The organism is Streptomyces sp. NPDC090021 (genome assembly GCF_044748225.1).
In the GTDB taxonomy this organism is placed as follows: domain Bacteria; phylum Actinomycetota; class Actinomycetes; order Streptomycetales; family Streptomycetaceae; genus Streptomyces.
In genome coordinates this window covers 1-56516 of sequence record NZ_JBIVFO010000034.1, presented here as the reverse complement: position 1 = coordinate 56516, position 56516 = coordinate 1, and the positions used below count along the sequence as shown (strand labels likewise).

Sequence of the window (56516 nt, the reverse complement as noted above, 5' to 3'; positions counted from 1 at the left end):
GCCCCGTACCACGAGTTCGCCTCGCAGTTCTTCAAGAACGCGGCGGACCCCGAGAGCCCTCTCAGCCCCTTCTCACCGGAGTCGGAACCGGCGCGCAAGGCCGCGATCGACATCCACCGCGAGGTGCTGGCGGGCGCGAAGACCAAGGTGCCGGCCGAACTGGCCGACGTACTGCCGGAGCTGATGTGGCTCTCGCAGATGGGCCTGGTCCTCTACTGGGTCTTCGACCGCTCCCCGGACAGCGAGAAGTCGCGCCGGCTCGCCGAGCGCGGCGCGCAGCTCACCACGCGGGGCATCGTGCTGGCCCGCTTCCGCGTGCTGCGGCCGCTGGTGCGCGAGGTCCACGAGCTGTTCGCGGACTTCCTGCCGGGCATGGCCCAGACGGCCGCGGGCCGGCGCAAGGCCTCCGACCCGCAGCAATGATCTTCCAGCGGACAGACCGCATCCCGTGAACCACCACCCCTCGTCCCGGAGACAGCGACCCACTGTCCGATGACCGGATATCCCATCACGGAATATCAGCCACCGGAAGATCGTTCTGCGGGGCGGCGGTTGGCGGCCGGGGCGGGTCAGGCCCGGTATGAGGCGAGTTCGACGACCGTGATGTCGGACGGTGCGCCCACCCGGACCGGCGGACCCCAGGCCCCCGCCCCGCGGGAGACGTAGAGCTGGGTGTCGCCGTAGCGCTCCAGCCCGGCGACGGTGGGGTTGGCGAGCTCGGCGAGGTACTCGCCCGGCCAGAGCTGGCCGCCGTGGGTGTGGCCGGAGAGCTGGAGGTCGACGCCGTGCTGGACGGCGTCGTGGATGACCACCGGCTGGTGGGCGAGGAGTACGGCGGCCCGCGTACGGTCGCGGTCACCGAGGGCGGCCCGGAAGTCGGGGCCGCTCCCCTCCCGCTCGCCCTGGACGTCGTTGACCCCGGCCAGGTCGAAGTGCGGCAGGGCGCGCCGGGCGTTCTCCAGCGGGGTCAGGCCGAGCTCGCGGACGTGCTCGACCCACTGCTCGGCGCCGGAGAAGTACTCGTGGTTGCCGGTGACGAAGAAGGAGCCGTGACGGGCGGTCAGCCCGCGCAGCGGCTCCGCGGCCGGTCCGAGGTCGGGGACGCTGCCGTCGACGAGGTCACCGACGATGGCGATGAGGTCGGGCTGGGTGCGGTTGACGGTGTCGACGATGCGCTGGGCGTGGGCGCGGCCGAGCACCGGGCCGAGGTGGACGTCGCTGACGACGGCGATCCGGAAGCCGTGCGCCGCGCGCGGCAGTTTCGCCAGGGGGACCTGGACCCGCCGCACGCTCGGCCCGCGCAGCACCCCGTACGTGCCGCCCGCGACGGTGCCGACGGCGACGGCGGCGGCCGCCCCGCCCACCGCGCGTGCGACGAAGGTGCGGCGGGTGAGGCCGCTTCCCGGCGCCGTGGCGGCCGGTTCCGCGGGCGGGCCGTCCGCGGCGAGCACCGCGCCGGGCTCCGTCTCCGCCCCCGCCTCGGTGTCGGCGGCAGCGGAGGGCGCCGCGGTGGCCGCGGCCGGGCCGGCCCCGGGGGCGGATTGCTCCGTGGGAGGTCCGGCTGTCGCCCCGGAGGGGGCGCGGTGGGCCAGACGGCGGAGCAACAGCGCGCGGATCGGTTCCGCGACCAGCATCGTCAGGGTCAGGTACAGGAGCACCGCGAGCCACAGGTACCCCGGCCAGGACACCGTCTGCTGCAGCCAGAAGGGGGCCCCGGCACGGCCCGCGGTCAGGGCGGCGACGGACAGGAGGGGCAGGGCGATGGTCAACGCGGTGCCGATGCGGCGGGGCAGCCCACCGGGGGCGGTGGTGTCACGGACCAGGCGGACCCACAGCCAGCGGTGCACCCCGACGAGCAGGGCGCAGACCGCCAGTGCGACCAGCGCGAAGAGCAGGACCGTCATACCGCACCGTCCTCGTCACCCGGGCGTGACGCACGTCGCAGGGCCAGGACCCCGCGCAACCCGATCACGCCGACCGCCGTCCCCAGGAGAAAGGACGTCACGGCGAGCGCCAGGTGTACCCAGAAGTAGGCAGTGGGGTCGCCCGCCGTGTCGAAGGCCAGGCCACTGCCGTTCTTCCACAGGTTCCGGACGAAAGACACCCAGATGAACCAGGTCCACACCCCGAAGGCGAGCAGGAACCAGGAGGCGGCACGGCTGAGTTTCATGCCCTCAGTATCTGTTTCGTCCCCGGGACGGACGCGCTGGGGTGGGCTGTCCCGGGGTTGGTTGCCACGAAATGGCCGGTCCGCGACGCCATACAGCTCATCGGGATGTACTTTCACCTGCGTGTCTGCCAAGACGACCGCTCTGACGGTCCTTACCGCCGCGTTGCTGGTGCCCACCATGCTGGGTGTGCCCGCGCACGCCGCGCCGACCCCGCCGGCCGACGGGAAGGGCGGGCCCGCCAAGGCGCCGGCGGCCCCCGCGCCGCCCGCGTCGATGTCCACGGTCGGCGGATCCCTGCTCGGCCAGCCGGGTACGCAGGTGAATCTGCTGCCGGGCGCGCCCGCCCTGCCGGCGAACCTCACCGGCCGGTCGTGGATCGTGGCGGACGCCGAGTCCGGCGAGGTCCTGGCGGCGTACAACGCGCACTGGCGGCTGCCGCCCGCCTCCACGATGAAGATGCTCTTCGCGGACACCCTGCTGCCGAGCCTGCCCAAGGAGCAGGTGCACAAGGTCACCGACGCGGACATGGACGGCGTGGGCCCGGGCAGCAGCCTGGTCGGGGTCAAGGAGGACCACGAGTACTCCGTCCACGACCTGTGGCTCGGGGTGTTCCTGCGGTCGGGGAACGACGCCGTGCACGTACTTTCGGCCATGAACGGCGGCGTCGAGAAGACCGTCAAGGACATGCAGGCGCACGCGGAGGAACTCCAGGCGCTGGACACCCACGTGGTGTCGCCCGACGGGTACGACGCCCCGGAGCAGGTGTCGAGCGCGTACGACCTCACGCTGATCGCCCGCTCCGGACTGCAGAAGCAGGACTTCCGCGAATACTGCGGCACGGCGAGCGCGAAGTTCCCCGGCCTGCAGGAGCCCGGGAAGCCGCGGGACTACTTCGAGATCCAGAACACCAACCGGCTGATGACGGGCGCGGGCGGGATCTCCCCGTACAAGGGCATCGCCGGGGTGAAGAACGGCACCACCAGCATGGCAGGCTCCACCTTCACCGGGGCGGCGCAGCAGGGCTCCCGGAAACTGCTGGTCACCGTGATGAACCCGGGCGCGGGCGGCGCGAACTCGGTCTACGAGGAGTCCGCCGCGCTCCTCGACTGGGGCTTCGCCGCGGCCGGGAAGGTCAAGCCGGTGGGTGAGCTGGTGCCGCCGAAGAGCGCGGACACCTCGCCGCACGGTTCGCCGGCCCAGTCGCACGAGAACAACCCGTCGGCGAACGGCATCGCCCCGGGCGGCGGCATGGGCACCGCCCTGGGCGTCGCGGGCGGTGCGCTCGCCGTGCTGGCGGTCGGCGCGTACGTGGTCAACCGCCGCTGGCCGCGCGGGCGGCGCAGCCGGGGCCGCGACGAGGAACTCGTCTAGTGCTGTGGCCGTGGGGGTCTGCCGGGGCGCGGCGCCCGGACACGGCACCTCGCCGCGTTGTCGGACCACGCGAGTACGTCCGGTACAAGCTGCGGCCCTCCGCCTTGCGATGCACCGCACCGAACACCGCGACCCGGCAAATCTCTACGTCCACAGCACTGGTGCTGTGGCCGTGGGGGTCTGCCGGGGCGCGCTGGCCGGTGCGGTGCCTCGTACGGCGGAAGGCCCACGGAGCCCTCCCTCGGGGTCCCCACGGGATCACCGCCCGCCGGCCTGCTCCTGCTCCTGCTCCCGCCCCTGCTCCTGTCCGGCCGCCGGGGGCTCCCCCTCGCCGTCGTCGCGGGTGGCCGTCCAGGCGGAGACGTACAGCAGCAGCTTCGCCATGAAGTTGATCCAGAGCAGCAGGGCGATCGGTACGCCGAAGGCCCCGTACATGCTCTTCGAGGCGACCTCCCTCATGTAGCCGCTGAGCAGCAGCTTCAGCAGCTCGAATCCGGCCGCGCCGATCAGCGCGGCCTGGATCAGGCGGGCCCTCGGCGGTTCGACGCCGGGGAGCAGGGTCAGGAGGTAAAGCAGCACCAGGAAGGCGGCCGCCACGCCGATCAGGAAGGCGAAGGCGCGCAGCAGCACGCCGCCGGCGCCTTCGCCGGGGATGCCCAGCCGGTCGGCCGCCTTGCCGACGGCGCTCGACCCGAGGATCGAGGCCGCCGCGGAGATCAGGCCCACTGCGCCGAGGCCGAGCAGGACGAGCCCGTCCTTGCCCTTGCGGACGATCGGGTTCCCGTCGTCCTCGTCGTCCTTGTCCCACACCGCGCGCAGGCAGTCCCGCATCGAGCCCACCCAGCCGATGCCGGTGAAGAGGAGGAGGGCGCCGGCGACGAGGCCGATGGTGGCCGCGTTCGCGACGAGTCCGCCGATGTTGAGCTGGTCGGAGATGCCGGGGACCTGCTCGGAGAGGGTCTTCTCCAGCCTGTCCAGCTGCTGCTCGCTGAGCAGTGCCGCACCGACCGCGGCGGCCAGGGCGATCAGGGGGAAGAGCGCGAGGAAGCTGATGAAGGTGATCGCGGCGGCGAGCCGGGTCCAGTGCACGCGGTCGAGGCGTTCGTAGCTGCGCCACGCGTGGGTCCGCATCGCACGGCCCGCCAGCGGCCCGATCACCGGGAGTTTCGTCAGCCAGTCCATGGGGTCACCGTAAATGAGGCGTCGGAAATAGCCGGGATTGTCGCTTTCAGGGACTACGGTCGTCGATTGTGACTTTTCGCCCAGCGCCCTCGACGAGGCGACCGTTCCACGCCCTGGTCCTGCGAAGGCTGAGGTTCCGCGCCCGGCGCACCGCCCGGCTGACCCTGCGCCCGCTCCGTCAGGAAGGCCGTACGGTCGCCCCGGCCGCCTCGGCCGTCCGGTCCGCCGGGGAGCCCGGCTGCGCCGGAACGCCTGTGGGCCCGCTACCGAAAGGGTATTCACGCAGCTTGCGCCAGACCCCGTCGGAGCCCTGCTCGTAGAGCGCGAACCCGTCGCAGGCCCATTCCGCCGCGTAGTCGGCCAGCGTCGTGAACGCCAGGTCCATCGCCTCTTCGGAGATCCCGTGGGCGACGGTGACGTGCGGGTGGTACGGGAAGGCCAGCTCGCGGCTGAGCGGCCCGGACGGGTCGCGGACCTCGCTCTGCAGCCGGGTGCAGCCCGCGACGCCCTCGGCGATCCGGACGAAGACGACCGGGGAGACGGGACGGAAGGTTCCCGTCCCGCTCAGCCGCATCGGGAAGGCCGGGAAGCGGGCGGCGACCTCGGTGAGGTGGGCCCGGATCGCCGGGAGCCGGTCCGCCTCCACCTCGGTCGGCGGTACGAGGGTGACGTGCGTGGGGATGCCGTGCGCGGCGGCGTCCCCGAAGCCCGCGCGCAGCTCCTGGAGCTGGCTGCCGTACGGCTCCGGGACCGCGATCGAAACGCCGAGCGTTACGGTCCCCACGTATCTCTCCTCCGCTTGTCCTGGTGGACCCTGCCGCCCCAGTGTGGGGCCACGACCCCACTTCGTGCCAGAGCGGTCTTTCCGTAGGTGCGTTCGTCAGTGCTTGGCGGGCAGCAGACCGAGGCGGTCGTAGGCCTGCGCCAGCGTCTCCGCGGCGACCGCACGGGCCTTCTCCGCGCCCTTGGCCAGCAGGGAGTCCAGGGTCTCCGGGTCGTCCAGGTACTCCTGGGTGCGCTGCTTGAAGGGTGTGACGAAATCGACCATCACACCGGCCAGGTCCGTCTTCAGCGCGCCGTAGCCCTTACCGGCGTACCTCTCCTCCAGGGCGGGGATCGACTCGCCCGTGAGGGTGGAGTAGATCGTGAGCAGGTTGCTGACGCCGGGCTTCTTCTCGGTGTCGAAGCGGATCTCGGCCTCGGTGTCGGTGACCGCGCTCTTGATCTTCTTCTCGGTGACCTTGGGCTCGTCGAGGAGGTTGATCAGGCCCTTGGGGGACGACGCCGACTTCGACATCTTGATCGCCGGGTCCTGGAGGTCGTAGATCTTCGCGACCTCCCTGACGATGTGCGCGGCGGGCAGCGTGAAGGTCTGGCCGAACCGGCTGTTGAAGCGCTCGGCGAGGTCGCGGGTGAGCTCGATGTGCTGGCGCTGGTCCTCGCCGACCGGGACGGCGTTCGCCTGGTAGAGCAGGATGTCGGCGACCTGGAGGATCGGGTAGGTGAAGAGGCCGACGCTGGCGCTGTTGACACCGCCCTTGGCGGACTTGTCCTTGAACTGGGTCATCCGGCTGGCCTCGCCGAAACCGGTGATGCAGTTCATCACCCAGCCGAGCTGCGCGTGCTCGGGGACGTGGCTCTGGACGAAGAGCGTGCAGCGCTCCGGGTCCAGGCCGGCGGCGAGCAGCTGCGCGGCGGAGAGGCGGGTGTTCGCGCGCAGGTCCTTCGGATCCTGGGGCATGGTGATCGCGTGCAGGTCGACGACCATGTAGAACGCGTCGTGCGTCTCCTGGAGGGCGACGTACTGGCGGATGGCTCCGAGGTAGTTCCCGAGGTGGAACGAACCGGAGGTGGGCTGGATGCCGGAGAGCGCGCGAGGACGATCAGAAGCCATGGCCCCATTCTCTCAGGTGCGGAGCGCCGCTCGTGCCCGCCATCGGCCCGCGCCTCAATCGGCGGCGGGGCTGAAAATCAGCCCCGCCGACGATTGAGGCGCGGGGGTCCGGGGGCAGAGCCCCCGGCAGCGGCGCCGCAGGACTACGACACCGGCAGGCCCGGGGCCGGGAAGGCGGCCATCAGGTCGGCGACCTCGGAACGGATCACCTTCAGTGCGGTTTCGTCGCCCTTCGCGGCGGCATCGACCGCGCGCGCGATCCAGTCGGCGACCACCGGCATGTGCTCAGCGGACAGTCCGCGGGACGTCAGCGACGGCGTGCCGATCCGGATACCCGACGGGTCGAACGGCTTGCGCGGGTCGAACGGGACGGTGTTGTGGTTCACGACGATCCCCGCCCGGTCCAGGGCCTTGGCCGCGACCTTGCCCGGCACCTCCCTGTCCGTGAGGTCGATCAGGATCAGGTGGTTGTCCGTACCGCCCGAGACCAGGTCGAAGCCCCGCTCCAGCAGCGCCGCCGCCAGTGCCTTGGCGTTGGCGACGACCGCGTGCGCGTAACGGACGAAGGACGGCTGCGCCGCCTCGTGCAGCGCCACCGCGATACCGGCCGTGGTCTGGTTGTGCGGGCCGCCCTGCAGGCCCGGGAAGACGGCCTTGTCGATCGCCTTCGCGTGCTCCTCGCGGCACATCAGCATCGCGCCGCGCGGACCGCGCAGCGTCTTGTGGGTCGTGGTGGAGATGACGTCCACGTGACCGGCCGGGGAGGGGTGCGCCCCGCCCGCGATCAGACCGGCGATATGGGCGACGTCGGCGACCAGGACCGAGCCCGCCTCGCGCGCGATCTCCGCGAACGCGGCGAAGTCGATGGTCCTCGGCAGGGCGGTGCCCCCGCAGAAGATCAGCTTGGGCCGCTCGGCGAGGGCCAGCTCGCGCACCGCGTCGTAGTCGATCAGCCCCGTGTCGGGGCGGACGCCGTACTGCACGCCGCGGAACCACGAGCCCGTCGCCGAGACGCCCCAGCCGTGCGTCAGGTGGCCACCCATCGGCAGGGCCATGCCCATGACCGTGTCGCCGGGCCGCGCGAAGGCCAGGTAGACGGCCAGGTTGGCCGGGGAGCCGGAGTACGGCTGCACGTTGGCGTGGTCCACGCCGAACAGACCCTTGGCCCGCTCGATCGCCAGGGCCTCGACCCGGTCGATGTTCTGCTGGCCCTCGTAGTAGCGGCGGCCGGGGTAGCCCTCGCTGTACTTGTTCTGCAGCACGGTGCCGGAGGCTTCGAGGACGGCCGCGGACACGTAGTTCTCGCTGGGGATCAGGCGCAGGGTCTGCGCCTGGAGGACTTCCTCCGCGGCAATGTGGGACGCCAGTTCGGGGTCGGTCGCGAGAAGGGCGGGATGACGGGCGGGACGGCGGCTCGCGGACACGGCGGGCTCCTCCGGGGTCGATGTGATCGGTACCCCGCGAGGCCCAGGCGAGCGGCCCTGTATGCGGTCGAGCGCGCACGACTCCCCCGGAGTTGGTTCCCCGTACGCCAGTCGCCGTGCGTACCGAACACCTTAGCTGGCGTGCCGCGGAACAGGTTTCTGCGTCCGGGATACGAGCGACGATAAGAAGGTGACGCCACCCTCGTCACTGCTTCACCGGCCAGACGGACGATCGGAGACCCCGTGTCGACAACAGCTGATGCCATCCGCTCCGCCGACGCGCACAGCGCGCACAACTACCACCCGCTGCCCGTCGTCGTCGCGTCCGCGGACGGCGCGTGGATGACCGACGTGGAGGGCCGCAGATACCTCGACATGCTCGCCGGATACTCCGCGCTCAACTTCGGGCACGGCAACCGCCGTCTGATCGACGCCGCGCAGGCCCAGCTGGAGCGGGTGACCCTCACCTCGCGCGCCTTCCACCACGACCGGTTCGCCGACTTCTGCACCGAACTCGCCGCACTGTGCGGCAAGGAGATGGTGCTGCCCATGAACACCGGTGCGGAGGCGGTGGAGACGGCCGTGAAGACGGCCCGCAAGTGGGGCTACGAGGTCAAGGGCGTCCCGGACGGGCACGCCAAGATCGTGGTGGCCGCCGACAACTTCCACGGCCGGACCACGACGATCGTCTCCTTCTCGACGGACCACGACGCCCGCGACCACTTCGGCCCGTACACGCCCGGCTTCGAGATCGTCCCGTACGGGGACCTCACCGCGCTGTCGCACGCCGTCACGGAGAACACCGTGGCCGTACTGCTGGAGCCGATCCAGGGCGAGGCCGGGGTGCTGGTGCCGCCCGCCGGGTACCTCGGCGGCGTACGGGAGCTGACCCGCGAGCGGAACGTGCTCTTCATGGCCGACGAGATCCAGTCGGGGCTCGGCCGGACCGGCCGGACCTTCGCCTGCGAGCACGAGGGGGTCGTCCCGGACGTCTACATCCTCGGCAAGGCGCTCGGCGGCGGTGTCGTGCCGGTGTCGGCGGTGGTCGCCGACCGGGACGTGCTGGGGGTGTTCGGGCCCGGCCAGCACGGATCGACCTTCGGCGGGAACCCGCTCGCCTGCGCCGTCGCGCTGGAGGTGATCGCGATGCTGCGGACCGGCGAGTTCCAGCAGCGGGCCACCGAACTGGGCGACCACCTCCACCGCGAGCTGGGCATGCTCGTCGGCGGGGGCGCCGTGACCGCCGTGCGCGGCCGCGGGCTGTGGGCGGGTGTCGACATCGACCCCTCCCGCGGTACGGGCCGGGAGATCTCCGAGAAGATGATGGAGCGGGGCGTGCTCGTGAAGGACACCCACGGGTCGACCATCCGCATCGCCCCGCCGCTGGTGATCAGCAAGGAGGACCTGGACTGGGGGCTGGAGCAGCTCCGGTCCGTGCTGTCGGCGTAGCCGCGCCCCCGGCGGATGCTCAGAGGATGACGTGGGGCAGGAAGCGGGCGTACTCGTCCGTGACCGGCCCCGCCGATTCGCGGATGCCGAGCCCCGCGGCCTCGTCCTCGACGACCCACGCGCCGAGCACCACCCGGTTGCCGTCGAAGTCGGGCAGCGGGGCCAGGCCCTGGAAGCAGTACCGCTCCCCCGGCTCCGGTACGAACGGCACACCGTCCGGGCCGGGCTCGTGCAGGGTGACGCCCGCGCCCTCGCGGCCGAGGAGCGGCTTGGCCACGTAGCCCGCCGATCCGGGCTCGGCGAGCTCGCGCGGGCCGTCGAGATAGGCGGGCAGCAGGTTGGGGTGCTCCGGGAAGAGCTCCCACAGGATCGCGAGCAGCGCCTTGTTGGAGAGCAGCATCTTCCACAACGGCTCGATCCAGCAGGTGGTGCCGGAGCCGCCGCCGTGGTCGTAGGTGCCGAGGACCTGCGGGCCGAACTGGTCCGTGGCCAGCCACTCCCACGGGTAGAGCTTGAAGCAGCTGCGGATGAAGCGCAGCTTCTCGTCCACGAACCGGCCGGACAGGCTGTCCCAGCCGATCTGCTCCACGGACAGGGCGTGGGTCTCCAGGCCGGCCTGGTCGGCGGTCTCCTGCAGGTAGGCGACCGTCATCAGGTCCTCGCCGAGCTCGTCGGTCTCGGAGTGCGCGAAGTGCAGCGGGCCGGGCGCCAGCAGCTCGGCCTGGCGGCGCCAGGCGTCGACGAGGCGCTCGTGGAGGGAGTTCCACTGGTCGGCGCCGGGGAACCGCTCCTCCATCCAGAACCACTGCGGGCTGGCCGCCTCCACCAGGGAGGTCGGGGTGTCGGCGTTGTACTCCAGCATCTTGGCCGGGCTGCCGGTGCCGTCGTAGCGCAGGTCGAAACGGCCGTACAGGGAGGGCTGTTCGGCGCGGCGGCGCCAGGACTCGGCGATCAGCGCGGCGAGCCCGGGGTCGGTGATGCCGAGGTCGGCGAACCGGTCCTGCTCGACGATGTGCGCGGCGGCGGCCAGGCACATGGCGTGCAGTTCCTCGACGACGTTCTCCAGGGCCTCGACCTCGGGCAGGGAGAAGGAGTAGTAGGCGCTCTCGTCCCAGTAGGGGCGCAACGAGTCGTCGGGGTAGCGGGTGAGGGGGTAGATCAGCCCCTGCTCCTCGACCGTCTTCTGCCAGCCGGGCCGGGGCTCGATGGTGTGCCGCTGCATCGTGCGATCAGCCGCCGCTGGAGCTGGAGTGGCCGCCGATGCCGCCGCGGGTGACGGCCGACTTGTCGAAGCTGCCGCCGGTGACCTTGCCCTTGCTGACGCGGCCGCCGTAGTAGTACGAGCCGGTTCCGCCGGTCCTGCACTCCTTGCTGTTCAGGTGCTCCAGCGTGGAGCGCGAGGCGCAGCGCCGGTCCGGTTCGTCGCTGCTGCCGCAGGCCACGAGGGTGGCCGCGAGCAGCCCCATGCCTCCGAGGGCGACGGCGCCGGAGCGCATACGGCGCTGGTTGGTGCTGCTGCTGTCCATGTCTGCTGTCCCCCTGGGGCCTGGCGTGCTCCCGACAGACTAGAACGGGGCCCCCGGCCGATGGAATCCGGCCGTCGTGAGATCCGTGACCTAGAGTCCTTTCGTGCTGATTGGGATGCTTTGCTCGCTGGGTGCGGCGGTCTGCTTCGGTACGGCGTCCGTGCTGCAGGCCCTCGCGACACGGGCGGTGGAGCCGGGCAGCGGGTCCGGGGTGGACGCGGCGCTGTTCCTGCGGGCCGCCCGGCAGTGGCGCTATCTGCTCGGCCTCGGCCTGGACGGGGCCGGATTCGTCCTGCAGATCATCGCGCTGCGTCACGTTCCGATCTACGTGGTCGGGGCCGCGCTGGCCGCCAGTCTGGCCGTGACGGCGGTGGCGGCGTCACGGCTGATGGCGGTGCGGTTGTCCCCGGCGGAGTGGTGCGCGGTGGGCGTGGTGTGCCTGGGGCTGCTGATGCTGGGGCTCTCCGCGGGGGAGGAGGGCAGCGGGACGGGTTCCCTGGCGCTGAAGCTGGGGCTGCTGGGGGTGGCGGTGCTGGTGTTGCTGGTCGGCGCGGTCGCGGGCGGACTGCCGGACGGGCCGCGGGCCCTGGTCCTCGGCCTGGGCGCGGGTACGGGATTCGGCGTGGTGGAGGTCTCGGTACGGCTCATCGACTCACCGTGGGACCTCGCGAACCCGGCCCTGTACGCGCTCCTGCTGGGCGGGGCGGCCGGGTTCCTGCTCCTCACCTCGGCGCTGGCGCGCGGCTCGGTGACGGTCGCGACGGCCGGGCTGGTGCTCGGCGAGACGATCGGCCCGGCGGTGGTGGGCGTGGTCTGGCTCGGCGACCGCACCCGGGAGGGCCTGACATGGCTGGCGGTGACGGGCTTCGCCGTGGCGGTGGCCGGCTCCCTGGCCCTGTCCCGCTTCGGCGAACCGAAATCGCCACCGGCCCCGGCACCACCAGTTGGCTGAGTGGAGCCCGGTTTCCCGCCTGCCGCACCGGTGGGGCGGCTCCGCCCCCGAGCCCCCGCGTCCTGTTTCAGCCCCGCCGGCGTTTGAGGCGCGGGGGCCGGGGGCGGAGCCCCCGCGACGGCCCGGCGCCACCTCCCCCGGCGGAGCCGTCACGGCAGGGAGGCGGCGAGCGCCGCGAGGGTCGGCGACCAGGCGCTGTCCGACGGGGTCCCGTAGCCGACGACCAGCGCGTCCCGCGGAGCGAGCTCGGCCTGCGGGTGCCGGAAGGCGGAGAGGCCGTGCAGGGCCAGGTCCTGCCAGGCCGCCGACTGCAGCACCGACCGCTCCGTGCCCGCCGGGAGGTCCAGCACCGCGTGCAGGCCCGCCGCGATCCCCGAGATCCCCGCCACCCGGCCGGCCACCGCCGCCACCAGCTCGTCCCGCCGCCGCCGGTAGCGCAGCCGCATCCCGCGCACGTGCCGGTCGTACCCCCCGGACACGATGAACTCCGCCAGCGTCAGCTGGTCCAGCGTGCTGGAGGCCCAGTCCGTGTACCCCTTCGCCGCGGTCACCTCCTCCGGCAGCCCCGGCGGGAGCACCATCCAGCCGATCCGCAGCCCCGGGGCGAGCGATTTGCTGGCCGTGCCGAGGTACACCACCCGGTCCGGATCCAGCCCCTGGAGGGCTCCCACCGGCTGCCGGTCGTAGCGGAACTCCCCGTCGTAGTCGTCCTCCAGGATCAGCCCGCCGGTGGTCCGGGCCCAGTCGACCGCGGCGGCCCGCCGGGCCGGGGTCAGGGCGGCGCCCGTCGGGAACTGGTGCGCCGGGGTCAGCAGCACCGCGCCCGCCGCGGCCGTCAGCTCCCCCGTACGGGCTCCCTCGCCGTCCACCCCGAGCGGCCGGGTCCGCAGCCCCGCCCGCACCAGCTCCTCCCGGTGGAAGTCCAGTCCGTACCCCTCGACCGCGACCTCCCGCACCCGCCGTGCCCGCAGCACCGCCGCGAGCAGCTTCAGCCCGTGCAGGAACCCCGAGCACAGCACGATCCGGTCCGGGTCCGCGTACACGCCGCGGGCCCGCGCCAGATAGCCCGCCAGGGCCCGGCGCAGCTCGACGCGGCCGCGTCCGTCGGTCGCGTAGCCGAAGGCCTCGTTCGGGGCGGCGGTCAGCGCCCGCCGGGCCGCCGACAGCCAGCCGGTGCGCGGGAAGCCGCCCAGGTCCGGGGTGCCGGGGACCAGGCTGTACGCGGGCCCGCTCCGGGCGGGGCGCCGTACGGGTGCCGCCGTCGCGGGCCGGCGCGGGCGCGCCCGTTCGGCGACCCGGGTGCCGGAGCCCTGCCGGGCCGTCAGCCAGCCCTCGGCGACGAGTTCGGCGTACGCCTCGGCGACCGTGTTGCGGGCGACGCCCAGGTCGGCGGCGAGGGTGCGGGAGGACGGCAGCCGGGTGCCGGGGGCCAGCCGCCCGCTGCGCGCGGCCTCGCGCAGGGCCTCGGTGAGGCCGGCCCGCAGGCCACGCCCGGCGGAGAGGTCCAGATGCAGGTCGGCGCCGAAAGTGGCCCAAGGATCCGTCATGGATATGGACCATATCGCCGGGCCGCCCGGCTCCTAGGGTGGAGCGCATGACGACCACAGCGGAGAACCTGCGGACCCCCTCTCACACCCACAGCCACACCCACGGCCACGCGCCCGAGCACACCCCGCGCATGCACATGGCGAAGCTCGCCCCCGAGGTCTACAAGGCCGTGCTGGCCCTGGAGATCGCCTCCAAGAAGGGCCTGGAGCCGTCCCTCGTCGAGCTCGTCAAGATCCGGGCCTCCCAGATCAACCACTGCGCCTTCTGCCTGGACATGCACACCAAGGACGCGATCGCCGCGGGCGAGAGCGTCGAGCGGATCGTGCAGCTGGGCGCCTGGGAGGAGTCGCGGCACTTCTACACCGAGAAGGAGCTCGCCGCGATCGAGTTCACCGAGGCCGTCACCGTCCTGACCGACGGCTTCGTGCCCGACGAGGTGTACGAGAAGGCCGCGGCGCACTTCGAGGAGCGCGAACTGGCCCAGCTGATCGCCGTCATCGCGACGATCAACGTGTGGAACCGCATCGGCGTGACCACCCGCATGGTGCCGGGCCACTACAAGCCGGGCATGTACAAGGCCTGACCGGCCGGGGCCATGTCGGGGCCGGCGGGGCCGGCCGCCCGGCCCCGGACCGGTTCGCCCTCAGCCGGCGGGCCGGAACGCCGCCAGCGCCGCCGCGTGGTGGTCCTGCGTGGCCTGCCACTCGGCGGCCGGGCCGGCGGTGAGCACCGCCCACTTGCCGCCGTCCGCCGCGACGAGGACGCGTTCGACCCCGCGCCGCACCCCGCGCGACTCCTCGCTGTTGTACTGGTAGACCAGCTCCGCGGCACCGGAGGCACCGGAGACCGGGCCGACGCTGATCTCCTCGTACCCCCGGGTGGCGGCCCTGAGGTGGGTGGAGGCCTGCCTGACCGCGGCGAGCGGGGTCAGTTCCGGCTCCGACACCCGGAACACCTGGATCAGCGCCGTCCGGTCGGGCGAGCGGTAGAAGACCCCTTCCCTGAGCTCCTCCCGCACCCAGCCCGCCGGCACGGCGATGGTGAAGCCCGCCGTGTCCTGCCTGGTCTCGTGGGCTCCGCCGCCGGCCGCGGTGCCGGCCGGGCCGGGGGTGGGCGTACCGGTCGGGCCAGCGGCCCCGGTCGGGGAGCCGGTGGGCGCGGACCGGGACGGTGACGGGGAACCGCCGGGCTCCGTAGGGGCGCCCGAGGTCACCGTCCCGTTCTTCTCACCCGCGCGGTCGGCGTCGCCCGTGTCCCGGGCCACGAACCACACGGCGGCCGCGCCGATCGCGACGGAGGCGACGGCGATGCCCGCCGTCGCCGGAGTAAGCCACCGGCCGCGCACCGGGCCGGAGGGCCCGGCAGGCGGTCCGGGCGGTCCGGGCGGCGCCTCGTACGGGGGTGGGGGCGGCGCCTGGCCGACCGGTCCGAGCGGGTCGTACGCCGGCGGCGCGGTCGGCGGCTGCGGCGGGAGCGGCGGCAGGCCCGCGGCGGCGCCCGACGCGGGCCCGGCCGGGGCCGGGTCCACCACCCAGCGCTGCGCCTGCGCGTCCCAGCGGCGCGGGCCGGACGGCGGCTGTGCCGGAGCCACGGTTCAGCCCCCCAGCGCGCCGAGCAGGCTGCCCAGGGCAGCGGCCGCGCTCACCGTCTCCACCAGCGGGGCCCACCGCTCCAGCGCCGCGCGGAGCCGGCCGACCAGGCCGGGCCGGATCGTGTCCGTGCCCTCCAGCTGCTCGGCGACCCCGTCCAGTTCGGCGTCGAGCGCCGTCCTGTCGGCGCCCCGGGGAGCCTCCCGTACGAGCGCCTCGCGCAGCGAGAGGACCGCCTCCAGCAGCTCTGCCGCGCCGGGGGCGGCCGCTCCCGTACCGCCCTGGTGGACGGTGTTCGTGTTGTTGGAGCCGCCGATGCTGACCGCGCTGCCGTGGATGTTGCCGAACCGCACGGTGGGCTCCTGTGCTCCCCGTGCTCCCCCGTCACCCGTTGCCATGATTCCCCCTGTGTGTGCTGTTGTGGTTCCCGCGGCCGCCGAGGCTGATCGCGCTGTTGGTCACGTCCCCGAAGTGCGCGTTGATGTGGACGTCGGCCCGGCGGGCGAAGGCCTCGGTGTGCCAGCCGTTCTCGTCCAGGACGACGGTGATGCCGGCGACGATCCGGTCCTGAACGGTTTTCAGATACCGGTCGAGGTCCATGAGGTGGAACAGCGAGCCGTTGTCCTGCGCGGCGAGTTCGCGCACCGAGGCGCGCGGCCCCTCCGGGCGGGCGCCGCCGTGGCCGCCGGAGGCGATCCGCCACCAGCTCGCGATGCCGCGGCCCAGGGTGACCAGGGACGCCGTGAAGGAGCCGGGCGTGTGCCGCAGGGCCCAGACCGCCTTCCCGAAGCGGCTGTTGTTCAGGTAGCGGTGGGCGTCCGCGTCCGCGTTGTGGAAGGTGACGTGGACGGGCAGCAGCACGTGCGGCGCCACCTCCACCATCATCATCCCGCCCTGGGTGTGGACCCGTACGAACACGGTGACGACCAGGTTCTCGTCCCAGCCTCCGACGCGGACGCGCAGGAAGTACCGGCGGCGTTCGCCGCCCTCCTCGACGGCGGCCGCCCGGTGCGCCTCGAAGTCGGCCCGCAGGTGCGGGCCTTCGTCGCGGTGGTCCAGGCCGCCGCCCGGCAGGAACACGCAACTGTCGACGACCAGCTCGCGCAGGCGGTCCATGACGGCTGCCTCGGCCTGCGGGGACCCGTGCGGTGCGGGCACCCGCAACCGCTCCAGCAGCGGCACGATCCCCGCGATGACGCGGTCGTTGGTGAGGGGCTGCGGTGCGCGGCCGGGTTCGAGGTCCTCGCGGGGGCGCAGCTCGAAGGACACCTGCCAGGGGCGGTAGGACTCGCCCGCCCCGACGAACGGGTCGTTGATGTCGTACAGGACCATCGGCGAGTGCTGCTCGTGGAGGATGCGCTGCCGTACGCGGGCGAACCGTACGCCCTGGTCCGCCTCCGCGGGGTCCGACGCGCGGTGTGCGTACCGCTCCCGGCTCAGGTCTCCGGCGATGGTCCGGGCGACGTGGCCGCGCTGGAGTCCGACCACGGTGACGACCCCGGCGAAGACGGCGGGCACCCAGCCGAGGACGAGCCCGGCCGCCGGTCCGCCGATGCCCCCGGAGAAGAGCAGCGCGCCCAGGGCGAACGGGCCGTCGTCCCCGTCGCCGAACGCGCCGAGCAGGGCCAGCCAGACCCCGAGGACGAGGAGCACGATGACGGCCAGGTTCCACCAGGCGTAGATCCGTACGGCGAGGGCCAGCAGCCGTGGCAGCAGCCCGGACCGGGCCCGGAGCCAGCCCGCGAGGCTCAGCAGCAGGAACGGGACGAGCACCACCGCGAGGGCGCCCCCGGTGAGCAGGGACCCCGCGAACCAGGCGCCGAGGATGCCCAGGGCCCAGCCGAGTTCGCCGCGGCGCGCGCGGAGGGCGTGGGCGAGGACGCGCGAGGCGTCGAATCCGTAGGAGGGCGCGACGATCCGCTCCTCGTGGACGTACAGCTCCTCGATGACCCGGTCGCGGTACCCGGCGTCGAGGTAGGTGCCGGCGCACAGGAAGCGCCCGGCCTCGCTGACCGCCGGATCGACGGGCGGAGGGCCGCCCGGGGGGGTCGTGCTGCAGGTCGCCTGCGGGCTGACGGGGAATCGGACTCTCGGTCACCGCCCGACTTTAGATTTCCCCTACACCGGAGGACAGGCGGAATCACGCCAAAGCGCCCCGGCCGTCGGGGCAGGGGCGCTTCGGGTGCGTCCTGCTCGCCGAGGTCGCGGAGGTGTCCGCGGGGCCCGGCGAGCGGTGACGGATCAGATCAGGCCGAGCTCGCGGACCGCGTCGCGCTCCTCCGACAGCTCCTTGACGGAGGCGTCGATGCGGGTGCGGGAGAACGCGTCGATGTCCAGACCCTGGACGATCTCGTACCTGCCGTCCTTGCAGGTGACGGGGAAGGAGGAGATCAGACCGGCCGGGACGCCGTAGGAGCCGTCCGACGGGATGCCCATGGAGGTCCAGTCGCCCTCGGCGGTGCCGTTGACCCAGGTGTGGACGTGGTCGATGGCGGCGTTGGCGGCCGAGGCGGCGGAGGAGGCGCCACGGGCGTCGATGATCGCGGCGCCGCGCTTGGCGACGGTCGGGATGAAGGTGTCGGCGAGCCACGCCTGGTCGCTGACGACCTCGGCGGCGTTCTTGCCGGCGATCTCCGCGTGGAAGATGTCGGGGTACTGGGTCGCCGAGTGGTTGCCCCAGATGGTCAGGCGCTTGATGTCGGTGACGTCGGCGCCGGTCTTCTTGGCGAGCTGCGAGATCGCGCGGTTGTGGTCCAGGCGGGTCATCGCGGTAAAGCGCTCGGCCGGTACGTCCGGGGCGGAGGCCTGCGCGATGAGCGCGTTGGTGTTGGCCGGGTTGCCCACGACGAGGACCTTGATGTCGTCCGCGGCGTGCGCGTTGATGGCCTGGCCCTGCGGCTTGAAGATGCCGCCGTTGGCGGCGAGCAGGTCGCCGCGCTCCATGCCCGCGGTGCGCGGACGGGCGCCCACGAGGAGCGCGACGTTGGCGCCCTCGAAGCCCTTGTTCGGGTCGTCGAAGATGTCGATGCCCTTGAGCAGCGGGAAGGCGCAGTCGTCGAGCTCCATGGCGGTGCCCTCGGCGGCCTTCATGCCCTGGGGGATCTCCAGGAGGCGGAGCTTGACCGGCACGTCGGCGCCGAGCAGGTGACCGGACGCGATACGGAAGAGCAGCGCGTAGCCGATCTGGCCGGCGGCGCCGGTGACGGTGACATTCACAGGAGTGCGGGTCATGGCCTTCTCCGTTAGACAGCTGGCGGTGGGGCGTCCCTGCCCCATGTGCTGGAGGACGCCGCTCCCCTGTAAATCTTGACGTGAAGAGACATCCGCGGTCAGGCTATCCGACCCGGGCGCGGCCCAACCCCCGGGTCCCTGTGGTGCGTGGCACACGGACCCCCGGGTTCGAAGGCGCGACCGCCCCCCGGACCATCGTTCGACGCGGATGGTCCGCCCCGTCCGGTGGCCCTCGACCGACGGGCCGCAGGCGTTCGCGCGGGCGACCGGTACGGCGTCGGACCCGGCGGCGCGAGGACGCCGGTGACCAGGGTGTACGAGGCCTGCGCGGGCAGGGGGGCGACGCCCGGCGGACCAACTCGACCCCGCACGCGACGGCCGCGTGCTGCGCCTCACCGCACCCGGCGGACTCAGCGGACTCAGCGGACTCAGCGGACTCAGCGGACGGTGAAGCGGACCGCGCTCTCCAGGAACGGCACCTCCAGCCACGGCCGGGGTTCCATCACCAGCGCGAGCAGGGTGATCGCCACGCCCAGCAGCCCGTAGGTGATCATGTCGGTGAAGCGGGAGCGCACCGCGAGCATCCCCACCGAGGGCAGCACCCGCCGCAGCGCCGACGCCGCGATCAGGGCCACACCGATCACCAGGCAGCCGACCCGGGCCTGCCCGAGCGCCGTGGTCAGCAGGCCCACCGCGGTCGCGGCGAGCACGCTGAGCATCGGCCACTGACGGGCGGGCGTGGAGACGGCCCCGGGCACGGCGCGGCCGCTCCCTTCGGGGCGGGCCGTGTCCCGCGTGACCGACGGGAAGCGGCGGGACCTGGCCGCGCCGCTCCCGTTCACGCGCTCGGCACCCGGCTCAGCTCGCACTGCCGGTCCGCTCCGCCGCCTCGACGACGTTGACGAGCAGCTGGGCGCGGGTCATCGGGCCGACACCGCCGGGGTTCGGCGAGATCCACGCGGCCACCTCGGCGACGCCGGGGTGCACATCGCCGACGATCCTGCCGGCCTCGTCGCGGCTGACGCCGACGTCGAGCACGGCCGCGCCGGGCTTCACGTCCTCGGGCTTGACCAGGTGCGGGACACCGGCCGCGGCGACGACGATGTCGGCCTGGCGCAGCAGCCCGGAGAGGTCGCGCGTACCGGTGTGGCACAGCGTCACGGTGGCGTTCTCGGACTTGCGGGTCAGCAGCAGGCCGATGGACCGGCCGACGGTGATCCCGCGGCCGAGGACCACGACGTGCGCACCGTTGATCTCGACGCCGTGGTGGCGCAGCAGTTCCACGATCCCGTACGGGGTACAGGGCAGCGGGCCCGGCTCGTTCAGGACCAGCCGGCCCAGCGAGGTGGGGTGCAGGCCGTCGGCGTCCTTCAGCGGGTCCATCAGTTCCAGGACCCGGTTGGTGTCGATGCCCTTGGGCAACGGGAGTTGGACGATGTAACCCGTGCACTGCGGGTTGGCGTTGAGCTCCCGCACGACCTCCTCGATGTCCTCCTGGGAGGCCGTCGCGGGCAGTTCGCGCTGGATGGAGGCGATACCGACCTCGGCGCAGTCCTTGTGCTTGCCGTTGACGTACCAGCGGCTGCCCGGATCGTCGCCGACCAGCAGGGTGCCGAGGCCGGGGGTGATGCCCCGGGCCTTCAGGGCCGCCACACGGGCGGTCAGTTCGGACTTGATCGCGGCCGCGGTGGCCTTGCCATCGAGAATCTGGGCGGTCATGACTCCATCCTCCCGGATGAGGTGGCCATGGTTCCACTCAAGGCGCTCCCAGGACCGCAGGGTTCATTGCACTTGCACAACAAGTGACCGGCCGTGCGCCAACCGGCTGGACAAGACATCACCGCTCGGACGACGATGAAACGACTGAAGTACCGCGGGCAGTGCCGGGGGGCGGACCGCACCGTGCAGGATCCTCCGTGCCCATTGCCGTGCGTCCCCGCATTTCCACGGAGGAACACCCCAGATGAGTTTCGGCGACCCGCACAATCCGTACGGACAGAAGCCGCAGGACCAGCCCGGCTACGGCTACCCCCAGCAGGCCCCCCAGGGCGTCCCGCCGCAGGGCGGCTACGCGTACCCGCAGCAGGCTCCGCAGGGCTACCCGGGTGGTCCGGGCGGCTACCCGGGCCCCCACATGGAGATGCCCGGCGGCGCGAAGGCGGCCCGGGTCATCCTCTGGATCCTGGGCATCCTCCAGCTGCTGGGCGGCCTGTTCGCCATCATCGGCTTCGCGCTGCTCGGCGTTGCGCTCTCCGGCTCCAGCAGTTCCTCCGCGAACGAGGCGGGGGCCGCAGCCGGCGTTGTGGGTGCGGTCATCGGCGTCCTGTTCATCGGCCTGTCGCTGTGGCCGATCCTGACCGCGGCCAAGATGGCGAAGGGCGGCAGCGGCGTCCGTGTCTCGGGCATCGTCTACGGCTCCCTCCAGAGCCTGTTCGCCGTCTTCGGCGTGCTCGTCAACCTGATCGCGCTCGGCGCGAGCGAGAACTCCGACGCCGGCCTCACCGCCATCAGTGTCATCCCGTCGCTGATCTCCCTGGCCCTGGGCATCACGATCATCGTCGGCCTGGCGAAAGCCGGCGCCTGGTTCAACCGCCCGCGCTACTGAGCGGGCCCGCCGGAGCCCCGCACACGGCGAAGGCCGCGACCCGCTGCTGCGGGTCGCGGCCTTCGCCGTGCCGGGCCGGACTCAGTGGAAGAAGTGCCGGGTCCCGGTGAAGTACATCGTCACGCCCGCCTTCTGCGCGGCCTCGACGACCTGCTCGTCACGGACCGAACCACCCGGCTGGACCACGGCCTTGATGCCCGCGTCCGTCAGGATCTCCAGCCCGTCCGGGAAGGGGAAGAAGGCGTCGGACGCGGCGTACGCGCCCTGCGCGCGCTCGGCACCGGCCCGCTCGACGGCGAGCTTCGCCGAGTCGACACGGTTGACCTGGCCCATGCCGACGCCGACCGAGGCGCCGTCCTTGGCGAGGAGGATCGCGTTCGACTTGACGGCCCGGCAGGCCCGCCAGGCGAAGGCCAGCTCGGCGAGCTCCGCCGGGGACAGGGCCTCGCCGGTGGCGAGCGTCCAGTGGGCCGGGTCGTCGCCCTCGGCCTGGAAGAGGTCGCTCTGCTGGAGCAGCGCACCGCCGCTGACGGGCTTGAGGTCACCCGGCTGGTGCGGGGTGCCGTCGACCTTCAGGACGCGGATGTTCTTCTTCCGGGCCAGGATCTCGACCGCGCCGTCCTCGTATCCCGGGGCGGCGATGACCTCGGTGAAGATCTCCGCGACCTGCTCGGCGAGCTCGACGGTCACCGGGCGGTTGACGGCGATGACACCGCCGAAGGCCGACAGCGGGTCGCAGGCGTGCGCCTTGCGGTGGGCGGCGGCGACGTCCGCGCCGACGGCGATGCCGCACGGGTTGGCGTGCTTGATGATCGCCACGCACGGCTCTTCGTGGTCGTAGGCGGCGCGGCGCGCGGCCTCGGTGTCCACGTAGTTGTTGAAGGACATCTCCTTGCCGTGCAGCTGCTCGGCGTTGGCGAGCCCGCCCGGCTGCCCGTCCGTGTAGAGGGCGGCGGCCTGGTGCGGGTTCTCGCCGTAGCGCAGGGTGGCCTTGCGCTCCCAGGCGCCCGCGAGGAACTCGGGCAGCGCGCCCTCCCCGCCCTCCGGGGCGTACGCGTTCGTGAACCAGGAGGCCACGGCCACGTCGTAGGCGGCGGTGTGCTGGAAGGCCTCGGCCGCCAGCCGCTTGCGCGCGGTGAGGTCGAAACCGCCGCCCTGGGCCGCGGCGATGACGTCGGCGTACCGCTCGGGGCTGGTGACCACGGAGACCGACGGGTGGTTCTTGGCGGCGGCGCGGACCATCGACGGACCGCCGATGTCGATCTGCTCGACGCACTCGTCCTCGGTGGCACCCGACTGGACGGTGGCCAGGAACGGGTACAGGTTGACGACGACGAGGTCGAAGGGCTCCACGCCCAGCTCGGCGAGCTGGTTGCGGTGGTCCTCCAGGCGCAGGTCGGCGAGGATTCCGGCGTGCACGCGCGGGTGCAGGGTCTTGACCCGGCCGTCCAGGCACTCGGGGAAGCCGGTCAGCTCCTCCACCTTGGTGACGGGCACCCCGGCGGCGGCGATCTTCGAGGCGGTGGAGCCGGTGGAGACGAGCGCGACACCTGCCCCGTGCAGGCCGCGGGCCAGCTCCTCCAGTCCCGTCTTGTCGTAGACGCTGATGAGCGCACGCCGGATCGGCCGCCGGGTCGTGGTCGGGTCGTTGCTCGCTGCGGTGTCTGCGGCGGTCACTGGATTGTTACCTTTCGTCCCTCAATGCGGTAGCCGTGCCGGGCCAGGCGCCCCACGACATCGACGAGCAGCTGTCGCTCGACTTCCTTGATGCGCTCATGAAGAGCGGCTTCGTCGTCCTCGTCCCGGACCTCGACCACACCCTGGGCGATGATCGGACCGGTGTCCACGCCGCTGTCCACGAAGTGGACCGTGCAGCCGGTGACCTTCGCACCGTAGGCGAGCGCGTCCCGTACGCCGTGCGCGCCGGGGAAGGAGGGGAGGAGGGCCGGGTGGGTGTTGATGAACCGGCCGCCGAAGCGGTCGATGAACTCCTTGCCCACGATCTTCATGAACCCGGCCGACACGACGAGGTCGGGCGCGTACGCGTCGGTCGCCGCGGTGAGGGCGGCGTCCCACTCGACACGGCTCCCGTACTCCTTCACCGGGCAGACGAAGGTGGGGATCCCGGCCTTCTCCGCCCGCTCCAGGCCGGCGATGTCCGCGCGGTCGGCTCCCACGGCGACGACTTCGGCACCGAAGCCCTCGGATCCGCCGGGATGGGAGTCGATGGCGTCGAGCAGGGCCTGGAGGTTGGTGCCGGAACCGGAGACCAGCACGACCAGGCGGGAGGCGGCCATGGGAGGCCCTTTCTCGCGGAATTGCGGTGTTCGTCTTTGTGTGGTCATACGAAACTTCGGGGTACCGATATACGGGGAACCATACGAAGCCGCCGACCGCCTGCAACGATACCGGCACACCGGACGGCCCCCGAGGGACGGGGGGACGGGCGGGCGGTAGCGTCTGGCCTACAAGCCGCAAACTGACCTCACCTCGCCTCGACGTCCTCGTGACGTCCCTGACACAGGGGAAGTAACACACCCGATGCCGGACCGCCGTCAGCCCGACTCCCCCACCGACGACAACCCCTTCGCGGCCCCGCCGGAGGGCCGGCCCGACCAGCCCTGGCAGCCGCGCAGCGACGGCGACGGCGGGAACCGGGACGGGAACGGCCCGGGCGACTCGGGCGGGCAACGCGGCCCGGCGCGCTGGGACCCGACGGACCCGATCCAGCGTCGCGCCCGCTACGCGCTGCTGGCGGGCATGTGGGGCTTCTTCTTCGGGATCTTCGGGATCCCGTCGGTCGGCCTGCTGCTCGGCGCGCTCGCCCTGTACTGGGGGATCACCGCGCTGCGCGGCAAGCCGGCGGCGGCGACCGGTGAGCCGGGTGCCCCCAGGGGCCTGGACGCCCTCGGCCCGGCGGCCCGCCCCCAGCGCACGGCGGCGGTGAGCGGTCTGGTCACCGCCTCGCTGGCGATCCTGCTGGCCATGAGTTCGTACGCACTGCAGCTCGTGTACAAGGACTTCTACGTGTGCCGCGACGACGCCCTCACCAAGGCGGCGGAACTCCAGTGCAACACCCTCCTCCCGGACAACTTCGTCGGCGAGGTCCTGCAGGTCCGCCAGTAGTCCTCCCGCCGCGTCCTCCCGGCCCCGCCGGTGTCCGAGGCCCCGCCGGTGTCCGAGGCGCGGGGGCCCGGGTGCGGCGCCCGCGCAACGGCGCCGTACCCGGCAACGCACCGGGCGGTCCGGGCAGGTCTGGTGCTGTGGCCGTGGAGGTTTGCCAGGTCGCGGTGTTCGGTGCGGTGCATCGCACGGCGGAGGGCCGCGGCTCGTACCGGATGTACTCGCGTGTCCGACAACGCGGCGAGATGCCGTGTCCGGGCGCCGCAACCCGGTGAACCCTTGCGGTCACAGCACTAGGCAGGCGGCTTCCGCCGGGAAAGCACCCGCACCCCGGCCACGGGCGGGACCGGCGGAGCCACGGTGGGAACCGGTGGAGCCACAGGCGGAGCCACCGGCCCCAGGTCCAGCCCGGACACCACGGTCACCGCCCGCCGCGCCGGCACCGCAGGCACCGCGGCCACCGCAGGCGCCGCGCCCTCGGGCGGAACCGGCGGAGCCACCGGCTCGGCGACGATCTCCGGCACCAGCGTCCCCGACACCCTCCGCATCGCCTCCCAGCGGATCTCCCGCACCCCGCTGTCGTGCCACCCGTCGTCCACCGGGGTGTCCGCGTCCACCGCGACCGGCCCCTCGGCCGGGCGGTAGCGCCACGCGTGCACCCCCACCGCCACCGGCACGGCCAGTACCAGCGTCCACGCGAAGGCCGCCGCACCCGTGGCCCACCACACCGGCCCGAACTCGGCCAGCCGCCGCGAGCCCAGCGGCCCCGCCGAGGCCGCCGCCAGCCCGGCCGTCACCACGCCGCACACCAGCGCCCCGAGGGCCGCCGTGAGCGCGGTCTCCCCGTACGACACCTCGCGGGCCCGGCGTACCGCGAACCAGCCCACCGCCAGCCCCGCCACCACCGGCACTCCGGCGGCGGCCCAGGTCAGCGGGGTACCCGGCCCCGCGGCCGGGAGCGCCTCCAGCAGCGGGAACCGGGGCAGCGCGGGCGCGCCCGCGAAGCCGAGCGGCGTGGCCGTCACCTCGCCGCCGAGGGCGAAGCCGGGACCGAGGGCGTAGGCCGCCCCCCAGACCATGGCGTTCGGGAGCAGTGCGACCGCGAGCAGCAGGACCGCGAACCGGCCCGACCACACCCCGGTCAGCGACAGGAACGACGTCTGGACCTGCGCACCGTGCCAGGCGAGCGAGGCGCCGACGAGCAGCGCCCCGCCGCCCAGGAGCACCAGGGCCCCGCCCGCGCCCGCCCGCAGCGCCAGCGCGTACCGAGGGCGCACGAACCCCCGCCGCAAGCCTCCTGGCAGCCAGTTCGGCAGCGGTCCGAGCGGCCTGCCCTTGGCCCCCCACACGCCGCCGGCCGCGGCCGGCACGGCGACCAGCGGAACGTGCCAGGCGGCGCTGATCGGGTCGGCGGGCATCGGGCCCCCGGCGGCGTACACCGTCGCGAGGGCCCCGACGGCGAGGTATCCGCAGAGCACGGCCGAGAACACGGCCGTCGCGGGCAGCACCTCCTCGTCCTCCTCGTCGGAGGCGCCGCCCAGCCGCGCGGCCCGCCGCAGGAGGAGGACGGGCAGTGCGACGAGCAGCAGGGGCGTCACTCCGACGGGCGCCGGGACTCCGGAGAGGGTGTCGTACCGCAGCAGTTCGGTCCCGTGGGCGAGCAGCCACAGCCCGGCGGCGAGGTGCAGGGCCCCGCCGGGACCGCTGTCGGGATAGGGGGAACTGATCCACAGAACGATGACGAGCACGGCGAGGAAGCCGAGCCCGAGCCCGGCGGCGACGGCGCCGCCCACCACGCATGCGGCTGCGGCCGGCGAACGCCGCCGCACGCCGGCTCGCGGGGCCCCCGGCAACCGGGTCCCGCGTTCGGTCACTTGGGTCACCCCGCCATGGTGCCTTCGACACGCGCTAGGGACGGGTAACAGGCGAATGTCCGTGGTGTCGCCCAATATACGCTTATGTACTTTTTCGCTCAGGGCTGCCGGGTCGCGGGGAGTGTGGCATGACACGAGACGTCGAGGGCCTGCCCGCCCCGAACGAGCGCCGAAGACTGCGCGAAGCCTCGGAACTGACACTCGATGAGATCGCGCGGGCAGTGGGAGTCGCCGCGGCGACGATCCGTTCCTGGGAGTCCGGACGCACCACCCCGCGCGGGCGCAAGCGCGAGGTGTACGCGCGCCTGCTGGCCGGGCTGCCCGCGCTGACGGTGGCTGCGGACGCGACCGGGCCGCCGGGCCGGGACGACCGGACCGACGAGGCCGAACCGGTCCTGATGGCCGTCGCGGTCGCGCCGGGGACCGGGGCCGACACCGGAACCGGAACCGGCGCCGGGGCCGGGGCCGACACCGGGGCCGAGACCGTGACCGGGGCCGAGGGCGTGCCGGCGGTTCCGGTCGGGCCTGCCGGCACCCCCGACACCGGCACCTGCGACACCGGCACCCCGGGCACCGGCGGCGGGCCCGGGGCCTGGGTCGCCACACGTCCCGCCACCGGACCGGCCGAGGCATTCGACACCCTCTACGAGCGGGCCGCGCCCGCCCTCGCCCGGCAGACCTACCTGCTCACGGGCCGTCGCGCGCTCGCCCTGGAGGCGGTGGACCGTGCCTTCACCCGCGCCTGGGACCAGTGGCCCGACGTGGCCACCGACCCGGACCCGGTGGGCTGGGTACGCGCGATCGCGTACGAGTACGCGCTCTCCCCCTGGCACCGCTTCCGGCGCGCCCACCGCAGGCCCGACCGGCCCCCGGCCGATCCCGCCGACCGGATCCTGCTCGACGCCCTGCTCGCGCTGCCCAGGATCCACCGCCGGGTCGTCCTGCTCTACGACGGCGTGGGCCTCGACCTGCCCGACACCGCCGCCGAGGCGGAGGCCACCACACCCGCCGCGGGCAACCGCATCCTGCACGCGCACGCCGACCTCGCCGCCCGGATCCCCGAACTGGCCGACGTACCGGCCGAGAAGCAGTCCGCGGCGCTGCGGGAGCGGCTCGGCGCGCTACGGCCGCCCTTCCCGCTCGACCCGCGCCCGGCGGCCGCGGTCCGCGGCGGCGGCGAGCGGCGCGTCCGGCATTGGAACCGGGCGACTCTCGGGCTGACCGCGGTGATCACGGTCGCCACCGCCTACACGGCGGCGACCGCGCCCACCCGGTACGATCCCCCGATCGCACCCGGCGAGAGCGTGTCCGGGGTGCCTCCGCTCAGTGGCCCCCAGCAGCTCACCGAACGGAGCAGGCAACTGCACGACAAGCTGCGCGCCGATCTGGAGGCGGGCCCGGCGCGCATCGCCCCGAGGATCGACTGAGGCGTCGTAGGGAAAAGGGCGTGGCCCGCACTCCCGAGGGGTGCGGGCCACGCCCGTTCAGCCGTACGGCCGCTGCCTACTGAGCGGCGTTCAGGATCGCGCGAGCGAGCTCGGCGGTCTCGGTCGGCGTCTTGCCGACCTTGACGCCGGCGGCCTCAAGGGCCTCCTTCTTGGCCTGCGCGGTGCCGGAGGAGCCGGAGACGATGGCGCCGGCGTGGCCCATGGTCTTGCCCTCGGGGGCGGTGAAGCCCGCGACGTAACCGACGACCGGCTTGGTGACGTTCTTCGCGATGAAGTCCGCCGCACGCTCCTCGGCGTCGCCGCCGATCTCACCGATCATGACGATCAGCTCGGTCTCCGGGTCGGCCTCGAAGGCCTCCAGGGCGTCGATGTGCGTGGTGCCGATGACCGGGTCGCCACCGATGCCGACGGCGGAGGTGAAGCCGATGTCGCGCAGCTCGTACATCATCTGGTAGGTCAGCGTGCCGGACTTGGACACCAGACCGATCTTGCCGGGCTTGGTGATGTCGCCCGGGATGATGCCGGCGTTGGACTGGCCGGGGGTGATCAGACCCGGGCAGTTCGGGCCGATGATGCGGGTCTTGTTGCCCTTGGCGGTCGCGTACGCCCAGAAGGCGGCGGAGTCGTGCACCGCGATGCCCTCGGTGATGACGACGGCCAGCGGGATCTCGGCGTCGATGGCCTCGACGACGGCGGCCTTGGCGAAGGCCGGCGGGACGAAGAGGACGGAGACGTTGGCGCCCGTCTTCTCCATCGCCTCGGCGACGGAGCCGAAGACCGGGACCTCGGTGCCGTCGAAGTCGACGGTGGTGCCGGCCTTGCGCGGGTTCACGCCGCCGACGATGTTCGTGCCGTCAGCCAGCATCAGCTTGGTGTGCTTCATGCCCGTGGCACCGGTCATGCCCTGGACGATGACCTTGCTGTCCTTGTTGAGGAAGATAGCCATGTGAGTCTGTGACCTCTGCCCTTACTTCGCAGCCGCGAGCTCGGCGGCCTTGTCGGCCGCGCCGTCCATGGTGTCCACGCGCTGCACCAGCGGGTGGTTGGCGTCCGAGAGGATCTTGCGACCCAGCTCGGCGTTGTTGCCGTCGAGACGGACGACGAGCGGCTTGGTGACCGCCTCGCCCTTCTCCTCCAGCAGGGCCAGCGCCTGGACGATGCCGTTGGCGACCTCGTCGCACGCGGTGATGCCACCGAAGACGTTGACGAAGACGGACTTGACGTCCGGGTCCCCGAGGATGATCTCGAGACCGTTGGCCATGACGGCGGCGGAGGCGCCACCGCCGATGTCCAGGAAGTTGGCGGGCTTGACGCCGCCGCCATTCTCCGACTTGTACGCCTCGCCGGCGTAGGCGACGACGTCCAGGGTGCTCATGACGAGACCCGCGCCGTTGCCGATGATGCCGACCTCACCGTCGAGCTTGACGTAGTTGAGGTTCTTCGCCTTGGCGGCGGCCTCAAGCGGGTTCGCGGCGGCGTGGTCCACGAACTCCTCGTGACCCGGCTGACGGAACTCGGCGTTCTCGTCGAGGGACACCTTGCCGTCGAGGGCGATGACCTCGCCGGAGGCGACCTTGGCGAGCGGGTTGACCTCGACGAGGAGCGCGTCCTCGGCGATGAAGGTGGCCCACAGGGTCACGAGGACCTCGGCGACCTTCTCGGCGACCTCGGCGGGGAACTGCGCCAGGGCGACGATCTCGCGGGCCTTCTCGATGGTCACGCCCTCGTTGGCGTTCACCGGGACCTTGGCGAGCTTCTCCGGGGTCTCCTCGGCGACCTGCTCGATGTCCATGCCGCCCGCGACCGAGGCCATGGCCAGGAAGGTGCGGTTGGTGCGGTCGAGGAGGTACGAGACGTAGTACTCCTCGACGATCTCGGGAGCGGTCTCCGCGATCATCACCTTGTGGACCGTGTGGCCCTTGATGTCCATGCCCAGGATGTCCGTCGCGCGGGCGACGGCCTCGTCCGGGGTGGCGGCCAGCTTCACGCCACCGGCCTTGCCGCGGCCGCCGACCTTCACCTGCGCCTTGACGACCGACTTGCCGCCCAGCCGCTCGGTGGCCTCGCGAGCCGCCTCAGGCGTGTCGATGACTTCACCGGCCAGCACCGGTACACCGTGCTTGGCGAAGAGGTCCCTCGCCTGGTACTCGAACAGGTCCACGCGCGTCCGTCCCTTGTCTTTTTAAAGATTCGCAGTGATTCGCGGTTGTCTGCTATCTGCGTGGGCGTGCCGCGGAGGGCAACGTGACGGCGCTGTCACTAGGAAGGCGCACACGGTGACCGTGGACGCGGCATGTCCGTCCGGCAGGTTATCCCCGTGGGGCGTGCGGCCCTAAATCGCAGATCACACCTGAACGGTGATACCTGTCACAGAACGCCTTACGGTTGAACTGGAAATTCGTGTGATCCGCCGATTCACACAGGGTGCCGGGACGGGCGTGTCGGAGGAACCTCAGGGGGTCGGCAGAGGCCTCTTCTCCAGCGCCGCGGCCATGACCTCCGGGAACAGGTCGGGCGTGCAGGCGAAGGCCGGAGCGCCGAGCGCGGCGAGAGCCGCGGCGTGCTCGCGATCGTAGGCCGGGGCTCCCTCGTCGGACAGGGCCAGCAGGGTCACGAACTCGACGCCCGCCCCCTTCATCGCCGCGACGCGCCCCAGCATCTCGTTGCGTATGCCGCCCTCGTAGAGATCGCTGATCAGGACGACGACGGTGTCGGCGGGCCGGGTGATCTTCGACTGGCAGTAGGCGAGGGCGCGGTTGATGTCGGTGCCGCCGCCCAGCTGGGTGCCGAAGAGGACGTCGACCGGATCGTCGAGCTGGTCGGTCAGGTCGACGACGGCGGTGTCGAAGACGACCAGACGCGTGGCGATCGAGCGCATGGAGGCGAGGACCGCGCCGAAGACGGAGGCGTAGACGACGGAGGCCGCCATCGAACCCGACTGGTCGATGCAGAGGATCACCTCCTTCTTCACCGACTGCGCCGCCCGGCCGTACCCGATCAGCCGCTCGGGGACGACGGTGCCGTAATCGGGCAGGTAGTTCTTGAGGTTGGCCCGGATCGTGCGGTCCCAGTCGATGTCGTGGTGGCGGGGGCGGCTGATCTGGGCGGAGCGGTCGAGCGCGCCGGTGAGGGTGGCCCGGGTACGGGTCGCGAGCCGCTTCTCCACCTGCTCGACCACCTTGCGGACCACGGCCCGCGCGGTCTCCTTGGTCGTCTCGGGCATCGCCTTGTTCAGGGAGAGCAGGGTGCCGACCAGGTGGACGTCGGGTTCGACCGCCTCCAGCATCTCCGGCTCCAGCAGCAGGGCGGACAGGCCGAGCCGCTCGATCGCGTCACGCTGCATCACCTGGACCACCGAGCTGGGGAAGTACGTCCGGATGTCCCCGAGCCAGCGGGCCACGTTGGGCGCGGAGCCGCCCAGTCCGGCCGACCGCGCCGTCCCCGTGGCCCGGCGCGCCCCTGCCTCGCCGCCTCCCCCGTACAGCGCGCCGAGCGCGGCGTCCATCGCCGCGTCCCGCCCGGTCAGCGCGTGCCCGGTCCCGTCGGCCTCTCCCCCGCCGAGCACCATCCGCCACCGCCGCAGCCGCTCGCCCGCGGCGCCGCCCGCGGGGTCCAGGGCGTCCCGGTCCGCCGCCACGCCCGTCTCCGTACCGCTCATCCGTCCGTCCCCCTGCACTCGTCGTACTCGTCGCTCTTCGATGTGCTCGTCGCCCCGCGCTTCGGCTCCGTGCCCTCAGGCGGCCGTGACCGCGTCGGGAGACGCGAGCAGCATCCGGACCAGCTCCGTCACCGCGTCCGCCCGCTCCCGGTCCAGCTCGGGGGCGAAGCCCTCGGGGGCGTCCCCCGCCGACTGCGCCGCCGCCGGGCCACCGGGGCCGCGCCGGACCAGCTCGCCCAGGGTCCGCCTGACCCCCGGCTCGTAGGCCCCGAACGTCCGCCTCAGCAGGGGCAGCACATCGGTGAAGGCCCGTTCGGGCACCCCCACCAGCCAGGTGTCGATCAGCCCCAGCAGCCGGTCGTCGTGGACCAGCAGGGTGCCGCCGCCCGAACTGCCCCCCGCGAAGCCCTCGATCCAGCCCGCCGCATCGGCGGGCGGCGCGGCCGGGGACAGCGCGAGCCCCATCAGCCGGGCCGTTTCCTCGGCCTCCAGCCGCCCGTCGTCGAGGAGCAGCCGGGCCGCCCTGCCCCGGATGACGCCCGGCACGGTGTCCCGGTCCGTCAGCTTCCGCAGCACCTCGGACCAGCGCCCCCGCAGCCCGTCGTCGGCGTCGGCGGCGTCGTCGTCGGCCAGCAGGCCCACCGCCGTGTGCACCCCGTCGATGTGGCCGCGCAGCTCCGCCGCCGCGTCGGCGTCCAGGCCGGCCGCGCAGGCCGGGGGCAGCGCGACGCATATCCGCTCGGCGAGCCCGGCCGCGACCGCGCCGAGCGCCGTGGCGTCGGTGCCCCGTACGTCGCCGTACCGCAGTGAACGGGCCAGCGCCGGGAGTGCCTTCGCGAGCCGGGCGACGTCCGTGTCCAGCGCGGCGCGCTCCGCGAGAGCCCGCAGTACGGCCGGCAGTGCCTCGGACAGTCCGGCCAGGAGGCACTGCTCGGCGAGCGCCGTCACCCCGCCCAGTTCCCCGGCGGCCGCGGCGTCGGCCTCCGCCCTGGCGGTGGCGGCCGCGAGGACGGTGGTGCCCCAGATCCCCGCCTCGGCGACCCGTACGGACAGTTCCGGCTGCCAGCGCAGCCGCCAGGTCTCGCGGAAGGTGCCGGTGCTGCCGCGGGAGGCGGTCGGGGTGCCCCAGCCGATGCCGAGCAGCCGCAGCCGGTGCAGCAGCAGGGACTTGGCCGCGTCGGTGTCCTTGCGCAGGTCGAGTTCGAGCTCGCGTTCCTGTGCCTCCGCCTTGAGCCGCAGGGACCGCTGCTGCCGTGTCAGGTCCCGCTGGAGCGGTACGACGGGTGCCGCGTCCGGGACCTCGCCGAGCACGTCGCCGACGACGAGGCGGTCCTCGACGAGCGCGAGCGGGACGTCGGAGCCGTCGCACATCACCGCCCGGACCGCTTCCAGGGTCTCCGTCAGGCCGGGCAGCGGCCTTCCCCGCATCGCGGCCAGGGTCTCGGCCAGCCGGACCGCCTCGATGACGTGGGCCGAGGAGACCTGCCGGTCCTCCTCGCGCAGCAGGCCGGCGACCTTGGTCAGCCACCGCTCGACGGGCCGGTCCCGGGCCGCGAAGAGGTGTGCGTACCAGCCGGGCGAGGTGATCCCCGCGCCGTAGCCGCCGGCGCGGGCGAGCCGGCGGTGGGTCCACGGCACCCAGGTGGTCTCCACCTTGACCTTGGGCAGACCGGTCAGCAGCGCCTTGTCCGCGGCGATGGTGGTCCTCGTCCGCAGTGCCGGGACGTGCCAGGCCCCGCACACCACGGCGTACCCGTCGCCGAACTCCCGGCGGGCGGCGCGCATCCGCTGGCGCATGTACGCCTCGCGCACCAGGTCGCGGCGGTGACCGCCGTCGCCGTACGCCTCGCGCAGGGCCTCCATGGCCTCCCCGAGGGCCTCGAACGCGCCGAGCGCCTCCTCGCCCGCGCCGCGAGTGCCGCGGTGCTCGACCACGTCCTCCCACCAGCGCTCGGGATCGTCGTACCCGGCGGTCTCGGCGAGCACCGCGAGGGGGTCCGGCCGGACGGCGTCGGGCTCGGCGTCGTCCGACTCCCCGGTGGTGGCCAGCGCGTGCGCGGCGGGCAGGTCCATGAACCGGACCGGTACGCCCGCCTGTTGGGCCCAGCGGATCGCCACCCACTCCGGGGAGAAGCCGGCGAGCGGCCAGAACGCGGCCCGGCCGGGGTCGTCCGCGGCGTGCGCGAGCAGCGCCACGGGCGGCCGCATGCCGGGGTCGGCGGCGAGTGCGAGCAGCGCGTCCCCCTCGGGCGGCCCCTCGACCAGCACGGCCGCCGGGCGGGCCGCGTCCAGGGCGGCGCGGACCGCGCGGGCCGATCCGGGCCCGTGGTGGCGCACGCCGAGGAGCAGCGGGCCCTGCCGGGCGGTGCTCATGCCGTCACCTCCCGGCAGGCCCGGTAGAAGTCCTTCCAGCCGTCCCGCTCGCGGACCACGGTCTCCAGGTACTCCTGCCAGACCACCGTGTCGGCGGCCGGGTCGCGGACGACGGCTCCGAGGATCCCCGCGGCCACGTCGGAGGGGCGCAGGACGCCGTCCCCGAAGTGGGCGGCCAGGGCGAGGCCGCCCGTGACGACGGAGATGGCCTCGGCGGTGGAGAGGGTGCCGCTGGGCGACTTCACCTTCGTCCGGCCGTCGTCGGTGACCCCGTCGCGCAGCTCCCGGAAGACGGTGACGACGCGGCGGATCTCCTGCAGTCCTTCGGGCACGGCGGGCAGGTCGAGGGCGCGGCCCATCTGGTCGACACGGCGGGCCACGATGTCGACCTCGGCGTCCGCGGTGGCGGGCAGCGGGAGGACGACGGTGTTGAAGCGGCGGCGCAGTGCGCTGGAGAGTTCGTTGACTCCGCGGTCGCGGTCGTTGGCGGTGGCGATGAGGTTGAAGCCGCGCACGGCCTGGACCTCCTCGCCGAGCTCCGGTATCGGCAGGGTCTTCTCGGACAGGACGGTGATGAGGGTGTCCTGGACGTCGGCGGGGATGCGGGTCAGTTCCTCGACGCGGGCGGTCATTCCGTCGGCCATGGCCCGCATGACGGGGCTGGGTACGAGGGCCTCGCGGCTGGGGCCGTGGGCGAGGAGCCGCGCGTAGTTCCAGCCGTAGCGGATGGCCTCCTCCGGGGTGCCGGCGGTGCCCTGGACGAGGAGGGTGGAGTCGCCGCTGACGGCGGCCGCGAGGTGCTCGGACACCCAGGTCTTGGCGGTGCCGGGAACGCCGAGCAGGAGCAGGGCGCGGTCGGTGGCCAGGGTGGTGACCGCGACCTCGACGATGCGGCGCGGTCCCACGTACTTGGGCGTGATCACCGTGCCGTCCTCGAGCGTGCCGCCGAGCAGGTAGGTGGCGACGGCCCACGGGGAGAGCTTCCAGCAGGTCGGGCGGGGCCTGTCGTCGGCGGCCGCCAGGGCTTTCAGTTCGTGCGCGAAGGCGTCTTCGGCGTGCGGTCGCAGCGCCTCGGCGCCGATGCCGTTCTCGGGCTTGCTCATGGTCCCCCTCCAGTGCTCGGCAGCCGCTCCCGACTGCTGTTCCAAAGGTGCACCACGCCACTGACAACACCCTTCCCTCTCCACGTCGTTGCAGGTCAGAGCGATTGTCAGAGGGGGTCTCTACGGTGGTTGCCATGACTGAGCAGGGGGTCCGCTGGACGGCGGAACAGGTACTGGCTCTGGCTCCTGACGACGCTTCACGCAAGGCGGGCGGCAGACTCGGCGGGGCGGGGCCATGGTCGCAGATCGGAGGTTCCGCTTCCGGTTCTGTGTGGGGGTTGTGCAAGGGCAGCGGCAGCAATCCGTACCGGACGGTCGTCGACCTGACGGGACCGGCCTACAAGTGCTCCTGCCCGAGCCGGAAGTTCCCGTGCAAGCACGCGCTGGGGCTGCTCCTGCTCTGGTCCGCCGAGGGGGTCGGCGAGCCCGGGGAGGCGCCGGACTGGGCCGCGCAGTGGCTGGCGGACCGGGCGGCCAGGGCCGCGCGTCCGGCGGCCGGTCCGGTGGACGAGGAGGGGGCCCGGCGCCGGGCCGATCGGCGGGCGGCGCGCGTGGGGGCGGGCGTCACCGAGCTGGAGCGGCGGCTGGCGGACCTCGTGCGCGGCGGCCTCGCGGGCCAGGAGCGCGCCGGTTACGCGGCGTGGGAGGAGACCGCGGCGCGGATGGTGGACGCCCAGGCGCCCGGACTGGCCGGGCGGGTAAGGGAGTTGGGGACGATACCCAGTTGCGGTCCCGGCTGGCCCGCCCGGATGCTGGAGGAGGCGGCGCTGCTGCACCTGCTGGACCGGGCCTGGATGGGGGTGACGGGACTTCCGGACCAGTTGGCGGCGACCGTCCGCAGCCGGGTGGGACTGCCGGCCTCCGGGGAGGGGGAAGCCGTACGGGACCGCTGGCTGGTGCTCGCCCAGTACGACTCGGTGTCGCCGGACGGCCGGCTCACCACCCGCCGGATATGGCTGCGCGGGCTGCTGGGGGGACGGCCCGCGCTGGTGCTGGACTTCGGGCCGCCCGGGCGGCCGCCGGGGCTGGCGCTGCCGGTGGGGCTGGTGCTGGAGGCGGAGCTGCGCTTCCGGCCCGGGTCGGCGGGGCTGCGGGCGGATCTCGGGGAGAGGTCCGCGGCGGCCGCGCCGTGCACGGAGGTTCCGGCCGGGGTGAGCACGCAGGCGGCTCTGGAGGCCTACGGGGCCGCGCTGCGGGAGGACCCGTGGCTGGAGTCCTGGCCGGTGGTGCTCGGTCCGGTGATCCCGATACCGGGAGAGCTCGGCTGGCAGCTGGCGGACGCGGAGGGCACCTCCGCCCTGCCGGTGCCCCTCACCGGGGCGGGCAGCCGCTCCCGCGGGGGGCTGTGGCAGCTGGCCGCGTTGTCGGGCGGGGGCCCGGTGACGGTCTTCGGCGAATGCGGCCACCGCGGGTTCACCCCGCTGACGGCATGGCAGCCGGGCTCGTCCGAGCCGGTCGCCCTGTCCTGAGCGGGGCGGGACCGGAGCACCACATCGCAGGGGGCCTGGGGGGTCCTGTGCCGTCGTACGAGGACGGCCGGGAGAGGTGCGGCGCCGGGGGGCGCCGCACGAGGAACGACGAGAAGCCGGGGGGCTTTCATGAACGACAACCACGCCAGTTGAGCGGACCCGCAGGGGACATCGACAGCCCCGGTCCCGTGGAGGGGGCGGGACCGGGGCACCGGACACAGCCGAGGACGAGCAGCGAGGGAGGGGCACCGATGGGCGAGGGTGACGAGGGGTACGGGGAGTGGCAGGAGCTGGTCGGTGCCGCGCTGCTGGGCACCGACCGGCGCCGGGGCGGGGGCCCGGCAGGTGCGCCCGGGGCGCTGCTGGACGCGGCGGCCGTGCACACCGTCCGCCGCCGCGCGGGGTTGCGGCCGGCGGCGGCGCGGCCGCGGCCCGAGCCCGCGCCCCGCGACCCCCGGCCGGCACCGCCGGAGGCGGCGGTGCGCCGGCTCGCGCAACTGCTGGCGGGCCGTACCGGCGCCGGCAGCGGGAGCGGCAGCGGGCGCCGCGGCTCGGCCCCGGATCTGACGGAGCTGCTCCCACAGTGGCTGGCCGCGGCCGGACGGCACGGCTACCGCGCACCCGCCGCGCTCGTACCGGCGCTGCTGGACGCCGCCCGGGCCCGTACGGACCTGCGCCCGCAGGCCCTGGCCCTGGCCGGGGCGCGGGGGCTGTGGCTGGCGCGGATGAATCCGGACTGGCGGTTCGCCCTGCGGGGCGGGGCGGGCGGCGGGGAACTGCCGGACGTGACCGACCCGTCCGCGGTGGAACGACTGTGGGAGGAAGGGCTGTTCGCGGAGCGGGTGGCCCTGCTGGGCGCCGTGCGGGCCCACGAGCCGGCGGCGGCGCCGAGGCTGCTGGCGACGACCTGGGCGGGCGAACGGGCCGAGGACCGGCTGATGTTCCTCGACTCCCTGCGGGTGGGACTGTCCCTGGAGGACGAGTCCTTCCTGGAGGCGGCGCTGGGCGACCGCAGCCGCAACGTCCGTACGACCGCGGCCGAACTGCTGTCGGCACTGCCGCAGTCGGCCCTGGCGGGCCGGATGGCCGGGCGCGCACTGGCCTGTGTGGGTCCGGAGGGGGTGACGCCACCGGCCGAGTGCGATGCGGGGATGCTCCGCGACGGGGTGGTCAAGCGGCCGCCCGCCGGACGCGGGGAGCGGGCGTGGTGGCTCGGCCAACTGGTCGAAGCGGCACCGTTGTCCTGTTGGCGGGAGCGGTTCGGGGGGCTCGGCCCGGCGGAGATCGTGGCGCTGCCGGTGGCCTCGGCCGAGGGCTGGGCGGAGGAACTGCACGCGGCGTGGTGCCGGGCAGCGGTCCGCCAGCGGGACCCGGAGTGGTCGCGGGCCCTGCTCGGCCCCGCCTCGGCGCCGCCGGCGGCGGGCCCGGGCACGGCCTCCCTCGCGGAGCGGGCCAGACTGCTGGAGACCCTCCCCGACGGGGAACGCGCCGAGTGGGTGGCGCAGTTCGTCCGGGCCCACGGGCTGTCCGAGGCCTTCCAGCTGCTCGGGGTGTGCGTGGTGCCGTGGGCGGGCGCGCTGGGCCGGGCCGTGGTGGACGCCCTCGACACCGCCCGGGAGGCGGGCAGCTACCCGTGGAGCTTCAGCGGGGTGATGGGCCTGGCCGAGCGCTGCCTCGACCCTGCCGAGGCGGGCCGACTGGAGGCCCTGACCGCGTCCGCCGAGGACCCGCCGGACGCGTCCCCGGGCGCTGCGGCGTACTGGGCGGAAGCCTTCCAGCGCCTGGTCGCCACCCTCCGCCTCCGCGCGGCGATGCTGTCGGAACTCACCCCCTCCTGACCCTGCGGGAAGCCCGGCCGACACCAGGGCCCGAGCCGTCGCCGTCGGCCGGAGCCAGATCCGGGCCGCACGCCGGCAGGGCAGGGCAGGCAGAGCAGGGCCGGGCCTGCCGGGCTGGGCCTGCCGGACCGTGCCGGGCCTGCCGTGCTGGGCCGGGCCTGCCGGGCCGGGCCTGCCGGGCCGGGCCTGCCGGGCCGGGCCTGCCGGGCCGGGCCTGCCGGGCCGGGCCTGCCGGACCGTGCCAGGCCTGCCGGACCGGGCCAGGCCTGCCGGACCGGGCGCTCGCGCGGCGGTCTCGGCACGGTCCCCTGCGGGACGGCGCTGCGGGAGCCCCGCCGGTCTGGCTCGCCGTGGCTGCGTCGGCCTTTCCTGCTCCCGCGGCGGAGCCGTCGAGGCTCGATCCGGCCCGGTCCCTCACGGGAGGACCAGCGCCATCGGCCGCAGCCGGGCGCGCCCGGCACTCGGCCGGTCCTCCGCGGCCGGCCGGGGTTCCGGTTCGTCTCCCCGAGGGGCGGGGGTGGCCTATCGGGCGCAGCCCGGAGCCGCGGGCCCGCTCGGCCGCCGCGGGGCGGGGTGGCCGGCGGGCCGCCCGGGGCTACTGGCGGACGTGGGCGTTGACCCACTCCACGATGGACGTCGTCGTCGCGCCCGGGGTGAAGATCTCCGCCACGCCCTTCTCCTTGAGGGGGGCGATGTCGTCCTCGGGGATGATGCCGCCGCCGAAGACCTTGATGTCCTCCGCGTCGCGCTCCTTCAGGAGCTCCAGCACGCGCGCGAAGAGCGTGTTGTGGGCGCCGGAGAGGATCGACAGGCCGATCGCGTCGGCGTCCTCCTGGATCGCGGTGTCCACGATCTGCTCGGGGGTCTGGTGGAGACCGGTGTAGATGACCTCCATACCCGCATCCCGCAGCGCCCGCGCGATCACCTTGGCCCCGCGGTCGTGGCCGTCGAGACCCGGCTTGGCCACCACCACACGGATCGGACCGGTCACACCCATCGCACTGCCTCCCGAGTGAACGAACGTTAAGTACAGCATCGCGCACGCCGCCGTTTCGCGGTCAAGCACGAGGGGGAAATCACACGTGGGACGGCATTGCGCCACCGTGCCGCCAGCCGCACGGCACGGTGGCGCGGCGGCCGCCGTCCCCGGAGGACCACTGGAGGCCGTCGATGGGTCTGTCCTTACCCGTATCCGTCCCCGTCCCCTTCTCCGGTGCCGCGCTGCGGGCCGGCGCACTGGAGGTCGTGGTGCTCGGCGGGCACCTCCTGCTGTACCCCACCGGGGTGTGCCAGGAGAAAATCGTCCGCGTCCCCGCCACGACACGCCCGCCCGTCCTGCTCCTCCACGGTTTCACCGACAACCGGTCCGTTTTCGTTCTGCTGCGCCGCGCCCTCGGCGTCGGCGGCCTGCGGCACGTGGAGGCGTACAACTACTCGCCCCTCGCCCTCGACCTGCGGGTCATCGCCGGCCATCTCGCCCGGCGCGTCGAGGAGCTGTGCGAGCGCACCGGGCAGGATCGGGTGGACATCGTCGGGCACAGCCTGGGCGGCCTGGTCGGCCGGTACTACGTCCAGCGTCTCGGCGGCGACACGCGCGTACGCACCCTGGTCACGCTCGGCACCCCGCATTCCGGCACGCGGGTCGCCCCCTTCCTGGACGCGCATCCCCTGGTGCGGCAGATGCGCCCGGGCTCCGAGGTGCTGGCCGAGCTGGCGGCGCCCTCGCCGGGCTGCGCCACGCGCTGCGTGGCGTTCTGGAGCGAGTTCGACACGCTCATGACCCCGGTCGGGAGCGCCCGGATCGAACACCCGGACCTGTGTGTGGAAAACGTGCAGGTCACGGGTATCGGTCATCTCGCGCTGCCGGCGCATCCGGCGGTCATCGCGGCGGTCGGGCGCGCCCTCGACGGCCCCGCTCCGGCCCTGGTGACGGGCCCGGACACCGCCTCCGTCGCCTGACCTTCCGACGACCGACAGTCGAACACATTTCGAACTCAAGGCCAAGGCTGCGTCTTTCGGCGACCGAAAGGCGGCCGAATGCCCGGTTCCGCTGATCTGAGGACCCGGCGAAGATTGTCGTTGCGAGTAACCGCCGGGTACAGTCACGCCACTGCTCTCCTCCGGTGAACGTCGAGTTCCCGGCCACCCAGGCCCCCAGCTGCCGAGGCGAAAGAGAAGTTGGTGAACGACCGCCCCTCGTCGGGCCAGTACCCGGATGCCGGGTATGACGGCCTTTCCACCACCGCTTTCGCTGGTGACTCACCCTATGTTTCCTACGAAACGCAGGGCCAGGGGGTCAACTACGCCGCCTACGGCTCCTACGAGACCGGCGCGTACGACACCACCGCGTGGACCTCGCAGGACCCCTACCTGTCCACGGTCCCCTCGCAGTCCGCCCCCGAGGACACCACCGGGAGCTGGGACGCGAGCGCCTGGAGCGCGTCGGGGACGGGCACCGAGCACTCCGGCTACGCCGCCTACCCGATGGCCTCCTTCGGCTACGACACCTCCGCCGAGCAGACCGGCCACTGGGCGATGCCCGGCTTCGGCACCACCGGTACCGAGACCGGCGCCTACGACGCGACCGCGTGGAACACCGTCACGCAGACCCCGGCACAGCCCGAGGCCGAATACGCGTACGACTACCAGCCCGCGCAGCAGGACTACGCGTACGGCACGACCCGCCTCGCAGCCGCCGACTACACCCACGAGGCGCAGGCCACCGCGACCGACGCCGAGACCGGAACCGGGATCGGGACCGGGACCGACCCCGCGGCCGTCGCGTACAGCGAGACCGCCGTCTTCGAGGTGCTCTCCGACGAGGCCCCCGCAGCCGCAGAAACGTTCGAGTCCACCGAGGCGTACGAACTGCCCGAGGTCCACGAACTGCACGGCGTCCACGACATGCCCACCCAGGCCATGCCGGTGACCTCCACTCCGCGCTCCGCCCGCCGGGCCGCGGCCAAGGGGAACACCAAGGGCGGCGCCAAGGCGTCGGGCGCCAAGGCGGCCGGGGGCCGACGGCGCACCCCGGCGAAGCGTTCCGCCCTGCTGACCGTCGCCGTTCCCTCCGCCTGTGTGATGGGCGTCGCCGGTGTCGCGGCCGCCTCCGTGGGCGGGCTCACCGGTACCGACAAGTCCGCTGAGGACACCACCACGATGGCCGCGCCCGACCCGGCCTCGGTGAAGCCGGTCGCGGCGAACACCAAGCTCGACACCCAACTGGCCGCGCTCAGCGCCGACGCGGGCGACTTCGCCGACCGCGCGAGCCGCACGCAGGAGCGCATCGACCTGCGCGAACGCCAGGAAGAGGAAAAGAAGAAGAAGGCCGAGGAGGCCGCGGCCAAGGAGGCCGCCCGTCCCAAGTTCGCGGTCCCGGTCGCGCAGCACGGCCTCAGCGCCAGCTTCGGCCAGTCCGGCGGCATGTGGATGTCGGTGCACACCGGTATCGACTTCCCGGTGTCCTACGGGACCCCGGTCATGGCGGCCACCGACGGCACCGTGCGCACGCAGTACAACAGCGCGTACGGGAACATGGCCATCGTGACCGCGCCCGACGGCACCGAGACCTGGTACTGCCACCTCAGCTCCACCAAGATCCGCGGCGGCAAGGTCAAGGCGGGCGACGTCATCGCCTACTCGGGCAACTCCGGCAACTCCACCGGCCCGCACCTGCACTTCGAGGTCCGGCCCGGCGGCGGCTCCGCGATCGACCCCCTGGCGTGGCTGCGCAGCAAGGGCCTGGACCCGAGGTAGTCGCCCCGGTCCGGTCTGAAGGACTCCACGGGTGCCCGGCAGCGTTCTCGCTGCCGGGCACTTGCGTGTGCGGGCCGGTACGGCCCGCCCTCAGAGCTTCTGCACCGGCGCGTAGCGCAGCAGCAGCCGCTTCGGCTTGTCGTCGCCGAAGTCGATGGTGGCCTGCGCGTCCGCGCCCGCTCCCTTGACCTCCATCACGGTGCCGAGCCCGAACTGGTCGTGCGTGACCCGGTCCCCGACCGCCAGCGCGATGACGGGCTTGTCCGCGGCCCGGCGCGTCGCGAAACCGGACGGGCCCGACTTCGTGCGCGACGAGGACAGGAAGGCCTCGGGCGAGGTGCCGAAGGACGACCGCCCGCCGCCCGAGCCCGATCCGTAGCCCGAACTGCGCATCGGGCCGGCCGGCTTCTGGGCCGCCCCCGTACGCTTCCACTGCAGGTACTGGTCCGGGATCTCCTCCAGGAACCGCGACGGCGGGTTGTACGAGGGGGTGCCCCACGCGCTGCGCATGCTGGACCGGGTCAGGTACAGCCGCTCGCGCGCCCGCGTGATGCCGACGTAGGCGAGGCGGCGTTCCTCCTCCAGTTCCTTGGTCTGGCCCAGTGCGCGCATGTGCGGGAAGACCCCGTCCTCCATGCCCGTCAGGAAGACCACCGGGAACTCCAGGCCCTTGGCGGTGTGCAGGGTCATGAGGGTGATGACGCCGGAGCCGTCCTCGTCCTCGTCGGGGATCTGGTCGGAGTCGGCGACGAGGGCGACCTGCTCCAGGAACTCGGCGAGCGTGCCGGGGCCGACGGGCGCCGCGCCCTCCGGCGCCTCGGCGGCCGCGGCCTCCCGCGCCTGCTCGAACTCCAGCGCCACGGCGGCCAGTTCCTGGAGGTTCTCGATCCGCGTCTCGTCCTGCGGGTCGGTCGACGCCTGGAGTTCGGCGAGGTAGCCGGTGCGCTCCAGGACCGCCTCCAGCACCACTGCCGGGCCGGCGCCCGAGTCGACGATCGTGCGGAGCTCCTCCATCAGCGCGTTGAACCGCTTGACCGCGTTGGTGGAGCGGGCCGCCATGCCGAAGGCCTCGTCGACGCGCCGCAGCGCCTGCGGGAAGGTGATCTTCTCGCGCAGCGCGAGTGCGTCGATCATCGCCTCGGCCCGCTCGCCGATGCCGCGCTTGGGGACGTTCAGGATGCGGCGCAGCGGGACGTTGTCCTCCGGGTTCGCGAGGACGCGCAGGTACGCGAGGACGTCGCGGACCTCCTTGCGCTCGTAGAAGCGGACGCCGCCGACCACCTTGTACGGCAGTCCGACCCGGATGAAGATCTCCTCGAACACGCGGGACTGGGCGTTGGTCCGGTAGAAGATCGCGACGTCGCCGGCCCTGGCCTCGCCGGCGTCGGTGAGCCGGTCGATCTCGTCGGCGACGAACTGCGCCTCGTCGTGCTCGGTGTCCGCGACGTAGCCGGTGATGACCGCGCCGGTGCCGGCCTCGGTCCACAGGTTCTTGGCGCGGCGGTTCTCGTTGCGCTCGATGACGGCGTTGGCGGCGGAGAGGATGGTCTGCGTGGAGCGGTAGTTCTGCTCCAGCAGGATCGTCGTCGCGTCCTTGTAGTCCTCCTCGAACTGGAGGATGTTGCGGATCGTCGCGCCGCGGAAGGCGTAGATCGACTGGTCGGCGTCACCCACCACGCACAGCTCCGCCGGGGGCAGGTCCGGGTAGCCGGTGCCGACCAGCTCGCGCACGAGCGTGTACTGCGCGTGGTTGGTGTCCTGGTACTCGTCGACCAGGACGTGCCGGAAGCGGCGCCGGTAGTGCTCGGCGACGTCCGGGAAGGCCTGGAGCAGGTGCACCGTGGTCATGATGATGTCGTCGAAGTCGAGGGCGTTGGCCTCGCGCAGCCGCGCCTGGTACATCGCGTACGCCTGGGCGAGCGTCTTCTCGAACCCTCCCCCGGACTCCGTCCCGGAGGTGGCCCCTGCCGCCTGGTCGGCGAAGGCCTCCTCGTCGATCAGCTCGTTCTTCAGGTTCGAGATCTTGGCGCTGAAGGCCTTCGGCGGGAACTTCTTGGGGTCCAGGTCGAGGTCCCGGCACACGAGCGCCATCAGCCGCTTCGAGTCGGCCGCGTCGTAGATCGAGAACGAGGACGTGAATCCGAGCCGCTTGGACTCGCGGCGCAGTATGCGTACGCACGCGCTGTGGAAGGTGGAGACCCACATGGCGTTCGCGCGCGGACCGACGAGGCCCTCGACGCGCTCCTTCATCTCGCCGGCGGCCTTGTTGGTGAAGGTGATCGCCAGGATCTGGCCCGGGTGGACGTTCCGGGCGGCCAGCAGGTGGCCGATGCGGTGCGTGAGCACCCTGGTCTTGCCGGAGCCGGCGCCGGCCACGATGAGCAGCGGGGAGCCCGCGTGCACCACGGCCGCGGCCTGCTGCTCGTTCAGGCCGTCGAGGAGCGTCGCCGGGTCGATGACGGGCTTGGGGGCGCCGTCCCGGTAGTACGCGTCCGCGGTCATGGGCACGTCGAAGTGCCCGCCGAAGAGGTCGTCCGCGCCCGCCTCCGGGGCGGGGTGCTCCTCGGGCGGCGGCGGGACCTCGTCGGAGGGGGTGAGGTCCGCCAGGAAGCTGTCGTCAAAGAGGCTGCTCATCGCATTCCGAGTCTAGGGGGCGGGACCGACAGGCCAGCACGAGTTCCAGCAGACCGGGGAAGCGGAGCTCCAGGTCGTCGCGGCGCAGCGCGAGGTAGAGCCTGCGGCCCTGGGGTCGCCGGCGGACGACCCCGCTCTCGCGCAGCGTCCTGAGGTGGTGGGTGACGCTCGACCGGGGCAGGTCGGGCACGACCTCGCCGCAGCAGGCCTCCTCGCCGGAGGCGAGCCTGCGGACGATCTCCAGCCGGACGGGGTGCCCGAGCGCCGCCAGCACGTCGACGAGCTCGATGCGGTCGACGGCGGGGTGGATCGGGTCGTCGGCGGCGGGCATGCCCTCCACTGTACGCAGTTCTCGTACGGACACCGACCCGCTTCCCGCTCCGTCCGTACGCACCCGTACGCTCGACTGCCATGGACGTACTCATCAGTGTCTTCGTCGGCCTGCACATCATCGGGATCGCGGCCCTCCTCGGCGGCTTCCTGACCCAGATGAAGGCGATGAGCGCGGGCACCGCCCGCTTCACGCCCGCCATGCTGCACGGCGCGCTCACCATGCTCGTCACCGGTGTGCTCCTCGTCGGCTTCAACGAGATGGACGGCACGCCCGTCAACAACGTCAAGGTCGGCGTGAAGCTCGCCCTCCTCTTCGTGATCCTCGCCCTCGTCTACGTCAAGCGGGACGAGGAGCACGTGGACAAGCCGCTGTTCGCCACGGTCGGCGGACTGACCGTGATCAACATCTTCATCGCCCTTCTCTGGCACTGACCCACACCGGAACGATCCACTCCGGTCCTGTGCGGGCCCGCTCCGGTCGCATCGGGGCACTTGCAGTCATCACGTCATCCGCCCGTTACCCCGGGGTCTAGCGTCCTCCTCCAAGCACCGGCAGAGGAAGGACGTGAGGCCCTCGTGGCCAGTCATCGAAAGCCCAGGCAGCGCCCGCTCTCCGGCGGCTCGGTTCGGGCCGCCGCCACCATCGCCCTCGCGGGCGCTGCCACCGCCACCGCCTTCGAAGGCACCTCCCAGGCGGCCCCCCGGCCCACCCCCACCGAGGTCAAGACCGAGGTGGACCGGCTCTACGAAGAGGCCGAGGCGGCGACCGAGCGGTACAACGGGGCGAAGGAGCAGGCCGACGAGGCCGAACGGGCACTGACCGGGCTGCGTGACGAGGCCGCCCGCAAGACCGACCAGCTCAACACCGCCCGCAGCGCGCTCGGGTCGCTCGCCGCCTCCCAGTACCGCAGCGGCTCCCTGGGCACCGCCGCACAGCTCGCCCTCGCGGACGACCCGCAGGAGTACCTCACCCAGGCCTCCTTCATCTCCCGCGCCGGCCACCGCAACGCCGCCGGGATCACCACGGTGCGCCGCAAGCTGGACGAGCTCGCGAAGCTGCGGGAGCAGGCCTCCGGGCGGCTCACCGACCTCCGTTCCCGGCGGGACGAACTCGACGCCCACAAGGCCGAGGCGGAGAAGAAGCTCGCCGCCGCCAAGCGGCTGCTGGACAGGCTGACGGCCGAGGAGCGCGCCGCCTACGAGGCCCAGTCGTCCGGCGCCGCGCCCTCCGGTGCCGCGGCCGCCGGCCCCGGCACCGCCGCGCCCCCGCCGCCCGCCGACGGCTCCCGGGCGGCCCGCGCCGTGGCCTTCGCGTACGGGGCGATCGGCAAGCCCTACGTCTGGGGCGCGACGGGGCCCGGCTCCTTCGACTGCTCGGGCCTGACCCAGGCGGCCTGGCGCTCGGCCGGGGTCTCGCTGCCCCGCACGACCTACACCCAGATCAACGCCGGCCGGCGCGTGTCCCGCGACCAGCTGGCCCCCGGCGACCTGGTGTTCTTCTACTCCGGGATCACCCACGTCGGGCTCTACGTCGGCAACGGCCAGATGATCCACGCCCCGCGCCCGGGATCGACGGTCCGGCTCGCGCCGATCGACTCGATGCCCTGGGCCGGCGCCTCCCGCCCGGCCTGATCCCCGGCCCCGTCCGGCGGGTACCGGGCGCATCGGCCGACCGGCTGCCGCCCTCCACGGGGCCCTGGCCGCTAAGGGGGCCGCGACCGCTAAGGGGCCTTGACCACGCCGCTCAGCCAGCCGAAGGTCTGCGGCAGCTGCTTGGACCACGAGTCGAGGTTGTGACCGCCGGTGACCTTCTCCGCGTGCACGACGGTCGGCTGCTGCGCGAGCGCCTTGAGGTCCAGCCCGGACAGGTAGCCGTCGTGCTCGGCCCCCGACATCCACAGCGAGACCGCCGGCGGCGCCGGCTGGGCCTTGAGCACGTTCTTCAGGTTGTGCGCGACGCGCAGCTGCGGGTCCTGGGCGACCAGCGAGGAGGGTTCCTGGCCGGGGTCGTTGTAGCCGGACAGGGAGACGGCGGCGCTGTAGCGGTCGGGGTGGGCGATCGCCAGCTTGGCGGCGCAGTAGGCGCCGGCCGAGTAGCCGGCCACGCCCCAGGTGCGGGCCTCGTCCGAAGCCCGGAAGTTGTCGACGACCATCTTGCGGACGTCGACGCTGAACCAGCTGTCCGCGTTGACCTTGCCGGGGAGGTTGGCGCAGCCGGTGTCGCCGTTGCCCACGAGCATGGCGCGCGGCGAGACGAGGATGAACGGCTGCACCTTGCCGCTCTTCATCAGCGGCTCCAGCACCTCGTGCACCTTGAGCCCCTGGAACCAGGACTTCCCCGTTCCCGGGATGCCCGGGATCAGCTCGACGACCGGGAACTTCCTGTCCTTGAAGGCCGGGTCGTCGTACTGCGGCGGCAGCCACACCAGGACGTCGCCCCTGACGCCGGAGATCTTGCCGTCGAGCTCGGTCTTCCGGACGCGGCCACCGAGGCCCTCGACCGGCTGAAAGGCCTGCTTGACCTTCGGGGCCTCTTCCACCTTCTTGCCGCCGAGGCCGTCCGGACCGAGGTCGGGGGCGGCGGTGACATACGTGCCGGTACCGAGCAGATCGCCCCACGAGTTGTAGAAGTGCTCGGCCCGGTTGACGGCCACGAACACCACGACGACGGCTGTGACCTGGGCGAACACCACCATCAGGGTGCGCAGGGCGGCGCGTACGACGGCAGGGCCGCGCACCTTGCTCCACAGGGCCAGGGGAAGGATGACGGCGATCACGGTCAGTGCGATCACCGACACGAAGAAGGATGTACCGGTCAAGCTCATCACGCCAGCCTAGAGTGCGGCCGGCGCAGCGCCGGTTGCCCGTCCGGTCTGCGGTGTGGGTCACACCGCAGACCGGACGCCGTCCGGCGTCACACCAGGCGGCGGGCCGTCGCCCAGCGGGTCAGCTCGTGCCGGTTGGAGAGCTGCAGCTTGCGCAGGACCGCCGAGACGTGCGACTCCACGGTCTTCACCGAGATGAAGAGCTGCTTGGCGATCTCCTTGTACGCGTAGCCGCGCGCGATCAGCCGCAGCACCTCGCGCTCGCGCTGCGTGAGCCGGTCCAGGTCCTCGTCCACCGGCGGCGCGTCCGTCGAGGCGAACGCGTCGAGCACGAAGCCCGCCAGCCGCGGTGAGAACACCGCGTCCCCGTCCTGCACGCGGAAGACCGAGTCCACCAGGTCGGCGCCGGTGATGGTCTTGGTGACGTAGCCGCGCGCACCGCCGCGGATCACGCCGATGACGTCCTCGGCCGCATCGGAGACCGACAGCGCCAGGAACCGCACCGGGTTCTCGGCGGCCGCCATCAGCGGGGCGCAGCGCCGCAGCACCTCGACGCCGCCGCCGCCGGGCAGGTGCACGTCGAGGAGGACCACCTCGGGCCGGGTGGCCGTGATGACGGTGACGGCCTGGTCGACGTCCGCGGCCTCGCCGACGACCTCCACACCGGTCCGGCCGGTCTCGCCGATCTCGGCCTGCACGCCCGTGCGGAACATCCTGTGGTCGTCGACGAGCACCACCCGGACCCTCCTGGTCTCCGCCACGCCTGCGTTCTCTCCGGCCTCGGTCATGCCGTGTTCGCCGCCCTCTCCATCTCCAGCTCGACTTCCGTGCCGCCGTCGGGCGCGGACCGCAGTCGCGCGGTCCCGCCGTTGCGCTGCATCCGGCCGATGATCGATTCTCGTACGCCCATGCGGTCGTCGGGTACCGCGTCGATGTCGAAGCCCGGCCCGCGGTCCCGTACGGACACGAACACCGTCTGCCCCTCCACCTCCGCGTACACCTGCACCGGCCCGCCCTCGCCACCGTACTTGGCGGCGTTGACCATCGCCTCGCGCGCGGCCTGGATCTGCGCGCCCAGCTTCTCGTCGAGCGGGCAGTCGCCGACGACGACGACCTCGATGGGCACGCCGTGGTGGTCCTCCACCTCCGCCGCGGTCTTCTTCACGGCCTCGGCCAGGGTGGCGGGCTCCTCGGCCTCGTCCTTGCCGGTGCCCTCGGGCCTGTAGAGCCAGTTGCGCAGTTCGCGTTCCTGGGCCCGCGCGAGCCGGCGGACCTCGCCCACGTCCTCCGCGTTGCGCTGGATCAGGGTGAGGGTGTGCAGCACCGAGTCGTGCACGTGGGCGGCGACCTCGGCGCGCTCCTGCGCGCGGATGCGCATCAGCCGCTCCTCGGAGAGGTCCTGGGTCATCCGGATCAGCCAGGGGCCGGCGAGCAGGGCGACGCCGACGAGGACGGCGAGGGTGGCGGTGAGGACGTTGCCGAGCTGCGCCGCGGAGCCCCGTACGACGATGAAGACGGTGAGGCCCACGCCGACCAGGGCGACCCCGGCGAGCGCGCGGGCGGCCTGGAAGAGCCGCCCGTGCCGCCCCGCGGCGGTGGTCCAGTGGGCGCGGCGGGCATTGTCGGCCTGCCGCCACACGAGGACCACACCGGCCCCGACCAGCAGCGTCGGCCAGACGTAGCGGCCGGACTCGCCGCCGAGCTGGACCTTGGAGATGAAGATGCCCGCGCCGATGAACAGGGCGATCAGTGCCGTGATCTGCCCGCGGTCGGGTTTACGCAGGCGGCGGCTGCCGTCGGGGAGGGTCTCGAAGAAGGAGCGGTGCCCGGCGCGGCCGCCGACGCCGAGCGGTACGAAGACCCAGAACGCCGCGTACAGCAGCACGCCCAGTCCGTCGCCCCACATGAACAGGAGGAGGAACGCGAGGCGTACCCAGCCCACGGGCAGCCCGAGGTGCCCGGCCAGACCGCGCGCGACACCGCCGAGCATCCGGCCGTCGGCGCTGCGGTAGAGCCTGCGCTGCGGCGGGTCGTCGGCGTCCGGGGCGTGCGGGGGGCGGGAGGCGGCGGCTACGGGCATGTCACCAAGGGTCACACGGCGGGCCGGAGCCGGGCATCAGGGCATCCCCCCACTTCTGCCCGGCGGATATCAGGGTCGGGCCAGGGTCGGGCCGGATTCCGGGAGCCCCCGCCGACCGTCACCATGGACGCATGACCGACGTACACGATGCCCCGGCGGCGGACCCCGGGGCGCCCCGGGCGCCAGAGACGCGGCCGCCGGAGTTGCGGCCGCCCCTGCGCCGCAGCAAGCGCGACAAGGTCCTCGCCGGCGTGTGCGGCGGCCTGGGCCGGTACTTCGGCCTGGACCCGGTGGTCTTCCGCATCGTCCTCGGCGTCCTCGCGGTCACCGGGGGCGTCGGCCTCATCTTCTACGGCTTCGCGTGGCTGCTGCTGCCGCAGGAGGGCGAGGAGGACAGCGAGGTGAAGAAGCTGCTGACGGGCCGGGTCGAGGGAGCGACGCTGGCGGCGGTGTTCGCCGCCCTGGTGGGCTGCGCGCTGTTCCTGTCGATGCTGGACAACGGCGCGCTGGCGGTGTTCTCGGTCCTGGTCGTCCTGGCACTCGGCGCGGCCTCCTACTGGTCGCAGCGGCGGCGGCAGGCCGCCGCCCCCGAGACGGAGGCGCCCGCCCCGGGCGGGACCGCCCCGCGCGCCGCGCACTCCCCGGCGGCCCCGCCGGAGACGAAGGCGCCGCCCGCCCCCGGTGCCCCGTCCTGGTGGCGGGACCCGCTGGTCAAGGACGGCACCACCGGCCCCGTCGGCTCGACGGGATACCTGTGGGGCCCCGACGACTCCGCCGGCCCGGCGGAGTCCGGCGCGGTCGGCGCGGTCGGCGCCGCGGACGCGGCCGTACGGCCGCCTGCGGCCGCCCGGCGCGCGGGTCGCGGCGGCATCGGCGGCCGGGTGTTCGTGCTGGCGTTGCTGGCCGGCGCCGTCGGTACCGCGGCGGAATGGGAGGGCGGCCCGCTGGGCGCGGCCCTGCAGACCGGGCTCGCCGCCGCCCTGGTCGTCTTCGGTCTCGGCCTCGCGGTCAGCTCCCTGCTGGGCCGGACCGGCTTCGGCACGGTCGTGCTGGCCCTGTTCACCTCCGTCCTGCTGGCGGGCGCCGCGGCGCTGCCGCGCGAGATCGGCACCGACTGGCGGGAGGTCGAGTGGCGGCCGGCCGCGGTGGCCGACGTACGGCCCGTGTACGAGGCGGGCACCGGGCTGGCCACCTTGGACCTGAGCCGCCTGGACGTGCCCAGGGGCACCACCGTGGCCGTGAGTGCCTCCATCGACGCGGGCCGCCTCAAGGTGCTCCTCCCCCGGGAGGTCACCGCCCGGGCGGACGTCACCGTCCGGCGCCTCGGCGACATCCAGCTGCCGGGCGACTACGCGGGCCGCATCGAGCGGGCCGGGCCCGGGCAGCAGAACCGGACGGCGACCCTCGCGCCGGCCGCCGGCACCGAGGCCGGCGGGACGATCGAGCTGGACCTCAGTGCGGGAATCGGACAGGTGGAGGTGGCCCGTGCGGCGTCATGAGTTCCAGCCGGGACGGCTGATCGCAGGGCTGGTCCTGATGCTGGCGGGCGTGCTCTACCTGGTCGAGGCCACCGGGGCGGCCGACATGCCCTGGTACGCGGTCGTCCCGATGACCGCGGGCGGGCTGACGCTGGCCGCACTGGTCGGGCTGGTCACCTATGCCGTGCGCCGGGACCGGCGCGAGCGGATCTCCGAGTCCAGCGACAGGTAGGGCGCACCGGCGAGGATCAGGGGGGTCCAGGCCAGCAGGTAGATCAGGTCGTTGCCGTAGTAGTACGGGGACACCGCCCAGGAGACCGTGAGCCACAGGCTGAGCGAGATCAGGGCCCCGCCGGCCGCCGCGATCCGCGACAGCAGGCCGACCAGGGTGCCGAGGCCCACGAGGATCTCGGCGACGGCGAGGAACACGGCGAAACCCACCGGGGACTGCAGGGACAGGTCCACGAGGGCGGGGATCGCGGCGGTGTCGCGCACCCCGCGCATCAGGTCGCCGATGGAGCCGTCGCCGGAGGCGGAGAGGAACGCGGGATCGAAGAGCTTGTCGAGACCCGCGTAGACGAAGGTCACGCCGAGGAACAGCCGCAGGGGCAGCAGGTGGTACCGGGCAGCCTGGTCACGCAGCCCGCGCGGTACGTCGGTCCGGGGAGGTGCTTCGGTTCTGGTCACGCGACATGTCTACCCCGATCACTCGGCCACGTCGATGGTGCAGCGGTTGGATTCCACTCCGGCAGCCGTGACCACCTGGATCTCTGTGCGCCCCGGTTCCACTTCCGCCGGGACCGGCACCGTCAGCACCGTGTCGGAGGGGTTCGTGAAACCGCCCGGCACCGGGACCAGCGGTACGTGCACGTGGACCGCGCCGATCCGCACCACCAGCCGGGCGAGCATCTCCGGGGTCTGCGCCCCGGGCGGCACGAAGCCCACGCCCCGGATCTCGATGTCGTCCCCGGGGCGGACGGCGGCGTCTAGGTCCCCGGGCTCGCGTCTGCGGACCACCGACAGCACGAGCGGGCGGCTGCCCTCCGCGTACTTCGCCGCCAGGTACACCGCGGCCGACAGGGCCATCAGCAGGGCCAGCGCCCAGGGCAGCTGCGGCAGCCGGTCCGGGAAGCGGGCGAGCGAGGCCGCCGCATAGGCCAGTACGGCCGTCGAGACGAGCACGTACTGCGCGTCGGGGAAGCTCCCGCGGCCCGCGTCGTCCGTGAGCAGGTCCGCCCCGCGCGGCCGGTCGGCCGGCAGCTTCTGCAGCCGCTGGCTCATGATCCGTACGCAGACCACCCGGCGCACCAGTACCGCCACCCCGGAGGTCAGCACGACCACCGACAGCAGCGGCAGCGCCCGGTCCAGGGCGAGGCCGGCGTACAGCGCCTGCCGCTCCGGTCCGGGGGCCGACGCGGCCAGCCGCAGCGCGGGCAGCAGCGTCGCGAACGACGTCAGCACCACCCACGCGCTGGGCACCGTCTTCGAGGTGGACAGCCGGTTGTCCTCACCGACCAGCGGCGCCAGCAGCCCGCCGCGCAGCGACTGGGCACGGGCCGCGACCGTCAGCAGCCCGGCCAGCAGCACCGCCGCGAGGAGCCCGGCGGTGCGCGCCGTGGACCAGCCGGTGCCGAGCGCGGCGGCCACCTGGACCAGCAGCAGGACGCCGGCGGCGATCCACACGGCGAGGACGGCCCGCCGGGAGAACACGTACAGCCAGGAGTTGCCGGCCTCACGGCCGCGGTCGGCGACGTTGCGGGCCGACAGGGCCAGCTCGTCGGAGACCCACTGCCGGGAGGCGCCGAGGGAGTGTGCGACGGCGGCCGGCACGCCCTGGCCCGCGGCGAACTCCTCGCGCTTCTCCAGGAACGCGGCGACCGCTCGGCGGTGCCCTTCCCGTGCGCACTCTTCGCAGGCGCAGGCAGTGGTATGGGTGCCGCGGGACATCTCTTGGACAGCCACGTGCGTGCCGCCTCTCTGAACTACGGGGCAATGCCAGCGAATTGTGCACCACTGCGGCAGTGCTCCGGATTGCGCACGATGTCAGAGCAGGTGATTAACGGTTCATGATGTTGACGCCAGGTCCGCGGCCGTCGTGTCCGCGACCGTCGTGTCCGCGACCGTCTGCCACAGCGGCTGGTAGCTCACCCAGGCGGCGAGGTCCCCGCCGAACCGCTCGCGGGTGGCGACGGCGCTGCGGTGGTCGATGAGCACCGGCTTCCCGGCGGCCCGCGCGATCAGCTGCACCTGCGCCGCCCGTTCCGCCGCGACGAACCACCAGGCGGCCGCGTCCACCGAACCGCCGACGGTCAGCAGCCCGCGGTTGCGCAGGACGAGCGCCTTGTACGGGCCGAGCGCGCGGCCGATCCGCGCGCCGTCGTCCGCGCCGGCGTATTCGTCGAGGAGCGCGTGGTCCTCGTAGAAGGCACAGGCCTCGTGGGTGATCGGGGCGAGGAGTTCCCCCAGGGCCGCGAGGGCCCGGCCGTACGGGGCCTGCACGCGGACGACGGCCACCGCCTCGGGGCGCGCCCGGTGCACGGCGGCGTGCACGGCGAAGGCCAGCTGGTTGACCCGCCGCTCCCCCTGGACGACCCGCCCGTCCCCGTCGACGAGCAGCAGGTCCTCGGGACCGAGGGTGGCGAAGGCGCGGCCGAAGGGGTTCACCCAGTAGCAGTCGTCGAACTCCGGGTCCCGCGCGGTGACGTGCCCGGCGACACCGTCCTCGTACCCCAGGCGCGCGAACAGCCGCAGCGTGCCCGCGAGGCGCTCCTTGCGGTGCGCGCGCTCCGCGGCCGGGTCGGTGTGCGCGGGCGGCATCTCGAACGCCAGCCGGTCCACCGGCACCGGGCCGGGCCGCGTGCCCGGCGTCGCCGTCTCCTCGGACATCGCCCGCCCTCCGTCGGTCCGTCTGCGCCGCCGGTCCGTCTCCGCCGTCGTCGGCGCAAGGTACTGGCCCGCGCCCGAGGAGAACAGAGCCGCGCACCGGCGAAACGGCGACGGCGCCGCCGCTCAGCCTGGCTGAGCGACGGCGCCGTCGTGCGGGGCGGGGCCCCTCACTCCCACTCGATGGTGCCCGGGGGCTTGCTCGTGCAGTCCAGGACCACACGGTTCACCTCGGGCACCTCGTTGGTGATGCGGGTGGAGATCCGGGCGAGGACCTCGTACGGCATGCGCGTCCAGTCCGCGGTCATCGCGTCCTCGGAGGAGACGGGGCGCAGCACGATCGGATGGCCGTACGTGCGGCCGTCGCCCTGGACGCCGACGCTGCGGACGTCCGCGAGCAGGACGACCGGGCACTGCCAGATCTCGCGGTCCAGGCCGGCCGCGGTGAGCTCGTGGCGGGCGATGGCGTCGGCCTCGCGCAGCAGGTCCAGGCGCTCCTTGGTGACCTCGCCGACGATGCGGATGCCGAGGCCGGGGCCGGGGAAGGGCTGGCGCTGGACGATCTCCTCCGGCAGGCCGAGCTCCTGGCCGACCATGCGGACCTCGTCCTTGAACAGCTGGCGCAGCGGCTCGACGAGCTCGAACTCGATGTCGTCGGGGAGGCCGCCCACGTTGTGGTGCGACTTGATGTTCGCGGTGCCGGTGCCGCCGCCGGACTCGACGACGTCCGGGTAGAGGGTGCCCTGCACGAGGAAGGCGACCGCGGGGCCGTCCTCCTGGAGGATCTCCAGCTGGGCCTGCTCGAAGACGCGGATGAACTCGCGGCCGATGATCTTCCGCTTGGTCTCCGGGTCGGAGACGCCGGCGAGCGCGTTCAGGAAGCGCTCCTGCGCGTCGACGACCTTCAGCTGCACGCCGGTGGCGGCGACGAAGTCCTTCTCGACCTGCTCGGTCTCACCCTTGCGCATCAGGCCGTGGTCGACGTAGACGCAGGTCAGCTGGGATCCGATGGCCTTCTGCACGAGGGCCGCGGCGACCGCGGAGTCCACGCCGCCGGACAGGCCGCAGATGGCGCGCTTGTCGCCGACCTGCGCGCGGATGGCCGCGACCTGCTCCTCGACGATGTTGCCGGTGGTCCAGGTGGGGGCCAGGCCGGCGCCGCGGTAGAGGAAGTGCTCCAGGATCTGCTGACCGTGCGTGGAGTGCATCACCTCGGGGTGGTACTGCACGCCGTACAGCTTCTTCTCGTCGTTCTCGAAGGCCGCCACGGGGACGACGTTCGTCGACGCGGTGACGGTGAAGCCCTCGGGGGCGGCGGAGCAGGCGTCGCCGTGCGACATCCACACCGACTGGTTCTCCGGGGTGCCCTCGAAGAGGGTGGAGCCGGTCTTGGAGACGTGCAGCGGGGTACGGCCGTACTCGCGGGAGCCGGTGTTGTCGACGGTGCCGCCGAGCGTGGTCGCCATCAGCTGGAAGCCGTAGCACATGCCGAAGACGGGGATCCCGGCCTCGAACAGGGCGCGGTCGAGCTGCGGGGCACCCTCCTCGTAGACGGAGGACGGACCGCCGGAGAGGATGATCGCCTTGGGGTTCTTGGCCAGCATCTCGTCGACGGGCATCGAGCTCGGCACGATCTCGCTGTAGACCCGTGCCTCGCGGACGCGGCGGGCGATGAGCTGGGCGTACTGGGCGCCGAAGTCGACGACGAGAACCGTGTCCGGGGCGCTGTCGTGGGCGGCGGAGGGTGCTTCTGGCACGGGGCGGCCTTCCGGCGGAAGAGGTGGCTGTTTTGTCGATTCTAACGGGGGACACCGGGGCCCCTTCGTCTCACCATCCGAAGCGGCTTGGCACGCACGGGGAGGGAGGGACATAATCCTTCCGTGCGCAAGCAGCTGAGCTTCCTCTTTACCTATGGCACCGGCCGGTCCGGTCGCCATGGGTCATCGTGATGCTCGCTTGAGCCGCTGACTTCCCAGAGCGCCCCGGTCCGACAGGACCGGGGCGCTCTGCGTTCTCCGGACCTGCGGGCCCCACCCGACAGGAGAGAAGACCATGACCACGATCGCCACCGCCCCCGAGCAGCTGATCGCCGAGTCCCGTACCCGCATCGACGCCATCGACGACCGCATCATCGGGCTGATCCAGGAGCGGATGGCCGTCTCGACGGTCATCCAGGACGCGCGGATCGCCTCCGGCGGGCGCCGGGTGCACCTGTCCCGCGAGATGGAGGTGCTGTCCCATTGGAGCGATGCCCTGGGCAAGCCCGGCACCGCCCTCGCGATGACCCTGCTGGAGCTGTGCCGGGGCCGGGTGTGACGGCTGTTCGTCACCCGTCCGGAGCGTGACCGCCCCCGGGACCCTTCGTTGGTGAGGTTGTCCGCGTCAGCCAGCCGCGGAACCGCAACACCACGCGTGGCTCCGCAGGAGCGATGAGACGTGCGCCTCGTGGTGCGCGCGTCGTGGGACCTCGCTCCTTCGCGTGACCGGACGGCAGGGGACAGCAGCCCGGTCACCCCGTAGAGGACGGCCGGCCCGGGGGACGCCCCGGGCCGGCCGTTCTGTCCACGCGGATCCGCGTGCGCGTACGCGACCGCGCGGCTAGCCCGTGTTCTGAAAGTCCCGCCTGGCCCACGACGCCTGGCACCGCACCTCGCTGCGTTGTCGGGTTCGCCCAAGTACGTCCAGTACAAGGGCGCCCC

50 protein-coding genes (1 of these 50 running past the window's edge) are annotated in these 56516 nt (G+C 73.1%); 17 read left to right on the top strand and 33 right to left on the bottom strand.

Annotated elements, in window-relative coordinates; all coding sequences use genetic code 11:
* Window positions 1–423: the 3' portion of a TetR/AcrR family transcriptional regulator gene (locus tag ACIPXC_RS25500; RefSeq protein WP_401622548.1), read on the top strand. Its footprint begins 297 nt before the window's first position; the window shows 423 of its 720 coding nt (coding positions 298–720); its start codon lies off the left edge, out of view; its stop codon occupies window positions 421–423.
* Between the two features lie 146 nt (window positions 424–569).
* On the opposite strand, the gene ACIPXC_RS25495 is transcribed toward ACIPXC_RS25500, so the two are convergent.
* Together ACIPXC_RS25495 and ACIPXC_RS25490 are read right to left on the bottom strand one after the other, a co-directional pair.
* Window positions 570–1904, bottom strand: a complete 1335-nt coding sequence (locus ACIPXC_RS25495; RefSeq protein WP_401622545.1) for a metallophosphoesterase — start codon at window positions 1902–1904, stop codon at window positions 570–572.
* Window positions 1901–2170 (bottom strand): SCO4848 family membrane protein, encoded by a 270-nt coding sequence (locus tag ACIPXC_RS25490; protein ID WP_401622542.1) that lies wholly within the window; start codon window positions 2168–2170, stop codon window positions 1901–1903. Before ACIPXC_RS25490 ends, ACIPXC_RS25495 begins: the two co-directional genes overlap by 4 nt.
* Window positions 2171–2348: 178 nt before the next feature.
* On the opposite strand from ACIPXC_RS25490, the gene ACIPXC_RS25485 reads away from it, so the two are divergent.
* Window positions 2349–3542, top strand: a complete 1194-nt coding sequence (locus tag ACIPXC_RS25485; protein ID WP_401622629.1) for a D-alanyl-D-alanine carboxypeptidase family protein — start codon at window positions 2349–2351, stop codon at window positions 3540–3542.
* 258 nt (window positions 3543–3800) lie between these two features.
* On the opposite strand, the gene ACIPXC_RS25480 is transcribed toward ACIPXC_RS25485, so the two are convergent.
* The 4 genes from ACIPXC_RS25480 to glyA form a co-directional block, all read right to left on the bottom strand.
* Window positions 3801–4724: a YihY/virulence factor BrkB family protein gene (locus ACIPXC_RS25480; protein ID WP_401622539.1), complete on the bottom strand. Its 924-nt coding sequence runs from the start codon at window positions 4722–4724 to the stop codon at window positions 3801–3803.
* Window positions 4725–4902: 178 nt separating this feature from the next.
* Window positions 4903–5508, bottom strand: coding sequence for a 2'-5' RNA ligase family protein (locus ACIPXC_RS25475; protein ID WP_401622536.1), 606 nt, complete (start codon window positions 5506–5508; stop codon window positions 4903–4905).
* 96 nt (window positions 5509–5604) lie between these two features.
* Window positions 5605–6618 (bottom strand): tryptophan--tRNA ligase, encoded by a 1014-nt coding sequence (trpS, locus tag ACIPXC_RS25470; RefSeq protein ID WP_401622533.1) that lies wholly within the window; start codon window positions 6616–6618, stop codon window positions 5605–5607.
* 143 nt (window positions 6619–6761) lie between these two features.
* Window positions 6762–8042, bottom strand: a complete 1281-nt coding sequence (glyA, locus tag ACIPXC_RS25465; RefSeq protein ID WP_401622530.1) for a serine hydroxymethyltransferase — start codon at window positions 8040–8042, stop codon at window positions 6762–6764.
* Between the two features lie 243 nt (window positions 8043–8285).
* On the opposite strand from glyA, the gene rocD reads away from it, so the two are divergent.
* The gene (rocD, locus tag ACIPXC_RS25460; RefSeq protein WP_401622527.1) at window positions 8286–9491 is read left to right on the top strand and encodes an ornithine--oxo-acid transaminase; all 1206 of its coding nucleotides are present in this window, start codon (window positions 8286–8288) and stop codon (window positions 9489–9491) included.
* Window positions 9492–9510: 19 nt separating this feature from the next.
* On the opposite strand, the gene ACIPXC_RS25455 is transcribed toward rocD, so the two are convergent.
* Window positions 9511–10713 carry a glutathionylspermidine synthase family protein gene (locus ACIPXC_RS25455; RefSeq protein WP_401622524.1) on the bottom strand — a complete coding sequence of 401 codons (1203 nt, stop codon included), beginning with the start codon at window positions 10711–10713 and terminating at the stop codon, window positions 9511–9513.
* 7 nt (window positions 10714–10720) lie between these two features.
* Window positions 10721–11017: a hypothetical protein gene (locus tag ACIPXC_RS25450; protein ID WP_401622521.1), complete on the bottom strand. Its 297-nt coding sequence runs from the start codon at window positions 11015–11017 to the stop codon at window positions 10721–10723.
* Between the two features lie 103 nt (window positions 11018–11120).
* Between ACIPXC_RS25450 and ACIPXC_RS25445 the strand changes: the two genes are divergently transcribed.
* Entirely contained in the window at window positions 11121–11969 is an 849-nt protein-coding gene (locus tag ACIPXC_RS25445; RefSeq protein WP_401622518.1) for a hypothetical protein, read from the top strand.
* Between the two features lie 149 nt (window positions 11970–12118).
* On the opposite strand, the gene ACIPXC_RS25440 is transcribed toward ACIPXC_RS25445, so the two are convergent.
* Window positions 12119–13516: a PLP-dependent aminotransferase family protein gene (locus ACIPXC_RS25440; RefSeq protein WP_401622515.1), complete on the bottom strand. Its 1398-nt coding sequence runs from the start codon at window positions 13514–13516 to the stop codon at window positions 12119–12121.
* 47 nt (window positions 13517–13563) lie between these two features.
* On the opposite strand from ACIPXC_RS25440, the gene ACIPXC_RS25435 reads away from it, so the two are divergent.
* Complete coding sequence (locus ACIPXC_RS25435) at window positions 13564–14100, top strand: carboxymuconolactone decarboxylase family protein (RefSeq protein ID WP_401622512.1); 537 nt, start codon at window positions 13564–13566, stop codon at window positions 14098–14100.
* Between the two features lie 60 nt (window positions 14101–14160).
* Here ACIPXC_RS25435 and ACIPXC_RS25430 read toward each other — a convergent pair whose 3' ends face one another.
* The 6 genes from ACIPXC_RS25430 to ACIPXC_RS25405 all read right to left on the bottom strand — a co-directional run bounded on the left by ACIPXC_RS25430 (window position 14161) and on the right by ACIPXC_RS25405 (window position 20056).
* Window positions 14161–15108 carry a hypothetical protein gene (locus tag ACIPXC_RS25430; protein ID WP_401622509.1) on the bottom strand — a complete coding sequence of 316 codons (948 nt, stop codon included), beginning with the start codon at window positions 15106–15108 and terminating at the stop codon, window positions 14161–14163.
* Window positions 15109–15111: 3 nt separating this feature from the next.
* Complete coding sequence (locus ACIPXC_RS25425) at window positions 15112–15459, bottom strand: hypothetical protein (protein WP_401622506.1); 348 nt, start codon at window positions 15457–15459, stop codon at window positions 15112–15114.
* A gap of 31 nt (window positions 15460–15490) precedes the next feature.
* Window positions 15491–16879: a hypothetical protein gene (locus tag ACIPXC_RS25420; RefSeq protein ID WP_401622503.1), complete on the bottom strand. Its 1389-nt coding sequence runs from the start codon at window positions 16877–16879 to the stop codon at window positions 15491–15493.
* Window positions 16880–17347: 468 nt separating this feature from the next.
* Window positions 17348–18337 carry a malate dehydrogenase gene (locus ACIPXC_RS25415; protein WP_401622500.1) on the bottom strand — a complete coding sequence of 330 codons (990 nt, stop codon included), beginning with the start codon at window positions 18335–18337 and terminating at the stop codon, window positions 17348–17350.
* 437 nt (window positions 18338–18774) lie between these two features.
* Window positions 18775–19179, bottom strand: coding sequence for a DUF3017 domain-containing protein (locus tag ACIPXC_RS25410; protein ID WP_401622496.1), 405 nt, complete (start codon window positions 19177–19179; stop codon window positions 18775–18777).
* 16 nt (window positions 19180–19195) lie between these two features.
* Window positions 19196–20056, bottom strand: coding sequence for a bifunctional methylenetetrahydrofolate dehydrogenase/methenyltetrahydrofolate cyclohydrolase (locus ACIPXC_RS25405; RefSeq protein ID WP_401622493.1), 861 nt, complete (start codon window positions 20054–20056; stop codon window positions 19196–19198).
* 244 nt (window positions 20057–20300) lie between these two features.
* On the opposite strand from ACIPXC_RS25405, the gene ACIPXC_RS25400 reads away from it, so the two are divergent.
* Window positions 20301–20942, top strand: coding sequence for a hypothetical protein (locus tag ACIPXC_RS25400; RefSeq protein WP_401622490.1), 642 nt, complete (start codon window positions 20301–20303; stop codon window positions 20940–20942).
* An 81-nt stretch (window positions 20943–21023) separates the two neighbouring features.
* Here ACIPXC_RS25400 and purH read toward each other — a convergent pair whose 3' ends face one another.
* Entirely contained in the window at window positions 21024–22619 is a 1596-nt protein-coding gene (purH, locus tag ACIPXC_RS25395) for a bifunctional phosphoribosylaminoimidazolecarboxamide formyltransferase/IMP cyclohydrolase (protein WP_401622487.1), read from the bottom strand.
* Entirely contained in the window at window positions 22616–23239 is a 624-nt protein-coding gene (gene purN / locus ACIPXC_RS25390) for a phosphoribosylglycinamide formyltransferase (RefSeq protein ID WP_401622484.1), read from the bottom strand. Before purN ends, purH begins: the two co-directional genes overlap by 4 nt.
* Window positions 23240–23483: 244 nt before the next feature.
* Between purN and ACIPXC_RS25385 the strand changes: the two genes are divergently transcribed.
* Window positions 23484–24068: a hypothetical protein gene (locus tag ACIPXC_RS25385; RefSeq protein ID WP_401622481.1), complete on the top strand. Its 585-nt coding sequence runs from the start codon at window positions 23484–23486 to the stop codon at window positions 24066–24068.
* Window positions 24069–24358: 290 nt separating this feature from the next.
* On the opposite strand, the gene ACIPXC_RS25380 is transcribed toward ACIPXC_RS25385, so the two are convergent.
* Complete coding sequence (locus ACIPXC_RS25380) at window positions 24359–25948, bottom strand: DUF6350 family protein (protein ID WP_401622478.1); 1590 nt, start codon at window positions 25946–25948, stop codon at window positions 24359–24361.
* Window positions 25949–26067: 119 nt separating this feature from the next.
* Between ACIPXC_RS25380 and ACIPXC_RS25375 the strand changes: the two genes are divergently transcribed.
* Entirely contained in the window at window positions 26068–27366 is a 1299-nt protein-coding gene (locus ACIPXC_RS25375; RefSeq protein WP_401622475.1) for a helix-turn-helix domain-containing protein, read from the top strand.
* Between the two features lie 76 nt (window positions 27367–27442).
* Here the strand turns inward: ACIPXC_RS25375 and sucD are convergent, their stop codons facing one another.
* From sucD to ACIPXC_RS25350, 5 genes are all read right to left on the bottom strand, one after another.
* Window positions 27443–28333, bottom strand: coding sequence for a succinate--CoA ligase subunit alpha (gene sucD / locus ACIPXC_RS25370; protein WP_030764277.1), 891 nt, complete (start codon window positions 28331–28333; stop codon window positions 27443–27445).
* A gap of 21 nt (window positions 28334–28354) precedes the next feature.
* Window positions 28355–29548, bottom strand: a complete 1194-nt coding sequence (sucC, locus tag ACIPXC_RS25365) for an ADP-forming succinate--CoA ligase subunit beta (RefSeq protein ID WP_401622472.1) — start codon at window positions 29546–29548, stop codon at window positions 28355–28357.
* Between the two features lie 291 nt (window positions 29549–29839).
* Window positions 29840–31045: a VWA domain-containing protein gene (locus tag ACIPXC_RS25360; RefSeq protein ID WP_401622470.1), complete on the bottom strand. Its 1206-nt coding sequence runs from the start codon at window positions 31043–31045 to the stop codon at window positions 29840–29842.
* A gap of 75 nt (window positions 31046–31120) precedes the next feature.
* Window positions 31121–33418: a DUF5682 family protein gene (locus ACIPXC_RS25355; protein WP_401622467.1), complete on the bottom strand. Its 2298-nt coding sequence runs from the start codon at window positions 33416–33418 to the stop codon at window positions 31121–31123.
* On the bottom strand, window positions 33415–34521 hold the full coding sequence (locus ACIPXC_RS25350; RefSeq protein ID WP_401622464.1) for an AAA family ATPase: 1107 nt from the start codon (window positions 34519–34521) through the stop codon (window positions 33415–33417). Before ACIPXC_RS25350 ends, ACIPXC_RS25355 begins: the two co-directional genes overlap by 4 nt.
* Before the next feature lie 134 nt (window positions 34522–34655).
* Between ACIPXC_RS25350 and ACIPXC_RS25345 the strand changes: the two genes are divergently transcribed.
* Window positions 34656–35990: an SWIM zinc finger family protein gene (locus ACIPXC_RS25345; RefSeq protein WP_401622461.1), complete on the top strand. Its 1335-nt coding sequence runs from the start codon at window positions 34656–34658 to the stop codon at window positions 35988–35990.
* 170 nt (window positions 35991–36160) lie between these two features.
* Window positions 36161–37828 carry a DUF5691 domain-containing protein gene (locus tag ACIPXC_RS25340; protein ID WP_401622626.1) on the top strand — a complete coding sequence of 556 codons (1668 nt, stop codon included), beginning with the start codon at window positions 36161–36163 and terminating at the stop codon, window positions 37826–37828.
* Between the two features lie 595 nt (window positions 37829–38423).
* Here ACIPXC_RS25340 and ACIPXC_RS25335 read toward each other — a convergent pair.
* Window positions 38424–38825 carry a cobalamin B12-binding domain-containing protein gene (locus ACIPXC_RS25335; RefSeq protein WP_030961008.1) on the bottom strand — a complete coding sequence of 134 codons (402 nt, stop codon included), beginning with the start codon at window positions 38823–38825 and terminating at the stop codon, window positions 38424–38426.
* 173 nt (window positions 38826–38998) lie between these two features.
* On the opposite strand from ACIPXC_RS25335, the gene ACIPXC_RS25330 reads away from it, so the two are divergent.
* Complete coding sequence (locus ACIPXC_RS25330; RefSeq protein ID WP_401622457.1) at window positions 38999–39787, top strand: esterase/lipase family protein; 789 nt, start codon at window positions 38999–39001, stop codon at window positions 39785–39787.
* A gap of 222 nt (window positions 39788–40009) precedes the next feature.
* Complete coding sequence (locus tag ACIPXC_RS25325; protein WP_401622454.1) at window positions 40010–41584, top strand: M23 family metallopeptidase; 1575 nt, start codon at window positions 40010–40012, stop codon at window positions 41582–41584.
* Window positions 41585–41674: 90 nt separating this feature from the next.
* Here the strand turns inward: ACIPXC_RS25325 and pcrA are convergent, their stop codons facing one another.
* Window positions 41675–44218: a DNA helicase PcrA gene (gene pcrA, locus ACIPXC_RS25320; RefSeq protein ID WP_401622451.1), complete on the bottom strand. Its 2544-nt coding sequence runs from the start codon at window positions 44216–44218 to the stop codon at window positions 41675–41677.
* Window positions 44202–44549: an ArsR/SmtB family transcription factor gene (locus ACIPXC_RS25315; protein ID WP_401622448.1), complete on the bottom strand. Its 348-nt coding sequence runs from the start codon at window positions 44547–44549 to the stop codon at window positions 44202–44204. The genes pcrA and ACIPXC_RS25315 overlap by 17 nt, the downstream gene beginning before the upstream one ends.
* A gap of 80 nt (window positions 44550–44629) precedes the next feature.
* Between ACIPXC_RS25315 and ACIPXC_RS25310 the strand changes: the two genes are divergently transcribed.
* Entirely contained in the window at window positions 44630–44983 is a 354-nt protein-coding gene (locus tag ACIPXC_RS25310) for a hypothetical protein (RefSeq protein WP_401622445.1), read from the top strand.
* A gap of 144 nt (window positions 44984–45127) precedes the next feature.
* Window positions 45128–46183, top strand: coding sequence for an NlpC/P60 family protein (locus ACIPXC_RS25305; RefSeq protein ID WP_401622442.1), 1056 nt, complete (start codon window positions 45128–45130; stop codon window positions 46181–46183).
* An 89-nt stretch (window positions 46184–46272) separates the two neighbouring features.
* Here the strand turns inward: ACIPXC_RS25305 and ACIPXC_RS25300 are convergent, their stop codons facing one another.
* From ACIPXC_RS25300 to ACIPXC_RS25290, 3 genes are all read right to left on the bottom strand, one after another.
* Window positions 46273–47376 (bottom strand): alpha/beta hydrolase, encoded by a 1104-nt coding sequence (locus ACIPXC_RS25300; protein ID WP_401622440.1) that lies wholly within the window; start codon window positions 47374–47376, stop codon window positions 46273–46275.
* 89 nt (window positions 47377–47465) lie between these two features.
* Window positions 47466–48164: a LuxR C-terminal-related transcriptional regulator gene (locus ACIPXC_RS25295; RefSeq protein ID WP_401622438.1), complete on the bottom strand. Its 699-nt coding sequence runs from the start codon at window positions 48162–48164 to the stop codon at window positions 47466–47468.
* Window positions 48161–49456 (bottom strand): PspC domain-containing protein, encoded by a 1296-nt coding sequence (locus ACIPXC_RS25290; protein ID WP_401622436.1) that lies wholly within the window; start codon window positions 49454–49456, stop codon window positions 48161–48163. The genes ACIPXC_RS25295 and ACIPXC_RS25290 overlap by 4 nt, the downstream gene beginning before the upstream one ends.
* Before the next feature lie 131 nt (window positions 49457–49587).
* On the opposite strand from ACIPXC_RS25290, the gene ACIPXC_RS25285 reads away from it, so the two are divergent.
* Both ACIPXC_RS25285 and ACIPXC_RS25280 read left to right on the top strand, forming a co-directional pair.
* The gene (locus ACIPXC_RS25285) at window positions 49588–50955 is read left to right on the top strand and encodes a PspC domain-containing protein (protein ID WP_401622433.1); all 1368 of its coding nucleotides are present in this window, start codon (window positions 49588–49590) and stop codon (window positions 50953–50955) included.
* Window positions 50942–51166, top strand: a complete 225-nt coding sequence (locus ACIPXC_RS25280) for a hypothetical protein (protein WP_401622430.1) — start codon at window positions 50942–50944, stop codon at window positions 51164–51166. Before ACIPXC_RS25285 ends, ACIPXC_RS25280 begins: the two co-directional genes overlap by 14 nt.
* Here ACIPXC_RS25280 and ACIPXC_RS25275 read toward each other — a convergent pair.
* The 4 genes from ACIPXC_RS25275 to guaA all read right to left on the bottom strand — a co-directional run bounded on the left by ACIPXC_RS25275 (window position 51112) and on the right by guaA (window position 55574).
* A complete protein-coding gene (locus ACIPXC_RS25275; protein ID WP_401622428.1) occupies window positions 51112–51621 on the bottom strand; it encodes a DoxX family protein in 510 nt (169 codons plus the stop codon). The two genes, ACIPXC_RS25280 and ACIPXC_RS25275, sit on opposite strands and share 55 nt — an antisense overlap.
* A gap of 18 nt (window positions 51622–51639) precedes the next feature.
* Window positions 51640–52896 carry a hypothetical protein gene (locus tag ACIPXC_RS25270; protein ID WP_401622425.1) on the bottom strand — a complete coding sequence of 419 codons (1257 nt, stop codon included), beginning with the start codon at window positions 52894–52896 and terminating at the stop codon, window positions 51640–51642.
* Window positions 52897–52998: 102 nt separating this feature from the next.
* Entirely contained in the window at window positions 52999–53820 is an 822-nt protein-coding gene (locus ACIPXC_RS25265) for a class II aldolase/adducin family protein (RefSeq protein WP_401622422.1), read from the bottom strand.
* Window positions 53821–53987: 167 nt separating this feature from the next.
* A complete protein-coding gene (gene guaA / locus ACIPXC_RS25260; RefSeq protein ID WP_401622419.1) occupies window positions 53988–55574 on the bottom strand; it encodes a glutamine-hydrolyzing GMP synthase in 1587 nt (528 codons plus the stop codon).
* A 295-nt stretch (window positions 55575–55869) separates the two neighbouring features.
* On the opposite strand from guaA, the gene ACIPXC_RS25255 reads away from it, so the two are divergent.
* Window positions 55870–56133, top strand: coding sequence for a chorismate mutase (locus ACIPXC_RS25255; protein ID WP_037919013.1), 264 nt, complete (start codon window positions 55870–55872; stop codon window positions 56131–56133).
* The last annotated feature ends 383 nt before the right edge of the window (window positions 56134–56516 follow it).

Coding starts and splice junctions, on each gene's coding strand:
- ACIPXC_RS25300 (WP_401622440.1), bottom strand. CDS start 47,376: ATGAGCTTGACCGGTACATCCTTCTTCGTGTCGGTGATCGCACTGACC.
- ACIPXC_RS25315 (WP_401622448.1), bottom strand. CDS start 44,549: ATGCCCGCCGCCGACGACCCGATCCACCCCGCCGTCGACCGCATCGAG.
- ACIPXC_RS25435 (WP_401622512.1), top strand. CDS start 13,564: ATGACGACCACAGCGGAGAACCTGCGGACCCCCTCTCACACCCACAGC.
- ACIPXC_RS25455 (WP_401622524.1), bottom strand. CDS start 10,713: ATGCAGCGGCACACCATCGAGCCCCGGCCCGGCTGGCAGAAGACGGTC.
- ACIPXC_RS25450 (WP_401622521.1), bottom strand. CDS start 11,017: ATGGACAGCAGCAGCACCAACCAGCGCCGTATGCGCTCCGGCGCCGTC.
- ACIPXC_RS25335 (WP_030961008.1), bottom strand. CDS start 38,825: ATGGGTGTGACCGGTCCGATCCGTGTGGTGGTGGCCAAGCCGGGTCTC.
- purN (WP_401622484.1), bottom strand. CDS start 23,239: ATGGCCGCCTCCCGCCTGGTCGTGCTGGTCTCCGGTTCCGGCACCAAC.
- sucD (WP_030764277.1), bottom strand. CDS start 28,333: ATGGCTATCTTCCTCAACAAGGACAGCAAGGTCATCGTCCAGGGCATG.
- ACIPXC_RS25290 (WP_401622436.1), bottom strand. CDS start 49,456: ATGCCCGTAGCCGCCGCCTCCCGCCCCCCGCACGCCCCGGACGCCGAC.
- pcrA (WP_401622451.1), bottom strand. CDS start 44,218: ATGAGCAGCCTCTTTGACGACAGCTTCCTGGCGGACCTCACCCCCTCC.
- ACIPXC_RS25360 (WP_401622470.1), bottom strand. CDS start 31,045: ATGAGCGGTACGGAGACGGGCGTGGCGGCGGACCGGGACGCCCTGGAC.
- ACIPXC_RS25405 (WP_401622493.1), bottom strand. CDS start 20,056: ATGACCGCCCAGATTCTCGATGGCAAGGCCACCGCGGCCGCGATCAAG.
- ACIPXC_RS25330 (WP_401622457.1), top strand. CDS start 38,999: ATGGGTCTGTCCTTACCCGTATCCGTCCCCGTCCCCTTCTCCGGTGCC.
- ACIPXC_RS25265 (WP_401622422.1), bottom strand. CDS start 53,820: ATGTCCGAGGAGACGGCGACGCCGGGCACGCGGCCCGGCCCGGTGCCG.
- ACIPXC_RS25400 (WP_401622490.1), top strand. CDS start 20,301: ATGAGTTTCGGCGACCCGCACAATCCGTACGGACAGAAGCCGCAGGAC.
- trpS (WP_401622533.1), bottom strand. CDS start 6,618: ATGGCTTCTGATCGTCCTCGCGCGCTCTCCGGCATCCAGCCCACCTCC.
- ACIPXC_RS25480 (WP_401622539.1), bottom strand. CDS start 4,724: ATGGACTGGCTGACGAAACTCCCGGTGATCGGGCCGCTGGCGGGCCGT.
- ACIPXC_RS25415 (WP_401622500.1), bottom strand. CDS start 18,337: ATGACCCGCACTCCTGTGAATGTCACCGTCACCGGCGCCGCCGGCCAG.
- ACIPXC_RS25345 (WP_401622461.1), top strand. CDS start 34,656: ATGACTGAGCAGGGGGTCCGCTGGACGGCGGAACAGGTACTGGCTCTG.
- ACIPXC_RS25350 (WP_401622464.1), bottom strand. CDS start 34,521: ATGAGCAAGCCCGAGAACGGCATCGGCGCCGAGGCGCTGCGACCGCAC.
- ACIPXC_RS25375 (WP_401622475.1), top strand. CDS start 26,068: ATGACACGAGACGTCGAGGGCCTGCCCGCCCCGAACGAGCGCCGAAGA.
- ACIPXC_RS25490 (WP_401622542.1), bottom strand. CDS start 2,170: ATGAAACTCAGCCGTGCCGCCTCCTGGTTCCTGCTCGCCTTCGGGGTG.
- ACIPXC_RS25310 (WP_401622445.1), top strand. CDS start 44,630: ATGGACGTACTCATCAGTGTCTTCGTCGGCCTGCACATCATCGGGATC.
- ACIPXC_RS25495 (WP_401622545.1), bottom strand. CDS start 1,904: ATGACGGTCCTGCTCTTCGCGCTGGTCGCACTGGCGGTCTGCGCCCTG.
- ACIPXC_RS25440 (WP_401622515.1), bottom strand. CDS start 13,516: ATGACGGATCCTTGGGCCACTTTCGGCGCCGACCTGCATCTGGACCTC.
- ACIPXC_RS25255 (WP_037919013.1), top strand. CDS start 55,870: ATGACCACGATCGCCACCGCCCCCGAGCAGCTGATCGCCGAGTCCCGT.
- ACIPXC_RS25285 (WP_401622433.1), top strand. CDS start 49,588: ATGACCGACGTACACGATGCCCCGGCGGCGGACCCCGGGGCGCCCCGG.
- ACIPXC_RS25355 (WP_401622467.1), bottom strand. CDS start 33,418: ATGAGCACCGCCCGGCAGGGCCCGCTGCTCCTCGGCGTGCGCCACCAC.
- ACIPXC_RS25385 (WP_401622481.1), top strand. CDS start 23,484: ATGCCGGACCGCCGTCAGCCCGACTCCCCCACCGACGACAACCCCTTC.
- ACIPXC_RS25295 (WP_401622438.1), bottom strand. CDS start 48,164: ATGACCGAGGCCGGAGAGAACGCAGGCGTGGCGGAGACCAGGAGGGTC.
- ACIPXC_RS25485 (WP_401622629.1), top strand. CDS start 2,349: ATGCTGGGTGTGCCCGCGCACGCCGCGCCGACCCCGCCGGCCGACGGG.